This is a genomic window from Streptomyces sp. NPDC048420, from assembly GCF_040651535.1.
Taxonomy (GTDB): domain Bacteria; phylum Actinomycetota; class Actinomycetes; order Streptomycetales; family Streptomycetaceae; genus Streptomyces.
On sequence record NZ_JBEZKG010000007.1, the window covers coordinates 171,788 to 227,993 of the forward strand.

Annotated in this window: 56 protein-coding genes (1 of these 56 only partly in view); 38 read left to right on the forward strand and 18 right to left on the reverse strand. The window is 70.4% G+C overall.

The window, feature by feature from the left end:
- A protein-coding gene (locus AB0D34_RS14290; RefSeq protein ID WP_362661648.1) for a YoaK family protein crosses the window boundary here: on the forward strand, window positions 1-255 show its 3' portion. Its footprint begins 444 nt before the window's first position; only the last 255 of its 699 coding nucleotides appear in the window; the start codon falls outside the window, past its left edge; its stop codon occupies window positions 253-255.
- 16 nt (window positions 256-271) lie between these two features.
- Here AB0D34_RS14290 and AB0D34_RS14295 read toward each other — a convergent pair whose 3' ends face one another.
- Window positions 272-1,105 carry an alpha/beta hydrolase gene (locus tag AB0D34_RS14295; RefSeq protein WP_362661239.1) on the reverse strand — a complete coding sequence of 278 codons (834 nt, stop codon included), beginning with the start codon at window positions 1,103-1,105 and terminating at the stop codon, window positions 272-274.
- A gap of 105 nt (window positions 1,106-1,210) precedes the next feature.
- Between AB0D34_RS14295 and AB0D34_RS14300 the strand changes: the two genes are divergently transcribed.
- Complete coding sequence (locus tag AB0D34_RS14300; RefSeq protein ID WP_362661241.1) at window positions 1,211-3,523, forward strand: helix-turn-helix domain-containing protein; 2,313 nt, start codon at window positions 1,211-1,213, stop codon at window positions 3,521-3,523.
- On the opposite strand, the gene AB0D34_RS14305 is transcribed toward AB0D34_RS14300, so the two are convergent.
- From AB0D34_RS14305 to AB0D34_RS14315, 3 genes are read right to left on the reverse strand one after another with little or no spacing between them, the layout of a single operon-like run.
- Window positions 3,496-4,008 (reverse strand): pyridoxamine 5'-phosphate oxidase family protein, encoded by a 513-nt coding sequence (locus AB0D34_RS14305; RefSeq protein ID WP_362661243.1) that lies wholly within the window; start codon window positions 4,006-4,008, stop codon window positions 3,496-3,498. The genes AB0D34_RS14300 and AB0D34_RS14305 overlap by 28 nt on opposite strands.
- 44 nt (window positions 4,009-4,052) lie before the next feature.
- A complete protein-coding gene (locus tag AB0D34_RS14310; protein ID WP_362661245.1) occupies window positions 4,053-4,676 on the reverse strand; it encodes a DUF6461 domain-containing protein in 624 nt (207 codons plus the stop codon).
- Window positions 4,677-4,683: 7 nt separating this feature from the next.
- Window positions 4,684-4,995: an ATP-binding protein gene (locus tag AB0D34_RS14315; protein ID WP_362661247.1), complete on the reverse strand. Its 312-nt coding sequence runs from the start codon at window positions 4,993-4,995 to the stop codon at window positions 4,684-4,686.
- On the opposite strand from AB0D34_RS14315, the gene AB0D34_RS14320 reads away from it, so the two are divergent.
- On the forward strand, window positions 4,909-5,139 hold the full coding sequence (locus AB0D34_RS14320) for a DUF397 domain-containing protein (RefSeq protein WP_362661249.1): 231 nt from the start codon (window positions 4,909-4,911) through the stop codon (window positions 5,137-5,139). The two genes, AB0D34_RS14315 and AB0D34_RS14320, sit on opposite strands and share 87 nt — an antisense overlap.
- Here the strand turns inward: AB0D34_RS14320 and AB0D34_RS14325 are convergent.
- Entirely contained in the window at window positions 5,123-6,292 is a 1,170-nt protein-coding gene (locus tag AB0D34_RS14325; protein ID WP_362661251.1) for a steroid 3-ketoacyl-CoA thiolase, read from the reverse strand. The two genes, AB0D34_RS14320 and AB0D34_RS14325, sit on opposite strands and share 17 nt — an antisense overlap.
- 230 nt (window positions 6,293-6,522) lie before the next feature.
- On the opposite strand from AB0D34_RS14325, the gene AB0D34_RS14330 reads away from it, so the two are divergent.
- Both AB0D34_RS14330 and AB0D34_RS14335 read left to right on the forward strand, forming a co-directional pair.
- Window positions 6,523-7,758, forward strand: coding sequence for a cytochrome P450 (locus tag AB0D34_RS14330; protein WP_362661253.1), 1,236 nt, complete (start codon window positions 6,523-6,525; stop codon window positions 7,756-7,758).
- 254 nt (window positions 7,759-8,012) lie between these two features.
- Entirely contained in the window at window positions 8,013-8,642 is a 630-nt protein-coding gene (locus tag AB0D34_RS14335; RefSeq protein WP_362661255.1) for a TetR/AcrR family transcriptional regulator, read from the forward strand.
- 3 nt (window positions 8,643-8,645) lie between these two features.
- On the opposite strand, the gene AB0D34_RS14340 is transcribed toward AB0D34_RS14335, so the two are convergent.
- Together AB0D34_RS14340 and AB0D34_RS14345 are read right to left on the reverse strand one after the other, a co-directional pair.
- Window positions 8,646-9,239 (reverse strand): ScbR family autoregulator-binding transcription factor, encoded by a 594-nt coding sequence (locus tag AB0D34_RS14340; RefSeq protein WP_362661257.1) that lies wholly within the window; start codon window positions 9,237-9,239, stop codon window positions 8,646-8,648.
- A 117-nt stretch (window positions 9,240-9,356) separates the two neighbouring features.
- A complete protein-coding gene (locus AB0D34_RS14345; protein ID WP_362661259.1) occupies window positions 9,357-10,052 on the reverse strand; it encodes a response regulator transcription factor in 696 nt (231 codons plus the stop codon).
- 408 nt (window positions 10,053-10,460) lie between these two features.
- On the opposite strand from AB0D34_RS14345, the gene AB0D34_RS14350 reads away from it, so the two are divergent.
- From AB0D34_RS14350 to AB0D34_RS14440, 19 genes are all read left to right on the forward strand, one after another.
- On the forward strand, window positions 10,461-11,468 hold the full coding sequence (locus AB0D34_RS14350; protein WP_362661261.1) for a ScbA/BarX family gamma-butyrolactone biosynthesis protein: 1,008 nt from the start codon (window positions 10,461-10,463) through the stop codon (window positions 11,466-11,468).
- Window positions 11,469-11,496: 28 nt separating this feature from the next.
- Window positions 11,497-12,417, forward strand: a complete 921-nt coding sequence (locus AB0D34_RS14355; RefSeq protein WP_362661262.1) for an NAD-dependent epimerase/dehydratase family protein — start codon at window positions 11,497-11,499, stop codon at window positions 12,415-12,417.
- 223 nt (window positions 12,418-12,640) lie between these two features.
- Entirely contained in the window at window positions 12,641-13,861 is a 1,221-nt protein-coding gene (gene metK, locus AB0D34_RS14360; RefSeq protein WP_362661264.1) for a methionine adenosyltransferase, read from the forward strand.
- A 46-nt stretch (window positions 13,862-13,907) separates the two neighbouring features.
- The gene (locus AB0D34_RS14365; protein WP_362661266.1) at window positions 13,908-14,912 is read left to right on the forward strand and encodes a carbohydrate kinase family protein; all 1,005 of its coding nucleotides are present in this window, start codon (window positions 13,908-13,910) and stop codon (window positions 14,910-14,912) included.
- Window positions 14,909-15,763: a methylenetetrahydrofolate reductase [NAD(P)H] gene (gene metF, locus AB0D34_RS14370; protein ID WP_362661268.1), complete on the forward strand. Its 855-nt coding sequence runs from the start codon at window positions 14,909-14,911 to the stop codon at window positions 15,761-15,763. Before AB0D34_RS14365 ends, metF begins: the two co-directional genes overlap by 4 nt.
- Window positions 15,764-15,822: 59 nt before the next feature.
- Window positions 15,823-17,610 (forward strand): biotin carboxylase N-terminal domain-containing protein, encoded by a 1,788-nt coding sequence (locus tag AB0D34_RS14375; protein ID WP_362661270.1) that lies wholly within the window; start codon window positions 15,823-15,825, stop codon window positions 17,608-17,610.
- 111 nt (window positions 17,611-17,721) lie between these two features.
- Window positions 17,722-18,051, forward strand: a complete 330-nt coding sequence (locus tag AB0D34_RS14380; RefSeq protein WP_362661272.1) for a TcmI family type II polyketide cyclase — start codon at window positions 17,722-17,724, stop codon at window positions 18,049-18,051.
- Window positions 18,048-19,319: a beta-ketoacyl-[acyl-carrier-protein] synthase family protein gene (locus tag AB0D34_RS14385; protein ID WP_362661274.1), complete on the forward strand. Its 1,272-nt coding sequence runs from the start codon at window positions 18,048-18,050 to the stop codon at window positions 19,317-19,319. Before AB0D34_RS14380 ends, AB0D34_RS14385 begins: the two co-directional genes overlap by 4 nt.
- A complete protein-coding gene (locus tag AB0D34_RS14390) occupies window positions 19,316-20,530 on the forward strand; it encodes a ketosynthase chain-length factor (RefSeq protein WP_362661276.1) in 1,215 nt (404 codons plus the stop codon). The genes AB0D34_RS14385 and AB0D34_RS14390 overlap by 4 nt, the downstream gene beginning before the upstream one ends.
- Before the next feature lie 65 nt (window positions 20,531-20,595).
- Complete coding sequence (locus tag AB0D34_RS14395; protein WP_362661278.1) at window positions 20,596-20,868, forward strand: acyl carrier protein; 273 nt, start codon at window positions 20,596-20,598, stop codon at window positions 20,866-20,868.
- A gap of 91 nt (window positions 20,869-20,959) precedes the next feature.
- Window positions 20,960-21,745, forward strand: coding sequence for a 3-oxoacyl-ACP reductase FabG (gene fabG / locus AB0D34_RS14400; RefSeq protein WP_362661279.1), 786 nt, complete (start codon window positions 20,960-20,962; stop codon window positions 21,743-21,745).
- 41 nt (window positions 21,746-21,786) lie between these two features.
- Window positions 21,787-22,728, forward strand: coding sequence for an aromatase/cyclase (locus AB0D34_RS14405; RefSeq protein WP_362661281.1), 942 nt, complete (start codon window positions 21,787-21,789; stop codon window positions 22,726-22,728).
- Window positions 22,725-24,203 carry an FAD-dependent monooxygenase gene (locus AB0D34_RS14410; RefSeq protein WP_362661283.1) on the forward strand — a complete coding sequence of 493 codons (1,479 nt, stop codon included), beginning with the start codon at window positions 22,725-22,727 and terminating at the stop codon, window positions 24,201-24,203. Before AB0D34_RS14405 ends, AB0D34_RS14410 begins: the two co-directional genes overlap by 4 nt.
- A gap of 78 nt (window positions 24,204-24,281) precedes the next feature.
- Window positions 24,282-25,814 carry an FAD-dependent monooxygenase gene (locus AB0D34_RS14415; RefSeq protein ID WP_362661285.1) on the forward strand — a complete coding sequence of 511 codons (1,533 nt, stop codon included), beginning with the start codon at window positions 24,282-24,284 and terminating at the stop codon, window positions 25,812-25,814.
- Window positions 25,811-26,749, forward strand: a complete 939-nt coding sequence (locus tag AB0D34_RS14420; protein WP_362661287.1) for an alpha/beta fold hydrolase — start codon at window positions 25,811-25,813, stop codon at window positions 26,747-26,749. The genes AB0D34_RS14415 and AB0D34_RS14420 overlap by 4 nt, the downstream gene beginning before the upstream one ends.
- Window positions 26,750-26,752: 3 nt before the next feature.
- Window positions 26,753-28,045: an MFS transporter gene (locus tag AB0D34_RS14425; protein ID WP_362661289.1), complete on the forward strand. Its 1,293-nt coding sequence runs from the start codon at window positions 26,753-26,755 to the stop codon at window positions 28,043-28,045.
- Window positions 28,032-28,343, forward strand: coding sequence for an acyl carrier protein (locus AB0D34_RS14430; protein ID WP_362661290.1), 312 nt, complete (start codon window positions 28,032-28,034; stop codon window positions 28,341-28,343). Before AB0D34_RS14425 ends, AB0D34_RS14430 begins: the two co-directional genes overlap by 14 nt.
- A 60-nt stretch (window positions 28,344-28,403) precedes the next feature.
- Window positions 28,404-29,972 carry an acyl-CoA carboxylase subunit beta gene (locus AB0D34_RS14435; protein WP_362661292.1) on the forward strand — a complete coding sequence of 523 codons (1,569 nt, stop codon included), beginning with the start codon at window positions 28,404-28,406 and terminating at the stop codon, window positions 29,970-29,972.
- 14 nt (window positions 29,973-29,986) lie between these two features.
- Window positions 29,987-30,214: an acyl-CoA carboxylase subunit epsilon gene (locus AB0D34_RS14440; RefSeq protein WP_362661294.1), complete on the forward strand. Its 228-nt coding sequence runs from the start codon at window positions 29,987-29,989 to the stop codon at window positions 30,212-30,214.
- A gap of 72 nt (window positions 30,215-30,286) precedes the next feature.
- Here AB0D34_RS14440 and AB0D34_RS14445 read toward each other — a convergent pair whose 3' ends face one another.
- Window positions 30,287-31,153, reverse strand: coding sequence for a 4'-phosphopantetheinyl transferase superfamily protein (locus AB0D34_RS14445; RefSeq protein ID WP_362661296.1), 867 nt, complete (start codon window positions 31,151-31,153; stop codon window positions 30,287-30,289).
- Entirely contained in the window at window positions 31,150-31,845 is a 696-nt protein-coding gene (locus AB0D34_RS14450) for an antibiotic biosynthesis monooxygenase family protein (protein ID WP_362661298.1), read from the reverse strand. Before AB0D34_RS14450 ends, AB0D34_RS14445 begins: the two co-directional genes overlap by 4 nt.
- Window positions 31,846-32,046: 201 nt before the next feature.
- On the opposite strand from AB0D34_RS14450, the gene AB0D34_RS14455 reads away from it, so the two are divergent.
- The 3 genes from AB0D34_RS14455 to AB0D34_RS14465 are packed head-to-tail and all read left to right on the forward strand — an operon-like array spanning window position 32,047 to window position 34,362.
- Entirely contained in the window at window positions 32,047-32,493 is a 447-nt protein-coding gene (locus AB0D34_RS14455; RefSeq protein ID WP_362661300.1) for a nuclear transport factor 2 family protein, read from the forward strand.
- The gene (locus AB0D34_RS14460) at window positions 32,490-33,812 is read left to right on the forward strand and encodes a cation:proton antiporter (protein WP_362661302.1); all 1,323 of its coding nucleotides are present in this window, start codon (window positions 32,490-32,492) and stop codon (window positions 33,810-33,812) included. The genes AB0D34_RS14455 and AB0D34_RS14460 overlap by 4 nt, the downstream gene beginning before the upstream one ends.
- 13 nt (window positions 33,813-33,825) lie before the next feature.
- Window positions 33,826-34,362, forward strand: coding sequence for a flavin reductase family protein (locus tag AB0D34_RS14465; protein WP_362661304.1), 537 nt, complete (start codon window positions 33,826-33,828; stop codon window positions 34,360-34,362).
- An 18-nt stretch (window positions 34,363-34,380) separates the two neighbouring features.
- Here the strand turns inward: AB0D34_RS14465 and AB0D34_RS14470 are convergent, their stop codons facing one another.
- Window positions 34,381-34,782: a helix-turn-helix domain-containing protein gene (locus tag AB0D34_RS14470; RefSeq protein WP_362661306.1), complete on the reverse strand. Its 402-nt coding sequence runs from the start codon at window positions 34,780-34,782 to the stop codon at window positions 34,381-34,383.
- Between the two features lie 126 nt (window positions 34,783-34,908).
- Here AB0D34_RS14470 and AB0D34_RS14475 point away from each other — a divergent pair, with 126 nt between their 5' ends.
- The 5 genes from AB0D34_RS14475 (at window position 34,909) to AB0D34_RS14495 (ending at window position 41,376) form a co-directional block, all read left to right on the forward strand.
- A complete protein-coding gene (locus tag AB0D34_RS14475) occupies window positions 34,909-35,328 on the forward strand; it encodes a pyridoxamine 5'-phosphate oxidase family protein (RefSeq protein WP_362661308.1) in 420 nt (139 codons plus the stop codon).
- 111 nt (window positions 35,329-35,439) lie between these two features.
- Complete coding sequence (locus AB0D34_RS14480) at window positions 35,440-36,909, forward strand: FAD-dependent monooxygenase (RefSeq protein WP_362661310.1); 1,470 nt, start codon at window positions 35,440-35,442, stop codon at window positions 36,907-36,909.
- 49 nt (window positions 36,910-36,958) lie between these two features.
- Window positions 36,959-38,662 (forward strand): tryptophan 7-halogenase, encoded by a 1,704-nt coding sequence (locus tag AB0D34_RS14485; protein ID WP_362661312.1) that lies wholly within the window; start codon window positions 36,959-36,961, stop codon window positions 38,660-38,662.
- A gap of 49 nt (window positions 38,663-38,711) precedes the next feature.
- Window positions 38,712-40,253 carry an FAD-dependent oxidoreductase gene (locus tag AB0D34_RS14490; RefSeq protein ID WP_362661314.1) on the forward strand — a complete coding sequence of 514 codons (1,542 nt, stop codon included), beginning with the start codon at window positions 38,712-38,714 and terminating at the stop codon, window positions 40,251-40,253.
- A gap of 88 nt (window positions 40,254-40,341) precedes the next feature.
- Window positions 40,342-41,376 (forward strand): methyltransferase, encoded by a 1,035-nt coding sequence (locus AB0D34_RS14495; protein WP_362661316.1) that lies wholly within the window; start codon window positions 40,342-40,344, stop codon window positions 41,374-41,376.
- A gap of 62 nt (window positions 41,377-41,438) precedes the next feature.
- On the opposite strand, the gene AB0D34_RS14500 is transcribed toward AB0D34_RS14495, so the two are convergent.
- Entirely contained in the window at window positions 41,439-42,029 is a 591-nt protein-coding gene (locus AB0D34_RS14500) for a TIGR03086 family metal-binding protein (protein ID WP_362661318.1), read from the reverse strand.
- 60 nt (window positions 42,030-42,089) lie between these two features.
- Here AB0D34_RS14500 and AB0D34_RS14505 point away from each other — a divergent pair, with 60 nt between their 5' ends.
- The 3 genes from AB0D34_RS14505 (at window position 42,090) to AB0D34_RS14515 (ending at window position 44,437) form a co-directional block, all read left to right on the forward strand.
- Window positions 42,090-43,193, forward strand: a complete 1,104-nt coding sequence (locus AB0D34_RS14505) for a YafY family protein (protein WP_362661320.1) — start codon at window positions 42,090-42,092, stop codon at window positions 43,191-43,193.
- Window positions 43,190-44,035, forward strand: a complete 846-nt coding sequence (locus AB0D34_RS14510; RefSeq protein ID WP_362661322.1) for an NAD(P)H-binding protein — start codon at window positions 43,190-43,192, stop codon at window positions 44,033-44,035. Before AB0D34_RS14505 ends, AB0D34_RS14510 begins: the two co-directional genes overlap by 4 nt.
- Window positions 44,036-44,140: 105 nt before the next feature.
- The gene (locus AB0D34_RS14515; protein ID WP_362661662.1) at window positions 44,141-44,437 is read left to right on the forward strand and encodes a hypothetical protein; all 297 of its coding nucleotides are present in this window, start codon (window positions 44,141-44,143) and stop codon (window positions 44,435-44,437) included.
- A gap of 328 nt (window positions 44,438-44,765) precedes the next feature.
- Here the strand turns inward: AB0D34_RS14515 and AB0D34_RS14520 are convergent, their stop codons facing one another.
- Entirely contained in the window at window positions 44,766-46,772 is a 2,007-nt protein-coding gene (locus AB0D34_RS14520) for a bifunctional glycosyltransferase 87/phosphatase PAP2 family protein (protein ID WP_362661324.1), read from the reverse strand.
- A gap of 310 nt (window positions 46,773-47,082) precedes the next feature.
- On the opposite strand from AB0D34_RS14520, the gene proP reads away from it, so the two are divergent.
- Together proP and AB0D34_RS14530 are read left to right on the forward strand one after the other, a co-directional pair.
- A complete protein-coding gene (gene proP / locus AB0D34_RS14525) occupies window positions 47,083-48,465 on the forward strand; it encodes a glycine betaine/L-proline transporter ProP (protein ID WP_362661326.1) in 1,383 nt (460 codons plus the stop codon).
- An 87-nt stretch (window positions 48,466-48,552) separates the two neighbouring features.
- Window positions 48,553-49,224, forward strand: coding sequence for an O-methyltransferase (locus AB0D34_RS14530; RefSeq protein ID WP_362661328.1), 672 nt, complete (start codon window positions 48,553-48,555; stop codon window positions 49,222-49,224).
- Between the two features lie 26 nt (window positions 49,225-49,250).
- On the opposite strand, the gene AB0D34_RS14535 is transcribed toward AB0D34_RS14530, so the two are convergent.
- The 4 genes from AB0D34_RS14535 to AB0D34_RS14550 all read right to left on the reverse strand — a co-directional run bounded on the left by AB0D34_RS14535 (window position 49,251) and on the right by AB0D34_RS14550 (window position 53,352).
- Entirely contained in the window at window positions 49,251-49,643 is a 393-nt protein-coding gene (locus tag AB0D34_RS14535; protein WP_362661330.1) for a hypothetical protein, read from the reverse strand.
- Window positions 49,644-49,800: 157 nt separating this feature from the next.
- Window positions 49,801-50,484 (reverse strand): hypothetical protein, encoded by a 684-nt coding sequence (locus tag AB0D34_RS14540; protein ID WP_362661332.1) that lies wholly within the window; start codon window positions 50,482-50,484, stop codon window positions 49,801-49,803.
- 5 nt (window positions 50,485-50,489) lie between these two features.
- Window positions 50,490-51,185, reverse strand: a complete 696-nt coding sequence (locus AB0D34_RS14545; RefSeq protein WP_362661334.1) for a hypothetical protein — start codon at window positions 51,183-51,185, stop codon at window positions 50,490-50,492.
- 127 nt (window positions 51,186-51,312) lie between these two features.
- Window positions 51,313-53,352: an MDR family MFS transporter gene (locus AB0D34_RS14550; protein ID WP_362661336.1), complete on the reverse strand. Its 2,040-nt coding sequence runs from the start codon at window positions 53,350-53,352 to the stop codon at window positions 51,313-51,315.
- Between the two features lie 160 nt (window positions 53,353-53,512).
- On the opposite strand from AB0D34_RS14550, the gene AB0D34_RS14555 reads away from it, so the two are divergent.
- Complete coding sequence (locus tag AB0D34_RS14555) at window positions 53,513-54,442, forward strand: peptidoglycan-binding domain-containing protein (RefSeq protein ID WP_362661338.1); 930 nt, start codon at window positions 53,513-53,515, stop codon at window positions 54,440-54,442.
- A 64-nt stretch (window positions 54,443-54,506) separates the two neighbouring features.
- On the opposite strand, the gene AB0D34_RS14560 is transcribed toward AB0D34_RS14555, so the two are convergent.
- Together AB0D34_RS14560 and AB0D34_RS14565 are read right to left on the reverse strand one after the other, a co-directional pair.
- Window positions 54,507-55,175, reverse strand: a complete 669-nt coding sequence (locus AB0D34_RS14560; protein WP_362661340.1) for an HAD-IA family hydrolase — start codon at window positions 55,173-55,175, stop codon at window positions 54,507-54,509.
- Window positions 55,176-55,354: 179 nt separating this feature from the next.
- The gene (locus tag AB0D34_RS14565; RefSeq protein WP_362661342.1) at window positions 55,355-55,936 is read right to left on the reverse strand and encodes a TMEM165/GDT1 family protein; all 582 of its coding nucleotides are present in this window, start codon (window positions 55,934-55,936) and stop codon (window positions 55,355-55,357) included.
- Window positions 55,937-56,206 lie beyond the last annotated feature (270 nt).

Below are 56,206 nucleotides of genomic sequence, written 5' to 3' on the forward strand. Positions count from 1 at the left end.
ACGGTCCGCAGGCTCGGTGTCCCTGACCTGACGACGACCGTGCTGACCATGACGTTGACGGGCCTCGCCGCCGACTCCCGGGTGGGCGGCGGCTCGGGCAGCCGTTCCCCCCGACGTACGGCGTCCGTGATCGCGATGGCCGCCGGGGCCGCGCTGGGTGCGTGGCTGGTGCTCCACCACGGCCTCGGGGTCTCACTGGCGGTCGCGGCGGGGCTGGTGGCGGTGCTGGCGGTGACGGCCTCGGGGCGCGAGTAGCCCCTGCTTTCAGGGGCTACTTGGCGAGGAAGGCCAGCAGCGCCGCGTTGACCTCCTCCGCGTGCGTCCACAACAGCCCGTGCGGAGCGCCCTCGATCTCGACGTACTCGGCGGACGGCAGCAGCGCGTGGAACGGCCGGCCGGTCGCGTCGATCGGCAGGATGCGGTCACCGGTGCCGTGCACGATCAGCGACGGTACGTCGACCTTCGCCACGTCGGCCCGGAAGTCGGTGATCCAGGTCGGCACGCAGGCCACCGAGGCGTGCGCCGAGGAACCCGCGGCCACGTTCCAGCTGTTGCGCAGGGCCTCCTCGCTGATCCGGCTGCCCAGCGTCTCGTCCAGGTTGTAGAAGTCCTGGTAGAAGGCGGTGAAGTAGGCGTACCGGTCCTTGGTGACCGCCGCCAGGATCCCGTCGAAGACCTCCTGGGGCACGCCCGTCGGGTTGTCGTCGGTCTTCAGCAGGAAGGGCTCCAGGGAGGCCAGGAAGGCCGCCTTCGCGATCCGGCCCGAGCCGTGGGTGCCCAGGTAGCGGCCCACCTCGCCGGTGCCCATCGAGAAGCCGACCAGGACCGCGTCCGTGAGGTCCAGGCTGGTCAGGACCTTGTCGAGGTCGGCGGCGAAGGTGTCGTAGTCGTAGCCTGTGGTCGGCTGCGAGGACCGGCCGAAGCCGCGGCGGTCGTAGGTGATGACCCGGTGGCCGGCCTCAAGGAGCGCCGGGACCTGGCGCTCCCAGGAGTGGCCGTCGAGCGGGTAGCCGTGGATCAGCACGACGGGCTGTCCGGTGCCGTGGTCCTCGTAGTAGAGCTCGATCGGCGCGCTGTTCTCTTCACCAACGGTGATGTACGGCATGGGGTTGGTCCTCCTCGTAGGGAGATTCCAGCTCACCACCGGCGGTCCATGGTCACCAGGCAGAAGTACAGGCGGAAGTAGAGAGCGCTTGTTCTAATTGTCGTGATGACCAGTCATGTGCCTGAACCACCGCAGCCCGAGGTTCCCCCCGGCGGCACCGCCTTCGGCGGGATGCTGCGCTCCCTGCGCCGGACCGCCCGGCTGACCCTGGAGGAGCTGTCCGGGGCGTCCGGGGTGAGCGTGCGCGCGCTCGGGGACCTGGAGCGCGGCCGCAGCCGGGGACCGCAGCGCCGTACGGTCGACGCGCTCGCCGCCGCCCTCCGTCTCGACGACGAGCAGCGCGAGCGCCTGCAACGGCTGGCCGACGCCGGCCGGGAACGCGGCGGGGCGCCGGCATCGCCGTATCTCCTGCGCACCGTCCCGGACTTCACCGGCCGGGAGCAGGAACTGGCGGATCTGGAGGCCCTCGCCGGCGGCACCCGGACCCGTGCCGCGGTGCTCTTCGGCCCGGGCGGGCAGGGCAAGACGACGCTGGCCGCGGAAGCCCTGCGCCGGCTGTCGGGCTCCTTCCCGGACGGCTGTGTCTGTGTCCAGCTGCACGGCATGAGCGACTCCCCGCTGCCGGCCGCCGAGGCGCTGGTCCTGCTGCTCACGGCGCTCGGTCTGCCGCCCGACCGGATTCCCGTCGACCCGGTCGCCCGCGAGGCCGTCTACCGGGCCACGCTGGCCGGCCGGCGGGCACTGGTCGTCCTCGACGACGCGGCCGACGAGACGCAGACCAGGCCGCTGCTGCCGGACGCGGAGGGCAGTTTCGTGCTGGTCACCAGCAGACGGCCGCTGGCCGGACTCGAAGGCGTACGACGGATCAGGCTCGGCGGGCTCAGCGGCGGCGAGTCGGCGCGGCTGCTGGAACGGATCCTCGGCGCCCCGCGCACCGACGGACAGTCGGAGGCGATCACCCGGCTGACCGAACTGTGCGGACACCTCCCGCTGGCCCTGCGGATCGTCGGCAACCGCCTCTCCAGCCGCCCGGGCTGGACCCCGGCCCGCCTGGTGGGCCAACTCGCCGACGAGGAGCGCCGGTTGAGCGGCCTGGTCGCCGGAGACCTCGCCGTCCGCAGCGCGCTGGCCCTGTCCTACGGCCAACTCACCGGCGAGCACCGGCGGTTGCTGCGCCGAGTCGCCCTGCTGCCCGGCCACGACACTGGTCCGGAACTCGCCGCCGTACTGACCGGCGAGGACCCGCTCACCACCGAGGACTCCCTCGACCTGCTGGTCGACCGGGGCCTGCTGGAGGAGACCGCGCCCGGCCGCTACGCCCCGCACGATCTCGTACGGCTCTTCGCGCGCGAGCGGCTGAGGGACGAGGAGGAGGACGTGGAAGCGATCCAACTCCGTATGGCGGACTGGCTGTTGCGGTCGGCGTCGGCGGCGGGGCGGCTGTTCGAGGCGCCGGGGGCGCCGGAGCCGTGGGAGGGCGGACCCACGGCCTTCGCCCCCGGGTCCACCGAGGAGGCGGCGGAGTGGCTCACCACCGAGCGCTCCAACTGGTCCGGCGCCCTGCCGCTGATGTTCGCGGCGGACCGGCACACGGAGATCCTCCACACCTCGCGCACCCTGTACTGGTTCTCCGACCGCTGGAGCCAGTGGCCCGAGTGGCGGACCCTGTTCGCGTACGGCGCCCGGTGCGCGGCCGCTCTCGGAGACCGCGCGGCCGAGGCCCATCAGCTCAACTGCCTCGCCTGGGCCCACAGCGTCGGCGCCTGCCAGTACGAGCAGGCCGAGCAACTGGCCCGCCGAGCGCTGGAGTTGGCGACCGAGACCGCAGACCTCGGCCAACAGGCCTGGGCCTGGTCGTACATCAGCGGGGCCTGTCTGAGCCTGGAGCGGCCCGTGGCGGCGGCGGAGGCCGCGGCCAGGGCGGCCGGGCTCTTCGAGGCCGCCGGTGACGCCGCCGGAACGGCGGTCTCCCAGCGGGTCCTCGGCAAGGCGCTGCGCGAATCCGGCCGCCCGGAGGAGGCGCTGGTGCTGCACCGGGCTCTGCTCGACACCCAGGCCGGGGACGTCCCGGGCCTGGACGAGTACATTCAGACCCTCCTCCGCCACGAGATAGCGAGCGACCTGCTGGCCCTGCGGCGATGGCCGGAAGCGGTGGCGACCTACCGGACCGTCACCGCGCCCCTCGCCGACGGCAACCACGACCGCCTCCAGGCCCAGGCCCTCACCGGCCTCGCCACGGCCCTGGAGCACTGCGGCGAACTCACCGAGGCCCACGCGCACTTCACGCGGGCCCACCGCCTGTTCACCTCCGCCGGCGACGCGACCTCGGCCGCGGAGACGGCGACCGCGCTGGCGCGGCTCAAGGGCGGCGACGGCAGCCCGCCGCACCCTCACCCCGGATCGACCGCCACCCGGTGATCCGGCCGCCCGTCCTTCGCCAGCATCCAGTGCGCCTCGGCCACCGCCCGGTACAGCCGCATCCCGGAGTCGCCGCGCACGTCGTCGAGGGTCCAGACCCGCCCGCCGTGCCCGAGCGAGCGCCGGGAGAAGACCTCCAGCGCCTGCTCGGCCTCCGGCTCCTCGGCGACCTCCGCGGCGACGGCGGCTATGTACACCCCCTGCCCGGTGCCGATCTGCACCGACGAGTCGAAGACCGCGATGCCCACCTCGGGCCGCACCGCGATGTTCCGCGAATGGACGGCCTCCGGCGAGGACACCCAGAAGAACTCCCGGCACCCCACGTGCGCGAAGTAGACCGGCGTGCTCCACGGCCGCCCCTCCGCGTCGGCCGTGGCCAGCACCAGGTACCGGCTCGCCTCGACGATCCCGCGCGCGTTCCCGGCCGTGGGCCGCACCTCGGCGCCCACCTCAACGGCTGCTTCCCGCCCTGCCGTCACGTCCATCGCGAACACCTCCTCCGAGTGAGGACCGTGGCGCCGGGCCGAACTCATCGGCGGGTCGACAGGCCCGCCGCCGGAAGCCGCCGCTCCTCGGAGTCCTTCGGCAGCCACAGTCCGAACCGGCTCCCCAGGTACTCCAGAACCTGCGACGCGCTCATGCTCCCGCCGTCCGCCGGCCAAGCGAGGGCCGACGGGTCCACGCCGTCGTCGTACGCGGGTGTCCCGGGGTCGAAGGAGGACAGGGCCTGCCCGTCGACCGCGTACTCCACCCGCTGCGTGGCGTTGACGTCACAGCTGACGGCGAGGACGCGGGAGCCCGAGGAGAGCGCGGGGAGGTAGTCCACCGCGGAGACGTACGACGTGGAGGCCTGGACGGCGAAGGCCCAGCCCTCGATCTCCCCGGCCCGTACGACCGCGTCCACCGACCGGCTCAGGAACCCGAGTTCCTCCACGGCCTCGACGTCCAGATCCTCCAGGTGGTCCAGGCCGAACGGCTCGTCCATGGAGTTGCGGACCTCGATCTCCTGGGCCTGCGTCCGGGTGAGCGGGAACAGGGAGTCCCGCCGCGCACCGAGCCGGACGAGGACCTCCTCGGGCGCGAGCCGCTCACAGAACAGGAGGCTGTAGCCGAAGGGGTACGCCTCCGACACCCACCGCAGTCCGTCGGTCATCTCGCCATCATGAGGTCCCGCACTCGAACCAGACAGTCTTGCCACCGCCCGATCTCGACCCCACGCCCCACTTCCCCACCACGGCGTCCAGCAGCGCAAGACCGCGACCGTGCTCGGCCTCTCCGTCCAACTCCATTGCTGGAAACGGCAGTTCGGGTGCCGCATCGGCGACCTCCACCCGTACCCCGCCCTCCAGCCGCAGCACCAGCACCACACACCGCCGGTCCGGAACATGCCGTACGACATTGGCGACCAGCTCCGTCACACCGAGCTCGGCCGCGTCGGACAGCTCCGGCAGCTCCCACTCGTCAGCGACCAAGGCGGCGACTGCGTCGAAGTCGCCGAAGCCCCCTGCACCACCGTCGCCATCCGTGACTCCAAGACCCCGGCGGGACCGATCCTCACCCTCGCCCCCGCCGTCTTCACCACCTTCGTCAACTGGACCTCTACAACCGCTGAATGATCGTGCCGGTGGCCAAGCCACCCCCCGCGCACATCGTGATCAGCGCGAACTCCTTGTCCGAGCGCTCCAGTTCATGCAGGGCCGTCGTGATGAGCCGGGCCCCGGTGGACCCCACCGGGTGCCCGAGCGCGATCGCGCCGCCGTTGACGTTGACCTTCTCCAGGTCCTGTTCGAAGACCTGGGCCCAGCTGAGCACCACGGAGGCGAAGGCCTCGTTGATCTCGACTAGGTCGATGTCCTTCAACGACATCCCCGCTTTGCCGAGCACCGCGCGGGTCGCGTCGATGGGCCCGTCGAGGTGGAAGTGCGGGTCGGCGCCGACCAGTGCCTGCGCCACGATCCGCGCCCGGGGCTTCAGCTTCAGCGCCCGCGCCATCCGCTTCGACGCCCACATGATCGCCGCGGCGCCGTCGCTGATCTGTGACGAGTTGCCCGCCGTGTGGATCGCCGTCGGCATGACCGGCTTCAGGCCCGCCAGCGCCTCCATGGAGGTGTCCCGCAGCCCCTCGTCCCGGTCGACGAGCCGCCACATGCCCTGACCGGCCCGCTGTTCCTCCTCCGTCGTCGGCACCTGGACCGCGAACGTCTCCCGCTTGAAGCGTTCCTCGGACCAGGCGACGGCCGCCCGCTCCTGGGAGATGAGCCCGAGCGAGTCGACGTTCTCCCGGGTCAGCCCCCGGTGCCGGGCGATCCGTTCGGCCGCCTCGAACTGGTTGGGCAGGTCCACGTTCCACTCGTCGGGGAACGGCTTCCCCGGCCCGTGCTTCGAGCCCGACCCCAGCGGCACCCGGGACATCGCCTCGACACCGCAGCTGATGCCGACGTCGATGACTCCGGCCGCGACCATGTTGGCGACCATGTGGGAAGCCTGCTGCGAGGAGCCGCACTGGCAGTCGACGGTCGTCGCCGCTGTCTCGTAGGGCAGCCCGACGGTCAGCCAGGCCGTGCGCGCGGGGTTCATGGACTGTTCGCCGGCGTGGGTGACCGTGCCGCCGACGATCTGTTCGACCGCGTCGGCGGGGATGCCGGTCCGGCCGAGGAGTTCACGGTAGGTCTCACCCAGCAGATAGGCGGGATGCAGATTGGCGAGCGCGCCGCCGCGCCTGCCGATGGGGGTGCGGACGGCTTCGACGATCACGGGTTCGGCGGCCATGGGTGCGGGTCCTCTCCTCCGAACGGATCACTGGAACTCCGGAACTAGTACGTGTTCTAGTTGGCGCGATGCTTGCAGTCTGCGGACGATCCGGCCACCACCGCAAGGGTCGTGCAGGCAATTGGGGCCTGCGTACCCCTTGCCTCTTGTAGAACCCGTTACTACCTTCACGGCAGCTCTGTACCTGATGGACCGTCAGAAAGATTCCAGACAGCTGGAGTGAGTTGCCGATGACCTGTCCAGCGCTCCCCGAGGGATTCGACTTCACCGACCCCGACCTGCTGCAAAGCCGCGTACCGCTGCCGGAGTTCGCCGAACTGCGCCGGGCCGAGCCGGTGCGCTGGATCCCCCAGTCGGGCAATGTCGCCGGCTTCCAGGACGAGGGGTACTGGGCGGTCACCCGGCACGCGGACGTCAAGTACGTCTCCACCCACCCCGAGATCTTCTCCTCCTCCCTCAACACGGCGATCATCCGCTTCAACGAGCGCATCGAGCGGGACGCGATCGACGCGCAGCGCCTGATCCTGCTGAACATGGACCCGCCGGAGCACACCCGGGTCCGCGGCATCGTCCAGCGCGTGTTCACCCCGAGGGCCATCCGCGCCCTGGAGGAACGCCTGCGCGACCGCGCCCAGACGATCGTCGAGACCGCGCGCGCCCACCCCGGTTCCTTCGACTTCGTCACCCAGGTGGCCTGCGAACTCCCGCTCCAGGCGATCGCCGAGCTCATCGGCATCCCGCAGGACGACCGCGCGAAGATCTTCGACTGGTCCAACAAGATGATCTCGTACGACGATCCGGAGTACGCGATCACCGAGGAGGTCGGCCAGGAGTCGGCCATGGAGGTCATCGCCTACGCGATGAACATGGCGGCCGACCGCAAGCAGTGCCCGGCGAAGGACATCGTCACCACGCTGGTGTCGGCGGAGGACGAGGGCAACCTGGGCTCCGACGAGTTCGGCTTCTTCGTCCTGATGCTGGCGGTGGCGGGCAACGAGACCACCCGTAACGCCATCACCCACGGCATGCACGCGTTCCTGACCCACCCCGACCAGTGGGACCTCTACAAGCGCGAACGCCCGTCGACGGCCGCCGAGGAGATCGTCCGCTGGGCGACCCCGGTCAACGCCTTCCAGCGCACGGCCACCCAGGACACGGAGTTGGGCGGCAAACAGATCAAGAAGGGCGACCGGGTGGGCATCTTCTACGCCGCCGCCAACCACGACCCGGAGGTCTTCGACAACCCCGGCGCCTTCGACATCACCCGGGACCCCAATCCCCACCTGGGCTTCGGCGGCGGAGGCCCCCACTACTGCCTGGGCAAGTCCCTGGCGGTCCTGGAGATCGACCTGATCTTCAACGCGATAGCCGACGCCATGCCCGACCTACGAGCCACCGGTGACCCCCGCCGCCTGCGCTCGGCGTGGATCAACGGCGTCAAGGAGCTTCAAGTGACGCTCGGCTGAGCAGTTGCCGTCCTGTTGGCCAGAAAAACCAACATACCTGTCTGCTTCGTGCTGCTCCCTCGTCCCCCACGCTCCGGCGCTGACCTCAGAATGGCCTGATCGCAGCCCCGGACTCCCCTGCCCGATCGGCGATCGCGCGGAACCTTGGGGCCTCACCTGCTCCAATTAAGAGACAATGTTGTATGGTTCTGCTCGGCGGCACACCAATGGGGGGGCGTGTCCGGCGAAGACCACGAATGAGGGAGAGTCCCCCCGTGCAGACCAGGTCGCACCGCACCCGGCAATCTCTTGTCCGCGCCATGGCGGAACTGATCGCAGACGGTCAGCCCTCCGATGCGGGGCTGGTCAACATCTGCCGGAAGGCCGGTGTGAGCAGAGGGGCTTTGTACCATCACTTCCCCTCGACCGCGATGCTGGCCGCCGAGGTGCACCGGCAGGCGCATCACCAGATCGTCGCGCTGATGACCGAGGCGTTCCGGCAGGACGCGACAGACGCCTCGCGGCGTTTCCTCGTCTCCCTGGTCGAGTCGCTGCGCACGAACAAGGTCGTCCGGGCGGGGATGCAGCTGGCCGGTGACGGATCCTTCCAACAGCCGTGGCTGCGCGACGAGATGCTTCTCATGCTCCATGAGCGCATCACCGACACCGAACGGCATACGGCGTTCCGTGCGGAGGATCTCGCCGAACTCGTCGTGGTGGTGACGGCAGGCCTGGAGACACTGGGCCGCAGCGACCCCAAGTGGTGGGAACCGGGGAGCGTGAACCGCCTCTGGGCGATGCTGCGACTGCTGTTCGGCGCCCTCGGCACGCACACCGAACCGGCGCCCGCGACCCCGGTGGCGGTCAGCAGCGCGCAGCTTCCCGAGCAGCTGTCGAGCGGCTGACCGTCACGCAGCCGCCGCGACGGGCGGGGTGGTCCGCAGCCGGCTCATGAGGCCCGGGGTGGCGAGACCGGGCAGCACAAACCGCCACAGACTGCCGACCCGGTCGACCAGATCCGTTCGGTTGCTGTACGCCTGGGCCATGGTCTGCACACCGGTGTAGGCGCCGACGATGAACAGGGTCGCCTCCTCGATGTCCACGCCGGGCAACAACTCCCCCCGCTCCTCGGCCTGTTGCAGAACCGCCCGGATGACCTCGACGGACTGGTCGTAGCCGGTCCGGTACTTCGTGAACGACGACTGCTCCACGGACAGACGCACACTGGCCCGCAGCGCCGGATCGCTCTGCAGGCGTCGCGCGAAGGTGAGCGTCAGGTCGATCAGGCTCTGCAGCTTCACCGGCTGCTCCGTCACCTGAAGTGCCTCGACATGCACGCTCATCAGCGCGAGAGCGATCGCTTCCTTGGAGGCGAAGTGGTGGTACAACGCGCCGCGGGTGAGGCCGGCTCGCGCCAGGATGTCGGTGGTGCTCGCCGAGTCGTAACCGCGCTCGTCGAACAGTTCCGCGGCAGCCATGAGGATCGCGTGACGCGTGCGCATTGCCCGTTCCTGCTTGGCCATTTCATCCCTCGCCACGAAACTTTTAACGTACTTGTCTGTATCTTAGCCCAAGCTGGTCGGTGCGTGGCGGAACGGGCCGGGCCGGCCCCTGCGGGCCTAGGGGCACCCGAGCCGGAAGCCGATGCCCCTGACGGTGAGGATCCACTCGCTCGACCCGAGTTTGCCCCGCAGCGTCCCGACATGGGTGTCGATCGTGCGGCCGCGCGGAGACCAGCCGTCGCCCCAGACCTGAGCCATGATGTGGCGGCGCGGCAGCACCGTGCCCGGCTGCGAGGCCAGCAGGAACAGCAGGTCGAACTCCTTGCGGGTGAGGTCGAGCGGCTTGCCGTCGAGGGTCGCCGTCCGTGCGTCGGCGTCGATCCGCAGGCCCTGGTGCACCGCCACGCGCGAGGGCGGGCCCTGCCGGTTGACGCGCCGCATGATGGCCTCGATCCGGGCCAGCAGCTCCCGGAATCCGTACGGCTTGACCAGATAGTCGTCGGCCCCGGCCTGCAGGCCCAGCACGCGGTCGAGCTCGGAGTCGCGGGCCGTGACGGTGATGATCGGGGTCTCGCTGACACTGCGGATGCTTCGGCACACCTCCAGCCCGTCGAGATCGGGCAGGTCGAGGTCGAGCAGGACGAAGTCGACGTCGTCGTGGGACCGCAGCGCCTGGGCGCCGCTGGTCGCACTCAGCGTCACGTAGCCCTGGCGCGACAGGCCTTGCAGGAGAAGGTCGGCATCCCTGACGTCGGCTTCGACGACCAGGACGCGCAGCCCTTCCTTCCGGCTCGGTGCCTTCGGGACGCTCATCGTCGGCCTGGAGTGGCCGATGCGCGCGGATGATGGGCGGGGATGCGCAGCCGGTGCAGTCAGTAGGTCCACGGCCTGCCGAGTCATCTGATCCTCCTGAGGCGGGGTCGCGGCAGCCTTGAGAGCCGCGGTCGGCGACGAGAACATAACAAACAGACATGTCTGATTGTCAACGGGGCACATTTCGCGCCACGTCAATGCCTCTACCGGGTGATTGTGCCCGTGATCTGCTATCGGAACTTACGGAATGCCCCACTCCGCTATGGTTGCTGCGAAAAAGCTTGATCCCCAGTTAACTGAAAACACGCGAACCTGTCTGTATGTTGTTGCCACGGAAGGATGCCGATCCGGGGGGAGCTACGGCATGCCGTCGACGCCCCCTGCCCACACGCGACAGGAGCGCACCACATGCCGCACATCGCCGAGCAGTCGCCCGCGTCCCACACTCCGAGGCTGGACCCCGCCCGCGCGGCCGGTCCGGCTCTCGCCACCCTCCCCGCCCAGCGCCTGACCACCACGGTGCCCCGCGAGTACGTCCACCGCGCGGCCGTGTCGGAGGTCTTCCTGACCGGGTGGCAGTCCGTCGACCCCGCTCTCTCGGAAAGCTCGGACGAGTTCGTGGTGCGCGCCCAATGGCCGCGCAGCCACTCGCTGTTCGCCCGCGAGGACGAGTACCAGGATCCGCTGCTCCTGGTCGAGTCCGTGCGCCAGATCGGGTCCCTGCTCGCGCACGCCGAGTTCGACGTCCCCTTCGGGCACCAGTTCCTGATGCAGAACATATGCACCGCCATCGAACCCGAGCTCCTCAGATCGGGGAACGTTCCCACCGAGATCGAACTGCGCACGGAGTGCCGGAACATCGTCCGTCGCGCAGGCTCACTGACCGCGATGGAGTACGCCGTCCTCGTCCTGCGGGACGGCAAGGCGCTCGGCACGGCGCAGGCCTCCTTCAGATGCATGAGTCCCGGAGTGTTCCGCCGGCTGCGCGGTGCGTGTCCCACCAGCAGCGACCTTCCGATGCCGACGGCCCTCGACCCGGCCCGCGTGGGACACACCAGCCCCCGGCACGTCGTGCTCGGCGAGCCCGCGCCCGGCTCCCCGGCCAACCGCTGGGAACTGCGGGTCGACACGGCGCACCCGACCTACTTCGACCACCCGGTGGACCACGTTCCCGGCATGGTCCTGCTTGAGGCGGCACGGCAGGCCGCCCATGCCGCCGTCGGCCTGCCCGACGCTCTGGTGCTCGGTCTGAACAGCACGTTCAGCGCGTATGCCGAGTTCGACGCACCGTGCTGGATCGAGGCCCATGTCGAGCCCGGCGGGGAGCGGGGCCGTGCGCTGGTGCGGGTGGAGGGCACGCAGCGGGACAAGCCGGTCTTCTCCGCCGTACTCGACGTGTGTCCCCGAACCCACTGACCCGGTACGGCAGTTGGGAGTGCTGCTCATGTCCGTAGTCATGCTGACCGGCGCGTCGGGCTTCGTGGGTCGCCATGTGGCCCGCGAAGCCGAACGCCGCCCGGTCGAACTTCGCGTCATGTCCCACCGGAAGCCGGTCGCCGCCCGGGGCGCGGCTGTGGTGCCAGCGGATCTGGGCCGTCCGGACTCCCTGCGTGGGGTGTGTGAGGGTGTCGACGTCCTGGTCCACTGCGCCGCTCAGATCGGCGGCACCGAGGAAGCCAACGAAGCGGTCAACGCCCGTGGCACCACGGCCCTGGTCGCGGAGGCCCAGCGCGCGGGGGTCTCGCGCATCGTGCTGCTCAGCACGGCGTCCGTATACGGTCGGGGGGTCTTCCGCGGGGATCGCCCCGACGAACTCGTCCGCAACCCCGGGTCGGCCACGTCCCGCACCCGAGCCGTCGCCGAGGACGCGGTCCTCTCGGCCGGCGGTGTGGTGCTGCGCCCGCACCTGATCTACGGGGAGGGCGACACCTGGGTCGGGCCTGGGCTCGCGGACAGCCTGCGGGTCCTTGCGGGCTCGGTGGCGGGCTGGCCGTCACGGATGTCGGTGATCTCCGTACGGGAGCTGGCCACGCTGGTCGTGGACACCGCCCTCGCACCGGCCTGCGCGCTGACCGCACGTGTGTACCACGCCGCTCACCCGGTGCCGGTCACCGCGGAACGGCTGCTGCGGGCGGTCGCCGAATGCGCCGCGATTCCCTGGCCGCAGAAGGAGATCAGCCTGGTGGAGGCCCGCGAAGCCCTGACCCGGCACGGCCGCTCCACCACCGCTCTCGACATGCTCACCACTGATCACTTCTTCGACAGCATCCCTCTCTGGAACGACCTCCGCCGCGTCCCCGACGGAGACTTCGACGCCGGGTTCTCCCACGCGGTGCCGTGGTACCGGCAGATCACACAGGAGTGATCCAGGAGTTCCAGGTTCGGTGATCAAGCCGCCGAACCTGGAACTCTTGTCAAGGATCTGACCTCGATCTGACAGCCCCGGGAACTACGGCCCCCCGCTTGCCGATTCAGACAGAGTTCTGAAACGGAGCGTGTTGAAGGGCGGCGCTCTCCCCGAACAGGCTTGGCCGCGGACCCTGCCTTCGCCATCGCCCGCAGTCCCGCCCATCGAGTTCGGGAGAGTCATGTTCCGACGCCTGTTCACCTCGGAGTCCGTCACCGAGGGACATCCAGACAAGATCGCCGACCAGATCAGTGACACCATCCTCGACGCCCTGCTCAGCGTGGACCCCACCGCCCGTGTCGCCGTCGAGACGCTGGTCACCACCGGGCAGGTGCATGTCGCGGGCGAAGTGACGACCTCGGGTCACGCCGACATCTCCGCACTCGTGCGGGACAAGATCCTCGAGATCGGTTACGACTCCTCCGCCAAGGGCTTCGACGGTGCGTCCTGCGGGGTGTCGGTCTCGCTCGGCCGGCAGTCACCCGACATCGCGCAGGGCGTCGACAGCGCCTACGAGAAGCGGACGGACCCGGCACCCGACGCGTCCGACGGAGACCTGGGCCGGCAGGGGGCGGGCGACCAGGGGCTGATGTTCGGCTACGCGACCGCGGAGACCCCCTCGCTCATGCCGCTGCCGATCGACCTGGCGCACCGGCTGTCCCGCCGCCTGGCGGAGGTCCGCAAGGACGGGACCGTCCCGTATCTGCGACCGGACGGAAAGACCCAGGTCACCATCGAGTACGTCGACGACCGGCCGGTCCGTCTGGACACGATCGTCGTCTCCTCCCAGCACGCCCCCGGCATCGACCTGGACTCCCTCCTGGCACCCGACATCCGGGCCCATGTGGTGGAGCACGTATTGGCTCAACTCGCCGACGAGGGAATCAAGTTGGCGACCGACGACTACCGCCTGCTGGTGAACCCCACCGGTCGCTTCGAGATCGGCGGGCCCATGGGCGACGCCGGCCTGACCGGGCGGAAGATCATCGTCGACACCTACGGCGGCTACTCCCGCCACGGCGGCGGTGCCTTCTCCGGCAAGGACCCGTCCAAGGTCGACCGCTCGGCCGCGTACGCGATGCGCTGGGTCGCCAAGAACGTCGTCGCGGCAGGTCTCGCCGAACGCTGCGAGGTGCAGGTCGCGTACGCCATCGGCAAGGCCGAGCCGGTCGGCCTGTTCGTGGAGACGTTCGGCACCGCCACCGTCCCCCAGAACGACCTCGAACGAGCGATCGGCGAGGTCTTCGACCTGCGTCCGGCCGCGATCGTCCGTGACCTGGACCTGTTGCGCCCCATCTACGCCCGTACCGCCGCGTACGGCCACTTCGGCCGTGACCTTCCCCAGTTCACCTGGGAGCGAACCGACCGGGCCGCGCAGCTGAAGGCCGCCGTAGGACGGTGACAGCACCGCACCTGACGGCCACCAGCCCTACCCCAGGAGAGTCGACGTGCGCATCGCGGTGACAGGTTCCATCGCAACGGACCATCTCATGATCTTCCCCGGCCGGTTCGCGGATCAGCTGCTGCCCGACCAGCTCGCCCACCTCTCGCTCTCCTTCCTCGTCGACGAACTGGAAGTGCGCCGCGGTGGAGTGGCGGCCAACATCGCCTTCGGACTCGGCTGCCTCGGCCTTTCCCCCCAGCTCATCGGTTCGGTGGGCCACGACTTCGCCGAGTACGGGCTGTGGCTCAAGGAGCACGGAGTCGACACCGGCCCCGTCCACGTCTCCGCGACCCGGCAGACAGCCCGGTTCATGTGCCTCACCGATCAGGACGGCAACCAGATCGCCGCCTTCTACGCGGGAGCCATGGCCGAATCGGCCGACATCGGCCTGCCCGATGCGGTGGCGGGCTCCAGCCGGCCCGATCTGGTCCTGGTCTGCCCGAACGACCCCGGCGCCATGCTGCGCATCACCCGCGAATGCCGGGAACGGGACATCCCCTTCGCGGCCGACCCGTCCCAGCAACTGGCCCGGCTGGACGGCGCCGAGGTACGCGAACTGGTCGACGGGGCCCGGTGGTTGTTCACCAACGAGTACGAGAAGGCGCTGGTCCTGGAGCGCACCGGCTGGACCGAGGCCGACATCCTCGGCAAGGTCGGTGCCTGGGTGACCACCCTGGGAGCAGCCGGCGTCCGCGTCGATCGCCGGAGCAAGGCCCCGATCACCGTCCCGGCGGTCCCCGGCGCACGCTCGGTGGACCCGACCGGCGTGGGCGACGCCTTCCGTGCCGGATTCCTCACCGCCCTCAGTCATGACCTGTCCCTTCCGACAGCGGCCCGGCTGGGATGTGTGCTGGCCGCGTCGGCTCTGGAGACGGTGGGCTCCCAGGCCTACGAGGTCGATGCCGACCGTCTCACGCGGGTGTTCGAGGACGCGTACGGCGCCGGGGCCGCGCAGGAGATCGCGGGGCTGTGGGCGTACTGGTTCAGCGCCGGAGGAAGCAGGTCATGACCACCTTCTCCTTCGAGTTCTTCCCGGCCAAGACCGCCAAGGGCGAGCGGACGCTGTGGCGGGCGATCCGCCGGGTCGAGCCGTTCGCGCCGGACTTCGTCTCCGTCACCTACGGCGCAGGCGGCTCCTCACGGGACCGCACCATCGAGGTCACCCAGCGCCTGGTCGCCGAGACGACACTGCGCCCTGTCGCTCACCTCACCGCGGTCGGCCACTCGGTGGCGGAACTGCGCCGCATCATCGGCCGGTACGCCGACGCGGGAGTGCGCGACGTGCTCGTCGTGCGGGGGGATCCGCCCGGTGACCCTCAGGGACCATGGCCGGCGCATCCGGACGGCTTCACGTACGCGTACGAACTCGTCGAGCTGGTGCGGGAGTTGGGAGACTTCAGGATCGGCGTCGCGGCCTTCCCCGAACGTCATCCGCGTTCGCCCGACTGGGAGTCCGACATCCGGCATTTCGTGGCCAAGTGCCGGGCGGGCGCGGACTACGCGATCACGCAGATGTTCTTCGACGTGGAGGACTACCTGCGGCTGCGGGACCGGGTGGCGGCCGCCGGCTGTACGACGCCGATCATCCCGGAGATCATGCCGGCCACCGACGTCCGCCAGATCACCCGCTTCGCCGAACTCTCCCACGCCGCCTTCCCCGAAGACCTCGCCCACCACCTGGAAGCCGCCCGCGACAACCCGGCCGAGGGCCACCGCATCGGGGTCGAGTACGCCACCGCCATGGCGGAGCGGCTGCTGGCGGAGGGTGCGCCGGGCCTGCACTACATCACGCTCAACAAGTCCACGGCGGCCCTGGACATCCACCGCAACGTACTGAATTCCCATCAGGTCCTGTCTTGACGAGAAGCGGATATTCGCCGGCGAACAGGCTGGTGATATCCGAGCAAGGAGGAGCCATCGTGCGCAAGGTGCTCATCGCCAACCGTGGCGAAATCGCTGTCCGCGTGGCCCGGGCGTGCCGGGACGCCGGGATCGCGAGCGTTGCCGTATACGCCGAACCGGACCGGGGCGCTCTGCATGTCCGCGCGGCCGACGAGGCCTTCGCGCTGGGTGGTGACACCCCCGCGACCAGTTATCTGGACATCGCCAAGGTGTTGCAGGCTGCAAAGGACTCCGGCGCGGACGCCATTCACCCCGGCTACGGATTCCTGTCGGAGAACGCCGAGTTCGCGCAGGCCGTGCTCGACGCGGGCCTGATCTGGATCGGCCCGCCCCCGCAGGCCATCCGCGACCTCGGTGACAAGGTCGCCGCCCGGCACATCGCGCAGCGCGCCGGTGCCCCGCTGGTCGCCGGCACGCCCGACCCGGTCTCGGGCGCCGAGGAGGTCGTGGCCTTCGCCGAGGAGCACGGCCTGCCGATCGCCATCAAGGCCGCCTTCGGCGGTGGCGGGCGCGGTCTGAAGGTCGCCCGCACCCTCGAAGAGGTCCCCGAGCTCTACGACTCCGCCGTCCGTGAGGCGGTGGCCGCGTTCGGCCGCGGGGAATGCTTCGTCGAGCGCTACCTGGACCGCCCCCGACACGTGGAGACCCAGTGCCTGGCCGACAAGCACGGCAACGTGGTCGTCGTCTCCACCCGTGACTGCTCGCTCCAGCGCCGCCACCAGAAGCTGGTCGAGGAGGCCCCGGCGCCGTTCCTGTCGGACGCCCAGGTCGAGGAGCTGTACAGCGCCTCCAAGGCGATCCTCAAGGAGGCCCGCTACGTCGGCGCCGGCACGGTCGAGTTCCTGGTCGGCGCGGACGGCACGATCTCCTTCCTGGAGGTCAACACCCGCCTCCAGGTCGAGCACCCGGTGACCGAGGAGGTCGCCGGCATCGACCTGGTGCGCGAGATGTTCCGCATCGCCGACGGCGAGGAACTCGGCTACGACGACCCCGAACTGCGCGGCCACTCCTTCGAGTTCCGCATCAACGGCGAGGACCCGGGCCGCAACTTCCTGCCCGCCCCCGGCACCGTCACCAAGTTCGAGGCACCCTCCGGCCCGGGCGTCCGCCTGGACGCCGGTGTCGAGTCCGGCTCGGTCATCGGCCCCGCCTGGGACTCCCTGCTGGCCAAGCTGATCGTCACCGGCCGCACCCGCAAGGAGGCCCTGGAGCGGGCCGCCCGCGCGCTGGCCGAATTCCAGGTCGAGGGCATGGCCACCGCCATCCCGTTCCACCGCGAGGTCGTCACCGACCCGGCGTTCGCGCCCGAACTGAGTGGCGGCGAGGGCCCGTTCACGGTCCACACCCGTTGGATCGAGACCGGGTTCGGCAACGACATCCCGCCGTTCGCCCCGGTCGGCGCGGACGCCGAGGAGGAGGACGGCGAGCGCGAGACCATCGTCGTCGAGGTCGGCGGCAAGCGCCTTCAGGTCTCCCTCCCGTCGTCGCTCGGCATGTCCCTTGCGCGTACGGGCCTGGCGGCCGGCGCCAAGCCGAAGCGCCGCGCGGCCAGGAAGTCCGGTCCCGCCGCCTCCGGCGACACCCTCGCGTCCCCGATGCAGGGCACGATCGTCAAGGTCGCCGTCGAGGAGGGCCAGGAGGTCGAGGAGGGCGACCTCGTCGTCGTACTCGAAGCCATGAAGATGGAACAGCCGCTGAACGCCCACCGCTCCGGCACCATCAAGGGCCTGTCCCTGGAGGTCGGCGCGTCCATCACCTCGGGCTCGGCGATCTGCGAGATCAAGGAATTCCGGTCGCCCCGTTGACGAATCCGACACTGCCCTGACATTTCTGCTGTTGAATTCGATATGGCCGAGCCGGGATACTTATATCAATTCCTTTCGGGAGTTTCGCGGGTGCAAGAGGAAGAGGGGAAAATGCACAGCACGTTGATCGTTGCGCGCATGGATCCAGAGGCGAACGCGGATGTCGCCAAGCTTTTCGGAGAATTCGACAACACGGAAATGCCGCATCGCATGGGGACGCGTCGGCGGCAGCTGTTCCATTACCGGGGGTTGTACTTCCACCTTCAGGATTTCGACGGGGACAACGGCGGTGAGCTGATCGAGGAGGCCAAGACCGACGCGCGGTTCGTGGCGATCAGTGAGGACCTGAAGCCGTACATCGGCGCGTACGACCCGAAGACCTGGCGTTCGCCCGCCGACGCGATGGCCACGCGCTTCTACCACTGGGAGGGGTCCGCGTGACCGGTCGACGCGTGGTCATCACCGGCATCGAGGTGCTGGCACCCGGCGGCGTGGGGCGTAAGAGCTTCTGGGACCTGCTGAGCGAGGGACGGACCGCCACCCGTGGCATCACGTTCTTCGACCCGGCCCCGTTCCGGTCGCGGGTCGCCGCCGAGATGGACTTCGACCCCGAAGCCCACGGCCTGACCCCGCAAGAGGTCCGCCGCATGGACCGCGCCGCCCAGTTCGCGGTCGTCGCCGCCCGGGGTGCCGTGGACGACAGCGGGATCGAGCTGGACGACCACGACCCGTACCGGGTGGGAGTGACCATCGGGAGCGCCGTCGGTGCCACGACGGGCCTGGACGAGGAGTACAAGGTCGTCAGCGACGGCGGCCGGCTGCACCTCGTGGACCACGAGTACGCGGTGCCGCATCTGTACAACTACCTGGTGCCGAGCTCCTTCGCGGCCGAGGTCGCCTGGGCCGCCGGCGCGCAGGGCCCCAGCACGGTGGTCTCCACCGGGTGCACCTCGGGTATCGACTCCGTCGGCCATGCCGTGGAGCTCATCCGCGAGGGAACCGCCGACGTCATGATCGCCGGATCGTCCGACGCCCCGATCTCCCCGATCACGATGGCCTGCTTCGACGCGATCAAGGCGACGACGCCCCGGCACGACGACCCCGCGCACGCCTCTCGCCCCTTCGACGGAACGCGCAACGGTTTCGTCCTCGGTGAGGGCGCGGCGGTGTTCGTCCTGGAGGAGCTGGAGAGCGCCAGGAAGCGCGGAGCGCACATCTACGCGGAGGTGGCGGGCTACGCGACGCGCTCCAACGCGTACCACATGACCGGGCTGCGCCCGGACGGCGCCGAGATGGCGGAGGCCATCGACACGGCACTGGCCGAGGCGCGGATGGACCCGACCGCGATCGACTACGTCAACGCCCACGGGTCGGGCACCAAGCAGAACGACCGGCACGAGACCGCCGCCTTCAAGCGCAGCCTGGGCGACCACGCGTACCGGACCCCGGTCAGTTCGATCAAGTCGATGGTCGGGCATTCGCTTGGCGCCATCGGATCCATCGAGATCGCCGCGTCCGCGCTGGCCATGGAGCACAACGTCGTCCCGCCCACGGCGAATCTGCACACCCCGGACCCCGAGTGCGACCTCGACTACGTCCCGCTGGTCGCGCGGGAGCAGCTGACCGACGCCGTGCTGACCGTCGGGAGCGGTTTCGGCGGATTCCAGAGCGCCATGGTGCTGGCGCGGCCCGAGAGGAGCGTGGCATGACCACCTCGGTGGTAGTGACCGGTCTGGGGATCGCCGCTCCCAACGGTCTGGGCACGAAGGAGTTCTGGTCGGCGACGCGCAGCGGCAAGAACGGGATCGGCCGGGTCACCCGTTTCGACCCGTCGTCGTATCCGTCGACGCTCGCCGGTGAGGTGCCGGGCTTCGTCGCCGAGGAGCACCTGCCGAGCCGGTTGATCCCGCAGACCGACCGGATGACGCGGATGGCGCTGGTCGCCACGGACTGGGCGTTGCAGGACGCGGCGATCGATCCCGGCCGACTGCCCGACTACGACATGGGGGTGGTGACCGCCAGTTCCTCCGGCGGATTCGAGTTCGGCCAGAACGAACTGCGGAAACTGTGGGGTCAGGGCAGTGGGTACGTCTCCGCGTACCAGTCCTTCGCCTGGTTCTACGCCGTCAACAGCGGGCAGATCTCCATCCGCAACGGGATGAAGGGGCCCAGCGGGGTCATCGTCAGTGACGAGGCCGGCGGGCTCGACGCGGTGGCCCACGGCCGCCGGCTCATCCGCAAGGGCACGCCGATGATCGTCTCCGGCGGGATCGACGCGTCGATCTGCCCCTGGGGCTGGGTGGCGCAGCAGGCCGCGGGCCGGCTGACCCGCAGCAGCGAACCGACCCGGGCGTACCTGCCGTTCGATGCCGAGGCGTCCGGCTATGTGCCGGGCGAGGGCGGCGCCATTCTGATCATGGAGTCGGCCGAGTCCGCGCGTGAGCGCGGAGCACGCGCCTACGGGGAGATCGCCGGCTACGGGTCCACCTTCGACCCCAGGCCCGGCAGCGGCCGCGAGCCCGGTCTGCGCAAGGCCGTCGAACTCGCCCTGGCCGACGCGGACATGGCCCCCGGCGACATCGACGCGGTCTTCGCCGACGCGGCCGGGGTGCCGGAGCTGGACCGGAGCGAGGCGGAGGCGATCTCCGCGGTCTTCGGGGTCCGCGGCGTCCCGGTCACCGCACCCAAGACGATGACCGGCCGGCTCTACTCCGGCGCGGGCCCGCTCGACATCGCGTCCGCGCTGCTCGCCGTCGAGGACGGGCTGATCCCCCCGACGATCCATGTGACCGCGGACCAGACCTACGGGCTCGACCTGGTCGTCGACCAGCCCCGCTCCGCCTCGGTGCGTGCCGCGCTCGTCCTGGCACGCGGGTACGGCGGGTTCAACTCGGCCGTCGTCGTCCGCGCCGCCGCCTGATCCCCGGCACCGGCCAAGACCCGGTCGCCTTGTCGGCCGTTCTCTCCCATCAGGAAGGAATTCACGTGCCCACTGCGCACTTCACCCTGGACGACCTGCGCCGCATTCTCCTTGAGGCGGCTGGCGCCGACGAGGGCGTCGACCTCGAAGGCGACATCCTCGACGAGGAGTTCGAAAGCCTCGGCTACGAGTCGCTGGCGCTCCTGGAGACCGGCAGCCGCATCGAGCGCGAGTACGGCATCGCGCTCGACGAGGAGCTGCTGTCCGACGTCCAGACCCCCCGCACGCTCATCGCCGCCGTCAACGAGTCGCTGGGTGCCGTCCAGAGCGCTGCCTGAGCGACCACGCACCTCTGTCTACGGGCCGGGCGATCGGTTCGCCCGGCCCGTAGCGCCGTCCACCCTCCCGGAACTCCAGAAGAGGAAGCGAATGTCTACGCAGGACAAGCGGGTCGCTCTGATCACAGGTGCCACTAGCGGCATCGGTCTCGCCGCCGCGCGGGCCCTGGCCGCCGACGGCCACCGCGTCTTCATCGGCGCGCGCGACGCCGACAACGTGGCCGCCACGGTGAAGGAACTCCAGGCAGCCGGGTTCGAGGCCGACGGCGGTGTCCTCGACGTACGGGACTCCGCGTCCGCCGCCGCCTTCGTCCAGGCCGCCGTCGACCGCTTCGGCAGTGTGGATGTCCTGGTCAACAACGCCGGCCGGTCCGGTGGCGGAGTCACGGCCGACATCGACGACGAGCTGTGGGCCGACGTCATCGAGACCAACCTCAACAGCGTCTTCCGGCTGACCAAGGAAGTCCTCAACACCGGAGGCATGCGCCACAAGAGCCGTGGCCGCATCATCAACATCGCCTCCACCGCCGGGAAGCAGGGCGTCGTCCTGGGCGCTCCCTACTCCGCGTCCAAGCACGGCGTGGTCGGTTTCACGAAGGCCCTCGGCAACGAACTGGCCCCGACCGGCATCACGGTGAACGCCGTCTGCCCCGGTTACGTCGAGACGCCGATGGCCGAGCGGGTCCGTCAGGGCTATGCCGCCGCGTACGACACCACCGAGGACGCGATCCTCACCAAGTTCCAGTCCAAGATCCCTCTCGGCCGCTACTCCACCCCGGAGGAGGTGGCCGGCATGGTCGCCTACCTCGCCTCGGACACGGCCGCCTCCGTCACCGCGCAGGCCATCAACGTCTGCGGCGGCCTCGGCAACTTCTGACCCGGTCCGAACCACCCCGATTCCAGGAGAGCAGAACCGACATGACGACCCGTGAGGTAGAGCACGACATCACCATCGCCGCGCCCGCACCGGCGGTGTACCAGCTCCTTGCGGAGGTGGAGAACTGGCCCCGGATCTTCCCGCCCACCATCCATGTCGATCGAGTGGAGCACGACGGTGCGCGGGAGCGCATCCGCATCTGGGCCACGGCCAACGGGGAGCCCAAGAACTGGACCTCGCGCCGGGAGCTCTTCCCGGAGGAGCTGCGCATCACCTTCCGCCAGGAGGTGAGCACCCCGCCGGTGGCCGCCATGGGCGGCACCTGGATCATCGAATCGCTCGGTGAGCACGAGAGCCGGGTGCGGCTGCTGCACGACTACCGGGCCGTCGACGACGACCCGCACGACCTGATCTGGATCGACCAGGCGGTGGACCGCAACAGCAGGTCGGAGCTCGCCGCCCTCAAGGAGAACGTCGAACTCGCCCATGCGGCGCGTGAGTTGACGTTCTCGTTCGAGGACTCGGTGCGTATCGACGGCGCGGCCAAGGATGTCTACGCCTTCATCGACGAGGCCGACCAGTGGGCCGAGCGCCTCCCGCACGTGGCCACGGTCCGGCTCACCGAGGACACCCCCGGACTGCAGAGCCTGGAGATGGACACCCGGGCCAAGGACGGCTCGGTGCACACCACCAAGTCGTACCGGGTCACCTTCGCGCACCACACGATCGCGTACAAGCAGGTCACCCTGCCCGCCCTGCTGGCCCTGCACACCGGCCGCTGGACCTTTGCGGAGGACGGCGCCGCCGTCGTCGCCACCTCCCAGCACACCGTCACCCTCAACGCCGGGAACATCGCGGCGATCCTCGGCGCCGACGCCACCGTCGCCGACGCCCGCTCCTACGTCCACACCGCGCTGTCGACCAACAGCCAGGCCACCCTCCGGCACGCGAAGGCCTTCGCGGAGAGCAGGCGTCGGCCGTGACAGCGGACCGCCAGGACACCGATGTCGTGGTGGTCGGAGCAGGCCCCGCCGGACTGATGCTCGCCGCCGAGCTACGGCTCGGCGGCGCCCGGGTGCTGGTCCTCGACGAGCGGCCCGGGCCGACCACGGAGTCCCGCGCCTCCACCCTGCACGCCCGCACCATGGAGATCTTCGACGCACGGGGACTTCTGCCCGCCCTGGGGACACCACCCCATGACACCCGCGGTCACTTCGGCGGCGTGCCGCTCGACCTGACGCTGCCGGGCCCGTACGCCGGACAGTGGAAGGTCGACCAGACCCGCACCGAGGAGGTGCTGCAGGAGCGGGCCGCCGCGCTCGGCGCCACCCTGCGCCGCCGTCACCGCCTGCACACGGTGACGGCCCGCCAGGACCGGGTCGAGGCCGAGGCCGTCGGCCCGGCCGGGCCCCTGCGGGTGCGTGCCCGGTACCTGGTGGCGTGCGACGGCGAGGACAGCACGGTACGACGCCTCACCGCGGCCGAGTTCCCGGGCCGGGACGCGGGCCGCGAGCTGCTGCGCGCCGATGTCCGGGGTGTCGACGTTCCCGACCGGCGCTTCCAGCGGCTGGAGCGGGGTCTCGCCATCTCGGCCACGCGGGGCGGTGTCACCCGCGTCATGGTCCACGAGTTCGGCCGTCCGGCCGGTCCGCGCGACGGTGCGCCGAAGTTCGCGGAGGTCGTGGCGTCCTGGCGGCGCGTCACCGGCGAGGACATCGGCCACGGCACACCGATCTGGGTCAACGCCTTCGGCGACGCCAACCGCCAGCTCACGCGGTACCGGCAAGGACGGGTGCTGTTCGCCGGTGACGCCGCGCACCGGCAGCTGCCCAGCGGCGGCCAGGCGCTCAACCTCGGTGTCCAGGACGCCTTCAACCTCGGCTGGAAACTCGCCGCCGTGGTCCGCGGCCGCGCCACCGACGCGCTCCTCGACACCTATCACGCCGAACGGCACGCCGTGGGCCGGCAGGTCCTGGCCAACATCCGGGCCCAGGCCGACCTTCTCCTCGGCGGCCCCGAGGTCGAACCGGTCCGCGCGCTGCTCGCCGAACTCGTCGGTCTGAGCGACGTACAGGAGTATCTGGCCGGGATGATCAGCGGCCTCGGTGTCCGCTACGACCTGGGGGACGACAGCCAACCCCTGGTCGGCCGCCGACTGCCCGACGCCGAACTGACGACCTCCGCCCGCCAGTTGCGCACCACCGAACTGCTGCGGCCCGGCAGAGGACTTCTGCTCCCCCTGGCCGCCGGCTCTGCCCCCGCACTCGCCGAGGCCGCGCGGCCGTGGCGCGAGGACGTCGACATCCTCGACGCACAGCCGGCCGCCGGGTCCCCGCTCCCCCGAGGACACGCTCTGCTGGTGCGCCCGGACGGCTATGTCGCCTGGGCCGGCGACAGCGTCACCGGGCTGCGCGCGGCACTGCGCCGATGGTTCGGGGAACCTGCCGCGCACCACTGAACCGCCCGGGAACCGTACGACCACTCACCGATGCGTGCGCCGCACAGCGGTTGCGCCGCACGCGAGGAAAGGACACTCATGGACAGCCAACGGGACGCGGACGTCATCGTCATCGGCGGCGGGCCCACCGGTCTGATGCTGGCCGGGGAACTGCGCCTCGGCGGGGCGAGCGTCATCGTCGTCGAGGCACTGGAGCGGCCCACCGGGCAGTCGCGTGGCCTCGGCTTCACCGCCCGTGCCCTGGAGTCGTTCGACCAGCGCGGCCTCGTCCCCCGCTTCGGCGGCCTTCAGACCAGCCCCATGGGGCACTTCGGCGGCGTGCAGTTCGACTACACCACCCTTGAGGACGCGCACTTCGGCGCCCGCGGCATCCCCCAGTCCCAGACCGAGGCGGTCCTCGAGGAGTGGGCCCGGGACCTGGGCGCCGACATCCGGCGCGGTCTGCGCTTCCTCGCACTGGAGCAGGACGAGGAGGGCGTCTCGGTCACCGTGGCCACCGCCGACGGTGTCAGCGCACAGCTGCACAGCCGGTACCTGGTGGGCGCCGACGGCGGACACAGCGCGGTCCGCAAGGCCGCCGGGTTCTCCTTCCCGGGGACGTCCGCCACCCGCGGCATGTACCTGGCCGACGTGGTCGGCTGCGCCGTACGCCCGCGCCCGCTGGGCGAACGCCTGCCCGGCGGCATGGTGATGGCCGCCCCCCTGGCGGAGGGCGTCGACCGCATCATCGTGTGCGAGCACGGCACCCCGCCCGCCGACCGCAGCGAGACGCCCGAGTTCGCCGAGGTCGCGGCGGCCTGGCAGCGGCTGACCGGTGAGGACATATCCGGTGGCGGCGCCGACTGGGTCAGCTCCTTCACCGACGCGACCCGTCAGGCCACCGAGTACCGCAGAGGCCGCGTCCTGCTCGCCGGGGACGCCGCGCACATCCACCTCCCGGCCGGCGGACAGGGCCTGAGCACCGGGGTCCAGGACGCGGCCAACCTCGGCTGGAAGCTGGCCGCGACGGTGCGCGGGTGGGCCCCCGACGCCCTGCTGGACACCTACCACGCCGAACGCCATCCGGTGGGCGAGCGCCTTCTGTCGAACACCCGCGCGCAGGGTCAGGTCTTCCTAGGAGGCCCCGAATCCCAGCCGCTGCGCGACCTGTTCGCCGAGCTGATCCGTCTCGACGAGGTCAAGCGTCACCTGGCGGGCTCGGTCAGCCACCTGGACGTCCACTACGACCTCGGCGGCGGCCACCGACTCGCCGGGCGCCGACTGCCGCCCCGCGTCCTCGACACCGCGCAGGGGCCGACGCGCACCCCCGAACTGCTGCACCCCGGCCTCGGTGTGCTGCTCGACCTCGCCGACAGCGGCGCGCTGCGGGCCGTCGCGGCCGACTGGAAGGAACGCGTCGTCACCGTGACGGGAACACCGCGCGATCCGGACGCCTTCCACGGGGCCGCCGCTGTGCTGGTCCGCCCCGACGGGTACATCGCCTGGGCCGGCGCGGACTCAACCGGCCTCGAAACCGCGCTGCGCCGCTGGTTCGGTACGCCCGACACCGCGGCCGGGACCGGACTGGAAGCGGAGTTGCAGGACTGGCTCGGCACACCGGACCGCGCATGAGCCTGCCCTCGCCCACGCTCCCGACTCCGGACCGCGCGACGCACCCCCTGTCCGCGGGCGTGTGTCCCATCGTTCTCCAGGCGGGTGCCCTCACGCTGTCGGCGCTCGTCGCCCGGCCGGCCACTCCCCCACGGGCCACGGTCGTCGCCCTGCACGGCGGCGGGATGAGCGCCGGCTACTTCGACGGCCAGGCGCACCCCGACCTGTCCCTGCTCGTCCTGGGGGCCCGGCTCGGCTACACGGTCGTCGCCGTCGACCGGCCCGGGTACGGCCTGTCCGCCGCGGACCTGCCGCGCGGACAGGCACTGTCCGAGCAGGCGACGACCCTGCGGACCGCGCTGGTCCACCTCGGGCGGCGCTACGACACGGGAGCCGGGGTGTTCCTGCTCGGGCATTCCTTCGGCGGCATGCTGGCGCTGACCTACGCGGCTTCCGACGAGGCGTCCCCGTCCCGCCTCGAACTGCTCGGACTCGACGTGTCCGGCGTGGGCCGCGACTACATCACGCCACCGGACGCCGTCGCCGATCCGCTGGGGCAGCGCACCACGCAGCGGCACTGGGGCCCGTTGCGCTGCTATCCACCGGACACCTTCCGAGAGGCGAAGGTGATGGTGGCGCCCCTGCCCGAGCGGGAGCGGGCGGAAGCGGCCCGGTGGCCGCAGCGGTTCACCGCCACCACCGGACGGGTGCGGGTGCCGGCACGGATGACCTTCGCCGAGCACGAGCGATGGTGGCGTCACGGAGACGAGGACATCGCCGGACTCCCCGCGCAGTTCACGGCGGCGCCCTCCTTCGAGGTCGGGCGCCAGCCCGGCTCGGGGCACAACGTGAGCCTGGGGTGGACCGCCCGCACGTACCATCTGCGGGCGTTCGCGTTCTTCGACGAGTGTCTGGCCCGCCGGACCACGACCGCGTCCGCCGTCACGGCCCGCTGACCCATGGCCACGAAGCGTCCGGCTCCCTTCCGGTCTCTGGCGGTGCGCAACTTCCGGCTCTTCGTGCTGGGCCAGGTGGTCTCCGCCGCGGGCACCTGGATGATGGTCACGGCCCAGGACTGGCTGGTCCTCGCCCTGACCGGGGACTCCGGGACGGCCCTCGGCCTGGTGACGGCCCTGCAGTTCACCCCGCTGCTGCTGTTCACCCTGTACGGCGGCCGCCTCGCCGACCGCTACGACAAGCGGCTGCTGCTCATGGTCGCCAACACGGCCGCGGGCCTCCTCGCGCTGGTCTCGGCGCTTCTGGTGCTGACGGGCTCGGCCCGGCTCTGGCACATCTGTCTCCTCGCGGGGTGTCTCGGTTGCGTCAACGCGGTCGAGGTGCCCGCCCGCATGGCGTTCGTCGTCGAGCTGGTGGGTGCCGACCTGCTGCCCAACGCCTCAGCGCTGAGCGCCGCCTACTTCAACACGGCCCGCATGGCCGGGCCCGCGGTGGCGGGGGTGCTGATCGCCGGGTTCGGGGTCGGTCCGGTCATGCTGATCAACGCGTTCAGCTATCTGGCCACGGTGACGGCGCTACGTCTCATGCGCCCCGCGGAGTTCATCCGTACCCGGCGGCCCGCTCGCGCGGCCAGGGTGATCGACGGTCTGCGTCATGTGCGCGGCCGTCCGGATCTGCTGGTACCGCTCTTCCTGGTGGCGGCGATCGGCCTGTTCGGCTTCAACTTCCAGCTCACTCTGCCGCTGCTCGCCAAGGCGGTCTTCCACGCGGACGCCTCGGCGTTCGGTCTGCTCAGCTCCGCGTTCGCGGCGGGTTCCCTGCTCGGCGCGTTCGCCACCACCGCGCGCAGCGGACGTCCGGCGGCCAGGACGGTCATCGCCTCCGCGGCGGCCTTCGGGGTGCTGGAGACGGTGGCCGGCTGGTCCCCCGACTACGTGAGCGCCGCCGTGCTGGTCGGACTGACCGGGTTCGCCGGCATCTACTTCGTCCAAGCCGCCAACCACCGCGTCCAGTTGGGCAGCGACCCGGCGTACCGCGGCCGGGTGATGGCTCTCTACACCCTGATCCTGCAAGGCCTCACCCCGCTGGGCGCGCTGCTGGTCGGCTGGCTCAGCATGCGCGCCGGTGCCCGCTCGGGCCTGTACCTGGGAGGGCTCGCCTCCCTCGCGGCGGCACTCGCCGCGGCGGCCCCTTCCGTGCTCCGCCGACGCCGGGACGCGGCGCTGCCCGGTGGGTCCGCGGTGACCAGTCCTCAGCTCCATCACGACAGAAAGGACGTTCATGACCACGGCTGACCTTCCGGCTCCGGCCGGACTCGACCGGCTCCGGGATCTGGCGGCACTTCGCCTTCTCCCCGCCGAGGCACGTGTGCAGGCCATCGCTCACCACATGTGCCTGGAGCTCAAGCAGCTGCTCGCGGTGCCGCCGGCACACCGCCTCTCGCCCGGCCTGCCGCTGGGCGCCCAGGGTCTCGACGCGCTCGACGCACTGCGCCTGGAGGGCGCGATCCGCGGCGCTCTGGGTACGGAGGTGCCCGCCGAGGTCCTGCGGGCGAGCACCCTCGACGAGCTGGCCGCGCTCCTTGCCCGGTGACCCGGGTCCGTACCGCACACCAGGCATCCGTCCACCGCTGTCAGAGAAGGAGAACCGCAGATGGCGCTCGCGACATCCGACGAACTCGGCGGCCGACTCGATGAGTTGGCCGCACGCAAAGCACTCGCCCGGGACGGCGAGAACCCCGCGGCGACCGAACGGCAGCACGCCAAGGGCAAGTTGACGGCCCACGAGCGCATCGCGCTGCTGCTGGACAAGGGAAGCTTCAGCGAGGTCGAACAGCTGCGCCGACACCGGGCGACCGGGTTCGGCCTGGAGGCCAGGAAGCCGTACGGCGACGGCGTCGTCACCGGCTGGGGCACGGTGGAGGGCCGTACGGTCTTCGTCTACGCCCATGACTTCCGGATCTTCGGCGGCGCGCTGGGCGAGGCCCACGCCACGAAGATCCACAAGATCATGGACATGGCCATCGCGGCCGGCGCGCCCCTGGTGTCCCTGAACGACGGTGCGGGCGCCCGTATCCAGGAGGGTGTCTCGGCTCTCGCGGGCTACGGCGGCATCTTCCAGCGCAACACCAAGGCCTCCGGCGTCATCCCGCAGATCTCGGTGATGCTCGGCCCGTGCGCGGGCGGCGCGGCCTACAGCCCCGCCCTGACCGACTTCGTCTTCATGGTCCGCGAGACCTCGCAGATGTTCATCACCGGACCGGACGTCGTCAAGGCGGTCACCGGCGAGGAGATCACCCAGAACGGCCTCGGCGGCGCCGACGTGCACGCCGAGACCTCCGGTGTCTGCCACTTCGCCTACGACGACGAGGAGACGTGCCTCGCCGAGGTGCGCTACCTGCTGTCGATGCTCCCGCAGAACAACCGGGAACTGCCGCCCACCGCCGCCACCGGTGACCCCGCCGACCGCCGCTGCGACAGCCTGCTGGACCTGGTGCCGACCGACGGCAGCCGTTCGTACGACATGCGCTCCGTCGTCGAGGAGATCGTGGACGACAGTGAGTTCATGGAGGTGCATGCGGACTGGGCCCAGAACATCGTGTGTGGTCTCGCCCGCGTCGACGGTCACACCGTCGGGATCGTCGCCAACCAGCCGGCCGCCATGGCGGGCGTCCTCGACATCAGGGCCAGTGAGAAGGGGGCGCGGTTCGTCCAGTTCTGCGACGCCTTCAACATTCCGCTGGTCACGCTGATCGACGTACCCGGGTTCCTGCCGGGCGTGGACCAGGAACACGACGGCATCATCCGGCGGGGCGCGAAACTGCTGTACGCGTACTGCAACGCGACGGTGCCGCGGGTCTCGGTGGTGCTGCGCAAGGCGTACGGAGGCGCGTACATCGTGATGGACTCACGCTCCATCGGCGCGGACATCGCCCTGGCCTGGCCGACGAACGAGATCGCGGTGATGGGCGCGGAGGGTGCCGCCAACGTGGTGTTCCGGCGCGAGATCGCGGCCTCGGACGACCCGGAGGCCACCCGCCGGGAAAAGATCGAGCAGTACCGGCGTGAGCTGGTCCACCCCTACTACGCGGCGGAACGAGGTCTGGTCGACGACGTCATCGACCCGGGTGAGACCCGGGACGTCCTCGCCCGCTCGCTCGCCATGCTGCTCAGCAAGCACACGGATCTGCCGAGCCGCAAGCACGGCAACCCGCCCCAGTGAGCCGAGGAGGAACGATGTCAGCACCCCAATCCCCCACCGAGGCACCGCTGTTCCGGCTCGTGGAGGGCTCGGCGACGCCCGAGGAGCTCGCCGCCCTGACCGCGGTGCTGCTGTCCCGCTCCCTCGCGGCGGGTATCGCACCGGACGACCGGGCGCGCCGGGCGCAGACGGTGGCCCGGTGGCGGCGGCCCGAACGCACGACGGGCTTCGAGGGCCCGCGCAGCTGGCGCAGCGCCCTGTGACCACGGGGCCGGCACCCCGAAGGGCCGCGGAGTCCGGCACGACTCCGCGGCCCTTCGGCGCTTCCCGCCCGGCTATCTCCCGGCGGAGCCGGGAGCCGGGTCCCGCAGCACCGTACGGAAACCGGGTTCGATGCCGCCGATCGCGCGCACCGCGCTCACCGCGTCCACGGCATACAGGTGTGCGGCCGGCACCGACCGCATCGCGACCTGCCAGTCACCGGTGCCGAGCAGCGCCACCGCGCCGACGTGCCCCACACACAGCGGCACATTCCCCACCAGCCACCCGGCAGGCCGTCGGGCGGGCTCGGCCTCGCCCAGGTAGTCGAGGGCGGGCGCCCTGGTCAGCCCGGTGCCCAAGCCCTTCAGATACGCCTCCTTGCGCGTCCACAGCCGGCCGAAGGCCGCCGCTCGCGCGTGGTCGGGCAGCGACAGGAACTCCTCGCGTTCGGCGGGATGCAACGCCGGGAGGCAGGCCTCCACCGTGGCGGCCGTCGGGATGCGCTGCACGTCGGCGCCCACTCGGGCGCGGGCGACGGCCGCGAGCGCCAGGCCGTGACTGTGCGAGAGCGAGAACTGCGGTGCTCCGGGCACTCGCAGCACCCTGGGCCGTCCGTACCGACGCCCGTCACCGCGATGGTGTTCGCCTCCGAGCACGAGGCCGGCGGGCTCGATGCCGGTGTACAGCGCGAGAACACGGCGCAGCCCCACGTGTGCCGCCAGGTACATGCGGCGGTCCACCGGATGGCGGAAGGACGCGGCACGCTGTCGCTCGTACGCGTCGAGCTCGCGGTCCGGAACGTCGCGCGCGGACTCGGGAGGCGGCAGCAGCCATACGTCCAGTGCCGCCGGGTCGGCTCCGAACGGGCCCCACGAGGACGCGAAAGCCGCTGCCGGGGCGGGGGAACCCTGGCAGCGGCCGACCGGCGAAGGAACGATCACTCGCCCGTCGCGCGGGTGTGCACCACGCGGTAGGTGTTCTCGTCCTGCCAGGTCTGCAGGGACCGGACCCGGGAGTCGACCTTCTGACGGTCCGGCACGCGCTCCGACTGCGGCACGGCGCGGTGGGCGTCGTACGCCTCCTTGTTGTCCCACTGGGAGTACACCACCACGAACTTGCCCTCGACACCGCGGGCCCGCAGACCGCGCAGAACCGTGTGGGTGCGGTAGCCGGGGACGTCGAGCAGGTACCGCTGCGAAGCGCCCAGGGCGTCGACCAGCTCCTCCTGGTCGGCCTCCGCCACACCGAACAGCTCGATGGCCGTGTAGTCGTCGCGCGTCGGGGAAATCTCCGTCACGCCGTCGAGCGCCGGCTTCTGCTGGGTGAACGCGATCTCGTTCTGCAGGAGCCGGATCGAGGTGGTGATCTCGCCGAACAGCGGCAGCGTGCGGTGCTTGAACTCCTCGCCCGCGTAGCGGGTCTCCAGGTCCTCGGTGCTGCGCCACTGAATGAAGTTGGCCGTGCCGTACTTGTCCTGGCCCGCGTGGACCGTGCTGGAGATCCAACCTTCGTAGGCGGCGGCGTCGACGATCTCACGCATCGCGGCGAGCAGCTTCTCCTGCTTCTCCGCGGTGTCGGTCGTGAACAGGTTGAGGACCGTCAGATGCTGGCCATCGGCTGCGATCTTCGGCATTCTCTCGTCTCCTTCATCGGCGGAAAGTGCGCTACGGAAGAAGCATGACAAGCCGTAAGGACGAATTGAAGAGCTGAAATTTCAACTTTTGGGGCAGCTCTGCCAAGAACCGGAGAAGGCCGTCACGGGTTTTCTCGGTATCGGTCAGGAATCTGAAAAGAAGTCTTGGCGACCGGAGGAAAAGACGCGCATGCTCGGGTAATGGATTCAGGACAGGAAAAAACTGAGGCAGGAGCTCTCCTGAGCCGGTATCTCATTTCTCTCGACGATGAGGATATCGACGACGCGTGGGCCCGTGCGCTCTTCGCGGAGGACGCACGGATCGAGTTCCCGATGAGCCGGCACGAGGGCATCGACGGCCTCGCCGCGTTCCACCTGGGCTCGCGCCGGGCCTTCGCCGCGACACAGCATCTGGGATCTTCGGTGGTCGTCGAAGCCGGGGCCGACGACGACCACGCCGTCCTGCGTGCCAACGTCCTCGCCACCCACGTCCATCACCCCGGCGCGGCGGACGACCCGCTGTTCCAGGCAGGCACCCTCGCGACCGCGCAGGCCCGCCGGACCAGCGAGGGCTGGCGGCTCTCCTCGCTGTCCCTGCGCGTGCTGTGGACCCGTGGTTCGGCGCCCGCGCCCCAGGGGGCACGGTGAGCGAGCTGGCCGCGGCGAACCCGCAGGAGATGAAGGTGGCCGTGATGCTGGCCGACATCGCCCTGGTGCTGGTCGCCGGGGCCCTGCTGGGCCGGCTGGCGCGACGGCTGCGCCAGCCCGCGGTGGTGGGCGAGATCACCGCCGGGATCCTGCTCGGTCCCAGTCTCCTCGGCCTGCTCCCAGGGGATCTGACCGAGCGTCTGTTCCCCGTCGACGTCCGGCCGTTGCTGTCGGCGGTCTCCCAAGTCGGCCTCGTGCTCTTCATGTTCCTCGTGGGCTGGGAGTTCGAGCGGCGGCTGATCCGGCCGCACGCCGGGCTCGCGGCCGGGATCTCGGTGTCCTCGATCGCGGTGGCCTTCGGCCTGGGATTCGCCCTGGCCGTGGTGCTCCACCCCCACCACTCGACGGTGGCCGGACACGAGATCCCCTTCAGCGCGTTCGCCACGTTCCTCGGTACGGCCATGTCGATCACAGCGTTCCCGGTACTGGCCCGGATCCTCTCGGAGAACAACCTCCTGGGCACCCGCGTCGGTTCGCTGTCCCTGGCCAGCGCCGCCATCGACGACGTACTCGCCTGGTGTCTGCTGGCCTATGTCTCCGCGCTGGTGGCCTCGGACGGCGACTACGCCGACCTGGCCCGGATCGGCGCGCTGAGCCTGGCCTACGTGGCTCTGATGGTGCTGGTCGTCCGGCCGCTGGCGGCACGCCTGACCTGGCGTCTGGCCGCGGCCGAACGATGGACGCTGCTCCTGTCGCTCCTCTGCGCGGGCGCCCTGGCGTCGGCCTGGCTGACGACGTGGATCGGCATCCACGCCATCTTCGGAGCGTTCTTCTTCGGCCTCGTCATGCCCCGCGAGCCGGCCACCCTGCTGGTCCAGCACGTCCGTCGGCCCGTCGACAACGTGAGCACCGTGCTGCTCCCGGTCTTCTTCATCGTCACCGGGCTCGGAGTGGACCTCGGCGCCCTGACCGGCGGCGATGTCGTGGCCCTCATCGCGATCATCGCGGTGGCCTGCGCGGGCAAGCTCATCGGCGCGGTGGTGCCGGCTCGGCTCGCGGGGATGTCCTGGCGGGACACCAGAGACCTCGGGCTGCTGATGAACACCCGCGGCCTGACCGAACTGATCATTCTCAACGCAGCCGTCAGCCTGGGCGTCCTCGACGGACGCATGTTCACCATGCTGGTGGTCATGGCCCTGGTCACGACCGCCATGGCGGGCCCGCTGCTCAGCCGCCGTCCCGCTCCCGGCCAGGACCGGGACGACTCGGCGCCGACACCCGTCGAACCCGCTGCCGACCTCGACCGGCTGCGCACCTGATGAGAGGGACGCCATGACCACCGCTCCGCACACCGCCTCCCGCCCGGACGCGTCGATCGACGGACGCGCGCTACGCACTGTGTGCGGGAGTTTCGCCACCGGTGTCACCGTCATCACCTCCGGCACCGGTGACGACGCCGCGGGCACCACCGTGAACTCCTTCACCTCGGTGTCCCTGGACCCGGCGCTGGTACTGATATGCCTGCACGAGAACTCCCGGCTGCTGCCGGTGATCCGCAGCTCAGGCGGGTTCGTCGTGAACTTCCTGACCCGTCGTCAGGAGCCGGTGGCCTGGGCGTTCGCGGGCAGGAACACCGCCCGCCTGGCCGAGACCCCGCACCACAGGACCGGCAACGGCCTCCCGGTCCTGAGCGACGCCCTCGGGCATCTGGAGTGCCGGGTGGCCACCGAGTACGAAGGCGGTGACCACAGCATCCTCCTGGGGCAGGTCGTCGGGCTCGGCGCACCGGCCGATCAGGAGGACCCGCTGCTCTTCTTCCAGGGGGCCATGCGGGAACTCGGCGAGCCCGTGCCGGCGCACGGGCGCTGACCGCGCGCGGCGGGCAGGTCAGCGCGAGACGGTCTCGTTGTCCGCCTCGTCGAACGCCCGCCGCGCTTCCTCCACGGAGGACAGATGACCGGCCGACCACTCGGCGAGCGAGGCGAACAGCGGGGCCAGGCTCAGGCCGAGCTCGCTGATCCGGTACTCGACACGGGGCGGCACCTCCAGGTAGTGCGTACGCACGACCAGGCCGTCCCGCTCGAGCTGGCGCAGCCGTTGCGTCAGCACCTTGGGCGTGATGGAGCCGATGTTGCGGTGCAGTTCGACGAAGCGCTGAACACCGCGGGCGTGCAGTGTCCACAGGATTGGCGTGGTCCAGCGGCTGAACACGATGTCCACGACCGGGGCGATCGGGCACGCCTGCTCCGCCGCGGGTGCTCCCTGGGGGCTCCTCAGCACGATGGTCACCTCTTGGATAGTCGCTTTCCTCTAGGTACCCACTCTATCGGGGATGGTAGCTTCCCGGCATCCACATGCGCCGGGCCCGCGCCGCCCCTGTGACCGCCGAACTCACCTCACTCTCCTGGGAGTTGTATGTCCATGTCCGACGCGGCCCGCGGCACCGTCGTAGCCCTGACCGCCGCCACCGAGGCGTTCCTGACCGAGAATCAGCACCTGGGAACCCTGACGACCATCAGGGAGAACGGGACGCCGCACGTCGCACCCGTGCGGTTCACCTGGGACCAACAGGCGGGCCTGGTGCGGGTCATGACCACCGTCACGCGCCAGAAGGCGCGCAACCTGCTGGGCGCGGGCGGCGCCCGTGCCGCCGTGTGCCAGGTGGCCGGAGGGGACTGGATCACGCTGGAGGGGGCGGCCGTCGTCTCCACCGATCCGGAGCGGCTCAGGGAAGGGATCCGCCGGTACACCAGGCGTTACTGGGCGCCGCCCCCGCAACCCCCGGGCCTGGCCGTCATCGAGATCACCGTCGATCGCGTACTGGGCCTGCGCTGAACCCGTTCCGCGCAACCTCTTTGCGAACTTGTCAGTTTCCTGTATCTGCAGCCGTTCATCTTCCGCGATAGTCCCGGAATACTGGTGGAAACGCCACTGGGAGAGGGAATTATGGACGCGTACAACGCCGATGTGATTGTTGCCGGTACAGGTCCCTCAGGGCTCATGCTCGCCGGGGAGCTGCGCCTTCAGGGAATATCCGTCATCGCTCTCGACCGGCTCGTGGAACCGATGCAGCAGTCCCGCGCTCTCGGTTTCTCGGCCCGCACCCTCGAAGAATTCGGGCAGCGTGGACTGCTCGGTGAATTCGGGGAGATGGAATCCATGCCCGGCGGCCATTTCGGGGGGATTCCGCTCGACTACACCATCGTCGAGGGCGGCAATTTCGGCGTACGTGGCGTACCGCAGTCCCGCACCGAGGCGATCCTCAGCAAGTGGGCCGTGGGCCTGGGCGCCGACGTACGCCGGGGACACGAGGTCGTCGGACTGGCGCAGGACGAGGACGGCGTCAGCGTCGAGGTCACCGGCCCCGCGGGCGGCGAGACGCTCCGCGCCCGCTACCTGGTGGGCTGTGACGGAGCCCGCAGCACCGTGCGCCGCCTGACCGGCATCGACTTCCCCGGCGTCAGCGCCACCATCGAGATGAAGATGGCCGATGTCGCCGGTGTCCCGGTGCGTCTGCGTCCGACCGGCGAGGTCAGCGAGGCGGGCATGGTGGTCGTGCTCCCGCTCGGCCCGCACGCCACCCGGGTCGTGGTCTTCGAGCGCGGCGCCGGCGTCCGGCCGACCCAGGAACCGCCGACCTTCGACGAGGTGGCAGCCTCCTTCCAGCGGGTGACCGGCGAGGACATCAGCACGGCCACGCCGCTGTGGACCAGCTGCTTCACCGACGCCAGCCGGCAGGCGGCCGAGTACCGCAAGGGCCGGGTGTTCCTCGCCGGCGACGCGGCCCACATCCACATGCCGATCGGGGCGCAGGGCATCAGCGCCGGCGTCGGCGACGTCATCAACCTCGGCTGGAAGCTGGCAGCGCAGATCAAGGGGCACGCCCCCGAGGGTCTGCTCGACACCTACCACGCCGAGCGGCACCCGGTCGGTGCCCGCGTCATCACCAACACCCTGACGCAGCGCACCCTCTACCTCGGTGGCCCCGAAGCCCAGCCGCTGCGCGACCTGTTCGGTGAGCTGGTGCGGATCGAGGCGGTCCGGCACCACCTCGTCGGTCTCGTCACCGGCCTGGACATCACCTACGGCGCAGCCCCCGGCGGCCACCCCCTGCTCGGCCGCCGGCTTCCGGAGCAGGATCTGCTGTCCGGCGACACCAAGACCACCACGTTCGAACTCCTGCACTCCGGCCGGCCGGTCCTGCTCGACATGTTCGACGACGCGCGGCTGCGTGAGGTCGCGAACGCCTGGGCGGACCGGGTCGACATCGTGACCGCCCGCCGCCCGGAGGAGGGCGCCCCGGCGGCCAACCTCCTGGTGCGTCCCGACGGTTACGTCGCCTGGGCGAGCCCCGCGGGGTCCGTCGACGGCCTGACGGACGCCCTCGCGCAGTGGTTCGGAGAGCCCCGCGCCTGAGGCATCGGCCAAGGACACCGTGAGAACTAGGCAGAAGGAGAGTGCTGTCTTGCCCACCAAGGCCGAGACACAGAGCGAGGCCCGCGCGGCCGGTGACGCGACCCAGACCGACGTCCTCATCCTGGGATCGGGCCTGGCGGGCTCGATCATGGGCTCGATCCTGGCGCGACAGGGTGTCGACGTCACGCTGATCGACGCCGGCCAGCACCCGCGGTTCGCGGTCGGCGAGTCGCAGAACCCGCAGCTTGTCGAATGGCTGCACATCCTGGCCGTCCGCTACGACGTGCCCGAGATCAAGCACATGCTCGACATCAAGGCGATCACCGAGCACATGGGACCGCACCACGGTCGCAAGCAGAGCTTCGGGTTCGTGACGCACCGCGAGAACCGTGAGCCGGATCCTCGTGAGGCGACCATGTTCGTCATCCCGAAGATGCTGACCGAGGCCATCCATCTGTACCGGCAGGACACGGACTCGTACTACCTGAACGTCGCGGCCAAGTACGGCTGCACGATCCGGCAGAACTGGTTGGCGACGGACCTGGACTTCGACGACGACGGTGTCACCGTCACCGGGAAGAACGGTGAGGTCTTCCGCGCCAGGTACCTGATCGACGCGAGCGGTTTCCGCTCCCCGCTGGCGCAGAAGTTCGACCTGCGGGAGAGCCCGTCCCGGCTCAAGCACCACGCACGCTCGATGTTCACCCACTACGTGGGCATCAAGCCGTACGACGACGTGTGCAACTACCCCGAGGCGCTGCGTCCGCCGGCCGACTCCCCCTTCCACGGTGGCACGCTGCACCACAACATCGAGCGCGGCTGGTTCTGGATCATCCCGTTCGACAACTACAAGGACTCCAAGAACCCGGTCTGCAGCGTCGGGCTGACCCTCGACGAGCGGCTGTACCCGAAGTCGAAGGACATGACTCCGGAGCAGGAGTTCCAGTACTTCCTCGACAAGTACCCGGCGGTGAAGCGGCAGTTCGAGGGTGCCAGCCGGATCCGCGAGTGGGTCAGCACCCCCGACCGCATTCAGTACTCGTCCAAGCAGACCGTGGGCGACCGCTGGTGCCTGATGTCGCACGCCGCGGGCTTCGTCGACCCGCTGTACTCGCGTGGTCTGTCCAACACCTTCGAGGTCGTGGACGCCCTCGCCTGGCGTCTTCTGGACGCCCTGCGCGACGACGAGTTCTCCGCGGAGCGCTTCGAGTACGTCGAGCGCCTGGAGCAGGGGCTCCTCGACCACAACGACAAGATCGTCAACAGCTCGTACATCGCCTTCAGCCACTTCCGGCTGTGGAACGCCGTGTTCCGCGTCTGGGCCTGCTTCACCACGCCCGCCACGATGCGCCAGATCCGGGCACGCCGTCTCTTCGAGACGGACGGCGACGACCGCCACTTCAAGGAGTTGGAGAACTCCCCCTACACGGGTCTGTGGTGGCCGGACAGCCCCGCCTTCAAGCACCTCTTCGAGCTCACCGCCGAGACCTGTGAGCGTTACGAGGCGGGGGAGATCGACGGCGACAAGGCCGCGGACATCGTCTTCGAGGCGATACGCGCGTGCGAGTCGGTCAACACGCCCTTCGGCTGGAAGGGTCCCGAGGATCTCCGCTTCTTCCGGGCCACCACCCCCACCATGATGCGGTTCATGGGGTGGGCGATCACCTCCGGTCCCCAGGAGATGCGCGACCTGGGCCGCTCGTTCCTGGCCGGCGCCGTCAAGCAGGGCCTGCGCGGCCGCAAAGTCTCCTGACCCTCTTCATCACCTGGCTCTCCCACCTGAACGGATTCCTGGACTCCACATGATCAGTCGCAGAAAGATACTGGGCGCGACGGCCGGCGGCCTGGGCACCGCCGCCGTACTGTCGCAGGTCGCACCGGTGACCGGCCTCGCGAGCGCCGCCACGCCGACCGCCGAGACCTCCTGGAGCTCGCTCGCCGCGCAACTGAACGGCGAGTTGGTACTGCCGGCCGACTCCGGCTACGCGGTCGCCAAACAGCTCGAACTGGCCCAGTACGACGTGATCAACCCGCAGGCCATCGCCTACTGCGCCAACGCCGCGGACGTCGCGACAGCCATCAGCTACGCACGGGGCAAGGGTCTGGCCGTCGCCGTGCGCAGCGGCGGGCACAACTACGCCGGTGTCTCCACATCGAAGGGGCTCGTCATCGACGTGTCCCGGATCAACGCGATCAGCGTCGGCTCGGAGACGGTCACCATCGGCCCCGGCTCGCTCAACGTCGACGTCCTCAACGCCCTTGCCGACAAGGGGTACGCGCTGAGCAGCGGCGGCTGCGCCACCGTCGCGGCCGGCGGGTTCCTGCAGGGTGGCGGTCTGAGCTTCATGACCCGCTCACTGGGCGTCGGCTGCGACTCGGTGCGTTCGGCTCAGGTGGTCCTGGCCGACGGCCGCACGGTCACGGCGTCGGCGAGCCAGAACAGTGACCTGTTCTGGGCGATCCGCGGCGGTGGCGGCGGCAACTTCGGCATCGTCACGTCGTACACCCTCAAGCACCACGTCGTGGGTGACCTGCTGGTCTCCTACCTCTTCTTCCCCTACGAGCGTTCCGCCGAGGTGCTCGACGGCGCTGGCCGGTGGCTCGTGAACGCGCCTCGCACCATCACCGGTGGCACGTACATCACGCTGCCAAACGCCAAGCCGGGCGCCGTGCCCACCACCACGGTGACCCTGGTCTCGCGGGGAACGTCGGCCGAACTGGCCGCCGAGACCGCCCGGTTGCTGGCCCTGACCGGGCAGCCGGCCGGTCGTCAGGACATGACGGTGTCCTACCGGGACCTGATGATGAACATCTTCGGCTGCGGCAGCCTGAGCCAGGACGCCTGCCGCCGCTCCGAGAAGACCCCCGCCGGCAAGCTGACCCGCCCCGCCTTCGGCGTCGAGCGGATGCGCATGGTCACCGACCCGCTGCCGACCGGCGGCTGGGCCGAGGTCATGCAGGCCTTCGACGGACAGCGTTCGGCCGGGCAGATGCGCACCCTGGAAATGCACTGGTTCGGTGGCGTGGCCAACGACCTCACGGCCGGCGCCACGGCCTACCCCCACCGCGACACGCTGTTCTGCGTCAGCTACCGCTCGACGATCGCCGACCCGGCGGCCGCGACCGCGGCCAACAAGAGCGTGGCGCAGAGCTGGGCCGACGCGGGCTTCAACGCGATCGACCCGTATTCCAACGGCGGGACCTACGTGAACTACATGGACCCCGCGCTGTCGGACTGGAAGCAGTCCTACTACGGCGACAACTACGCGCGCCTCGTGACGATCAAGAAGAAGTACGACCCGGCTCGATTCTTCACCTTCCCGCAGTCCGTCGGCGCGGCCTGACGTACCCCGGTGGCGTGGCACCCGCGGGTGTCACGCCACCGGGCGGCGCCTCCCCGGACACCCCTCCCCGGACACTCAACGAAAGGCTGTGACCGCAGTGCAGTCCGCCACCAGCCAGATCCCTCCCTCCGCCCGGATCCTCCAACTCGCGATGTCCAGCTGGGTCGCGGCCGCCGTCAGCGCGGTCGCCGAACTCGCCGTGGCCGACGCCCTGGCCGAAGGGCCCCGTGACGTCGGCCGGTTGGCGAAGGAGCTCGACGTCGACCCCACCAACCTGTACCGGCTCCTGCGCACCACGGCCGATCTCGGACTGTTCGAGGAAGGCGAGGGCCGGGTCTTCGCCCTGACGGAGGTCGGCCGGGCCCTGCGCAGTGACGCCCCTGACTCCATGCGCAACTTCGCCCGCTGGGTGAACACCGCGGCGGAACGCTTCACCTGGACCGGACTCGCGGACTCCGTGCGCACCGGCCGCTCCGTCTTCGAGAGCGTGCACGGCAAGCCGGTCTGGGAGTACATGCTGGAACACCCCGAGGTCAACACGCTGTTCGACCACGCGATGACGGACACCTCGTCCCAGGTGACGGCGCCCGCGGTGGCGTCCTACGACTTCAGCGGGTTCCGCAAGGTGGTGGATGTCGGCGGCGGGCACGGCCAGTTCCTCGCGGCGATCCTGGAAGCCAACCCGGGTGTCGACGGGGTGCTGTTCGACCAGCCCGAGGTCGTCGCGGGCGCCGGGGCCGAGTTCGACAAGGCCGGTGTGCGGGACCGGGTCGAGGTCGTCGGCGGTGACTTCCTCGCGTCGGTGCCGGCCGGCGGTGACGCCTACGTCGTGGTGAACGTCCTGCACAACTGGGAGGACGACAAAGCCGAGTTGATCCTCGGCGCGATCCGAAAGGCGATGACGGACGACGCCCGGGTCCTGCTCGTCGAGGCGGTGATGCCACCGGAGGGCACCGAGGCGCTGACCGTCAAGCTCATGGACCTCAACATGATGGCGCACGCGGACGGGGTCCAGCGCAGCGAGGCCCAGTACACCGAGCTGTTCTCCCGCGTCGGTCTGAAGCTGTCCCGCGTCCTGCCGGGCGGCGGCCTGTGCAGCATCGTCGAAGCGGTGCGGGCCTGAGCCGGCACCGCCGGGGACCGGGCGGGTGTCCGACTCACCCGGTCCCCCCGACCGTCGTCCGGTCAGGGACGGCGTCCGTACCAGCCCACGAGCCGGTCGATGGCGGGCGCGTCGTCGGGAACCTCGACCACGGGCCCGAACGGGACCTGGCCGCCCCGCGGTTCGGCCGGCACGGCCTGCTTCATGGCGGCCAGCGGGCCGGCGAGCATCGCCGGATCCCACTCGGGGCTCTGGCCGGTGGCCTTGACCAAGTCCCAGGCGTGCAGGACGAATTCGTTGGTGTAGATCACCGCGGCGGCCGCACCCGGAACGGGCCCCCAGGGCAGACCGATCTCGCGCCCGAGTACGGCGTCGTCGGACCACACCGTGTCGAACTCCTTGCGGGACACCGCGAAGGCCTCGGCCCACCGGCCGTCGGCGACGTCCTGGGCGAAGTGCGGAACGCTCATGAACGAGCCGCCCGTGCCCATGACGGTGAGTCGGCGCACGACGGAGACCAGGTGGTTGGCCATGTCGCGGACCGAGAACTCCGGGCACGGAGTGACGGTGTCGTACTGCTCGGGGCGCAGGGCGGCGAGGGTGCCGCCGACGAGGTCAACGGCCTTGAACAGGCCCTGTCGTGGGTCCACACCGACGTGGGAAGAAGTAGTCATGTCCAGCAGCATCACTGTAAAACCGGCCATCTAGTGGACTGTTCTGCAAAAGGATGAAAAATGAAGGCAGATCGTCTGGTGGCGACGCTCTTACTGCTTCAGGCGCGCGGGCAGGTGACCGCACGCGAGGTGGCCCGGGAGCTGGAGGTTTCGGAGCGTACGGCACGGCGCGATCTGGAAGCGCTGGGAACGGCCGGCGTCCCCGTCTACTCGCAGCGTGGCCGTGGCGGCGGCTGGCAGCTGGTCGGCGGCGCCCGCACCGATCTGACCGGCCTGACCGCCGGCGAGACCGAAGCGCTCTTCCTCGCCACCGCACTGCCCTCGCCCTCCCCCGAACTCCGGTCGGCGTTGCGGAAACTGATGCGTGCGCTGCCCGCGCCGATGCGCTCTCGCGCGGAGGCGGCCACGCGGTCCGTCATGGCCGATCCGCAGGACTGGTCGCGGACGGAGGAAGGCGCGGGTGGTGAACACCGGCGCGCGCTGGAGCGGGCCGTTCTCGACGGGGAACAGGTCGTGCTCGGCTATGCCCCGCCCGGCCGGACGCCGACCGAACGGACCGTGCACCCCCTGGGTCTGGTCTCCAAGTCCGGCCGCTGGTACCTCGTGGCGACCCAGGACGCGGGGGGCCGCCCGCGCACCTTCCGGCTCGGCCGGATCCTCTCCGTCACCCCGGTCGGCGAACCGGCCCACCGCCCCGACGGCTTCGAACTCACCTCCACCTGGGGCGAGTTGACTCGCCGGATGGACGAGCGCATGTCGTCGGCGACGGTGTACGGACGGGCCGACAACGACGTCCTGCCCCTGCTTTCCCAACTGTTCGGCGGACGACTGCGCGTCACGGACACGCAGCCCGACGGACGCGTCGGCTTCACCGTCGACGGCCCCTCGACACAAGCCCTGACGGCCCGGCTGGCCGGACTGGGCGAGCGAGTCGAGGTCCTTGGACCTCCCGAGGCGCGCGAGTCGCTCGCACGGCTCGGGAAAACTCTCGTCGCTGCGTACGGCGGGTACCAGACGGGAAGTCACTTTCCCCTAGGTACCTACTATTCCGCGGATGCTAACGTCCAGAACGTGCCGGCCAGGAGCACTGTGCGGCCCGTACGGCGCGGCTCCTCCGCAGCGGCGACCTCACCCAACCCCCACTCTTCAGGGAGCTCTTCATGATCGTTGTCACCGGTGCCACCGGCAACATCGGCCGTCCGCTCGTCGCGGCGCTGGCCGAGGCGGGCGAGGATGTCGTGGCCGTGTCGCGCAACGCACAGCCCGACGGCCTTCCCGCCGGCGTCCGCTCCGCTCAGGCCGATCTGGGCGACTTCGCGAGCATCAAGCCCGTCCTCCAGGGGGCCGACGCCTTCTTCATCCTGCTGGCCGGCGAGCTCAACGGGCCCGGCGAGGCGGCCGTGAACCTGATCGACATCGCGAAGGAGGCCGGCGTCAAGCGTGTCGTCCTCGTCTCCTCCCAGCTCGCCGGTACGCGGACGGACACCGCCTCGCACAACCGGCTGCGCGAATTCGAGGCCGCGGTCCGCGAGTCGGGCCTGGAGTACACGATCCTCCAGCCGGCCGGCTTCGCCTCGAACGCCTACGCGTGGGTCGAGTCGGTGCGAGGCCGGCGCACGGTGTTCGCCCCCTTCGGCGATGTCGCGCTGCCCGTCATCGACCCGGCGGACATCGCCGACGTCGCGGTCGCCGCGCTGCGCGAGGACGGTCACTCCGGCCAGACGTACGTCCTGACCGGCCCCGAGGCCGTCGGTCCCCGGCGGCAGGCGGCCATGTTCTCCGAGGTCCTCGGCGAGGAGGTGACGTACGTGGAGCTGACCCGCGAGCAGGCCACCGAGGCGATGTCCCAGTTCATGCCCGAGGCGGTCGTCAAGGGCACCCTCGACGTCCTCGGTTCGCCGCTCCCGGTCGAGCAGAAGGTCTCGCCGGACGTGGAGAAGGTCCTCGGCCGTCCGGCCCGCCCCTTCAGCGAGTGGGTCGCGCGCAACCTGCCGGTCTTCAAGTAGCGGCACTCCGGCCCGGCCGGACATGAACCGCCGCCGGGTACCCGCTGTGATCGTTCCCCCGCGGCAGCGCGTACCCGGCGGTTTTCAAGGGAGAGGAACCCTGGCGTGACACAGGACCTGACCGCGCACACCGGAGCGCTCGTCCTGCGGACGGGGCAGCTGTTGCAGGCCGTCCGTCAGGCATCGGGCGAGGCGGGGGACCCGGCCCGACTGCCCCTCCCCCTGGCCAAGGACGTGAGAAGCGCTCTGCAGGACATGGCCGAGATGTGCAGGGCACTGGGAGCGGAAGCACCGCAGCCGCTCCACGGCGCGGATCTCGAACGGTGCGCGGAACACCTCGACCGGGCAGCGGGACGCTGGACCTCGATCCTCATGAACGACATGTGCCTCGGGGGCGACTGACGCGGGCCTGCGCTCCCCGCGCATGGCCTCGCAAAGCGGCGGCGCAGGTTGACGGCCGAGGAGGGACCGACGCGACGCGCGAGGGTCTCCACGGGCAGGCCGGTCTCCTCTCCAGCAGGGCCCGGGTGGCGGCGATCCACCGGTTCAGCCCCGCCGGTCGACCGTGCAACGGACCTACGACAGCGCCGCCTGGTCCCGCGACTGAAACCCACCCGCACCGCTCCGAAGCGCGGGGCCGTATCCACGTGCGGCTGCGCCGCGTGGGCGGCGCGAGAAACCACGCCGGCGCGCACCCGCCGACCATCCCATCGCGGCACCCCAGGAGGCGCTACCTCTTCACCAGCGCCCGTTCCTCATGGGCTTCCGCCGCCACCGCGACCATCCGACCCCGAGGCCCCTGGAAGACGTACGACAACCCGAACCCACCGGCGACAACCACCGCGCCCCCCACCGCATCCAGCACCCAGTGATTCCCGGTGGCCACGATCGCCGACACCGTGAAGAACGGATGCAGCAGCCCCAACGCCTTCATCCACCACCTCGGCGCGATGATCGCGATCACCACCCCGCACCACAGCGACCACCCGAAGTGCAGCGAGGGCATCGCCGCGTACTGGTTCGTCAAAGCCGTCAGCGTCCCGTAGTCCGGCTTCGAGAAGTCCTGCACCCCGTGCACCGTGTCGATGATCCCGAGCGCCGGCATCAACCGGGGCGGAGCCAGCGGATACAGCCAGAACCCCACCAGAGCCAACAGCGTGGCGAAGCCGAGCGACGCCCGCGCCCAGCGGTAGTCCACCGGCCGCCGCCAGTACAGAACGGCCAGCACGCTCAGCGGCACCACGAAGTGGAAGGACTCGTAGTAGAAGTCGAAGAAGTCGCGCAGCCAGCCCACCTTGACGACCGCGTGGTTGACCCAGTGCTCGATGTCGATGTGCAGCCACCGCTCCAGATCGTGGATCTGGTGACCGTGCTTCTCCGCCGTGGCCCGCCCCGCCGAGTTGCTGCCACCGGTCGCCGCGAGTCTGACCTGCTGGTAGGCGGCGTAGGTGACACGAATCAGCAGGAGTTCGAGCAGCAGGTTCGGCCGCGTCAGCACCCGCCGCAGGAACGGCAGCAGCGGCACCCGTCCGAACCGCGCGGGCACCGGCGCCGCGTACTCCGTCGGGATCGGCGACCGGTAGTAGGGCGAGGTCCGGGACAGGAACGGGATCACCGTGGCGGCGGCGAGGGCCGCCAGCAGCACCACGTTGTCCCGCAGCGTGTACAGCGCCGAGATGTTCGGCAGCATCATCTTCGCCGGCAGGGTCATCACCACGACGACGGCGACCGGCCACACATACCGGTCGGAGGCCCGCTTGCCGACCCGCCCGACGACCGCGAGCAGCACCCACAGCAGCTGGTGCTGCCAGGTGGTCGGCGACACGGCGATCGCCGCGCACCCGGTGATCGCGACGGCTAGCAGCAGCTGCCCGTCGCGCGCGTACCCGACCGCCCGCCGTACGCCGAGGGTGGCGACGGCCGCGCCCAGCACCAGGAAGAGCGCGATCTCCAGCGGCCCGTTCAGACCGAACCGCAGCAGCAGCCCGTGCAGCGACTGGTTGGCGAGGTCGTCGGCGGCGCCGCCGAGGCCGGTGCCCGCGATGTGGTGCACCCAGTAGGTGTACGAGTCGTGCGGCAGCACGGCCCAGGCGAGCGCGGTGCTCGCGGCGAAGGTCGCCCCCGCGGTCAGCGCGCCCCGGCGGCGGCCGGTGAACCAGAGCAGGGCCGCGAAGAGCAGAACCGTGGGCTGGAGGGCGGCGGCGAGTCCGATGAGCAGGCCGCTGACCCGCTCACCGCGGACGGTGAAACAGGCGACGAGGACCAGCAGGACCGGGATGATGCTGGTCTGCCCGAGGTAGAGCGTGTTGCGCACGGGCAGCGACAGCATCAGGAGGCTGATCGCGACGGGCGCGGCGAGCAGGGAGACCCGGCGGCCGACCGGCTGGGGCAGGGCGCGGGCGGCGACGAGGCCGAGGGCGACGACCAGGAGCAGGGTGCCGAAGGTCCAGCCCCAGCCGAGGGCCTGTTCGGCGGCACGGGTGAGCGGCTTCAGGACAAGTCCCCCGAACGGGGTACCGGTGAACTGCGTCGAGTCGTACAGCGAGCCCTTCACATGCAGGACACCGTCCGGGCCGACCCAGGTCTCCAGGTCCGTCAGCCGCTCGCCTCTGGGCGTACCGAGGACGACGGCCACCTGTCGTACCGCGAGTATGGCCGCCACCAGCCACAGGGCGAGCCTGGCCGCGCGCAGCCGCGCGTGGACCTCCGTGGTCCCACTGTGCTCCGCATTCGCCACGCCTCGTCGGCCTCTCGTCCCGTCGTGCCACGCGTCCATGAGGAGGGACGCAGGCAACCCCGGATTCACCTGACGTCCGCTCTCGTTTTGTCCGAATGACGATAGTCCGCCGTGCGTGCCGTCGCTCATCCACGGCGCGAGATGGATCACATGCAAACGGCAAAGCCGGGTATCGGATCAAGGACCAAGTACCTGCACACACCACGTTTATGCACACACGGTGACCACAGGGGACCGCACGTGATCCCGGCAAGTCCCCTTATGGTCGCTTTTTGCCCTTGTCCCCGTCGAAAGGCAGGCGAGCGAAGTTTTGCCGAGTGCCCCAGCCCTCCCCCCGACCGTTCACACCCGCCACGTTCCCGACACGCCCGACACATCCGACACGCCCGAACCCACCGTCGTCGACCCGGCCCTCGTGAAGCGCGCCGTGAAGGCCGCCGCGCTGGGCAACGCCATGGAGTGGTTCGACTTCGGTGTCTACAGCTACATCGCCGTCACCCTGGGCAAGGTCTTCTTCCCGTCCGGCAACCCGACCGCCCAACTCCTGTCGACGTTCGGCGCCTTCGCCGCGGCCTTCCTGGTCCGCCCGCTCGGCGGCCTGGTCTTCGGCCCGCTGGGCGACCGCGTGGGCCGCCAGAAGGTCCTCGCCGTGACCATGATCATGATGGCGGCCGGCACCTTCTCCATCGGCCTGATCCCGTCGTACGCCACGATCGGCGTCGGAGCGCCCCTGCTGCTCCTGCTGGCCCGCCTGGTCCAGGGCTTCTCCACCGGCGGCGAGTACGCGGGCGCGTCCACCTTCATCGCCGAGTACTCCCCCGACAGGAAGCGCGGATTCCTCGGCAGCTGGCTGGAGTTCGGCACACTGGCCGGATACATCGCCGGCGCGGGCCTGGTCACGCTGATGACCGCCCTACTGTCCACCGAGGACCTGGTGTCCTGGGGCTGGCGGATCCCGTTCCTGATCGCGGGCCCGATGGGTGTCATCGGCCTGTATCTGCGGCTGCGCCTGGAGGAGACACCGGCGTTCGCGGCCGAGACCGAGAAGGCCGGGTCGAGCCGCCCGAAGGTCCCGCTGCGCGAGATGCTGACCGGCCAGTGGCGAGCGCTGCTGCTCTGCGTGGGCCTGGTCCTGGTCTTCAACGTCACCGACTACATGCTGCTGTCGTACATGCCGAGCTATCTGACCAGCGAGCTCAAGTACGACGAGACGCACGGCCTGCTCGTCGTCCTCGCCGTGATGGCGCTGATGATGGTCGTCCAGCCCTTCGCGGGCGCCCTGAGCGACCGGATCGGCCGCCGCCCGGTGATCGCCGCGGGCTGCGCGGGCTTCCTGTTCCTGTCCGTCCCGGCCCTGCTGCTGATCCGCCAGGGCAGCCTGTTCGCGATCGCGCTCGGCATGGGCGCGCTGGGCCTGCTGCTGGTCTGCTTCACGGCGGCGATGCCGTCCGCCCTGCCGGCCCTCTTCCCGACCCGGGTCCGCTACGGCTCCCTCTCGGTCGGCTTCAACATCTCGGTGTCCCTCTTCGGCGGCACGACCCCGCTGGTGGTGACGGCCCTGATCGGCGCGACCGGGAACATGATGATGCCCGCGTACTACATGATGGCCGCGGCCGTGATCGGCGGTGTGGCGGTGTGGTTCATGACGGAGTCGGCGGGACGGCCGCTGCCGGGCTCGCCCCCGCAGCGGTAAATCCACTGACAGCGACCTGGTGCCGGACTATATTCATTAGCGCAGCTAGTTAGCCACTCTAACTAGACATATGAAAGGCACAGGTGCATGAGCGAGTCGCAGCTCTGGGACGACGTCGACGACTACTTCACCACCCACCTAGCGCCCGAGGACGAAGCACTCCGGGCGGCCGTGCGCGACAGCGAGGCCGCCGACCTCCCGCACGCCGCCGTCACGGCACCACAGGGCAAGCTCCTCCAGCTCCTGGCCCGGATCCAGGGCGCCCGCACCATCCTGGAGCTGGGCACGCTCGGTGGCTACAGCACCATCTGGCTGGCCCGCGCCCTGCCCGCCGACGGCCGCCTGGTCTCACTGGAGTACAGCCCGAAGCACGCCGAGGTCGCGTGCCGCAACATCGCCCGCGCGGGCCTCGACAAGATCGTCGAGGTCCGCGTCGGCGCGGCCCTGGACTCCCTCCCCCAGCTGGCCGACGAGAACCCGCCCCCCTTCGACCTGGTCTTCATCGACGCCGACAAGGGCAACAACCCGCACTACGTGGAGTGGGCGCTCAAGCTCACCAGCGCGGGCAGCCTGATCGTCGTCGACAACGTCGTACGCAACGGCAGGGTCGCCGACCCGGACAACCCCGCCCCCGACGTCCAGGGCACCCGCACCGCCATCGAACTCATCGGCGGGCACCCGAGGTTGAGCGCGACGGCGATCCAGACCGTCGGAAGCAAGGGCTACGACGGCTTCGCGCTGGCCCGGGTGCTGGAGTGACCCGGTTCCTGGAGTGACCCCGGGTTTCACACCTCGTGGTAGAAACCGACGTTGACGCTGCGCGGGGCGGTGCGGTCGCGGATGATGATCTCGCCGTTGCCGCCCCTGGGCAGGGTCACGCTGCCGCCGTAGACCAGCGGTTGGGCGTACGCCCCGGCCACCAGCTGTACCTCGGACGAGGGATCGGGCTGCGAGCCCTGCAACCAGGTCACCTGCCAGACGCCCTCGGGCCCGCACAGGAACTCCAGGTGCACCCGGGAGACGAACAGCCAGTCGTCGGGCGTCGAGAGCCGGCACACCGACTTGTCCCGGCCCACGCGCAGCACGGTGCCCGGGTCACTGGGCGCCTCGGCCATCTGCATCCCGGCCGTGGCACCCTCCTCCGCCGCGGTGACGACGGCCATGGTGAGTTCGAGCACGTGCGCTCCTCCTGAAAGGTCCTTGCGCGGCAACCCCGTTGACCTGCCGCCGCCGCATGATAAATCGCCCGGCACGGCGGTGTCCGGTGCAAGGTACCCAAGACCGGCCCGCCGCCCGACTCCGGGCGACAGGCCGGTCGTACATCTGGACCGCGGGTCAGCTGTGCAGCAGCCGCTCCGTCAGCTCGCGGTAGTCCCGCAGCACCAGCCGGAGTTGCTCGGTGTCACCGGCAGTCGTGGCCTTGCCCTCACCGGCGTCACCGGTCTGCCAGGAGCTGCGCAGCGTACGCCGACGCTGCTTCACCGCGTCGGCGAACCGGGCGGCGGCCTCCTCCAGTACGTGGTCGGCCTCCTCGACGGCGGACCTGGGCTCGTCCACGAACCCGGCGACGGCGTGCTGGAGCCGCATACCGAGCTTGTCGCACTCGTCGTGCGGCAGCAGCCGCGACTCGTGCGCAGAGGCGCTGTGTACGTCCGCCCCGGCGCTGGAACCGGTGTTCCGTCCCTGCGCGGTCTCACGGCCCGAAGGCTCGCTGTCACGACCGAAGCCTCCGGCCTCACGGCCGAAGCCGGAGGCCCTGTCGCCGCCGGGGGTCGAGGCACCGCCGAAGCCGCCCTCGCCGCCCGGCGAGCCCTCGGCCCCCCGCGCACCGTCCCGGCCGGTCGCCGTCGGGGCGCCCGGCACCGGCTCACGGCGCTCACCGCGAGTCGTGTCCGCGGAGCGGCCCGTCGCCGGGTCCACGTCCGGCGCCTGCGCGTCGGTGGGAGCCATTAGGGGGCTGCGCCCGCCCGTGCGGTCGTCCCTCATGTCCTTGCCGGTCCTGTCTGCGGCATCCGCCATGTCGCTCAACTCCCCTTCGCGTGGCGCCTGTTGAATGCCCACGGCAGGTGGCCCCGGCCGTCGCTGCGACCGTCGCGCGGCTGACCCGCGTGGGTGTGGGACTCACCGGTGGGTGTACGGGACTCCTCGCGGCTCCGGGCCGGTCCGACGAGGTCCTCGAAGAGGGCTCGCGCCTCGAGCATGGCGGCGCGCATCTCCTCCGTGTCCTCCCGGCCGTCGCCGTCCCGTCCTGCGTTGGCTCGGGCCCCCGCGACGGCGTGCACGCGCCGGTAGCCGTGCACATGGTCCGCGTGGTGCACGGACAGCGCGGCGAACTGCTCCTCGTACTGCTCGCCGTCCGGGAACCCCCGGGCCTTGGCGATATCGGCGAGCAGCCGGTCCGCCTCGGCGACGGCCTCCCGGGGGGAGTCCACGAAGCGTTCCTGGGCGGCCGTCCAGCGGTCCTCGTACCGCTGGCGTTCCGCCGGTTCAAGGGGCTGCTCGCGCAGGGATCCGTGCCGCTCGACGCGCTCCGCGAGTTCGCGCTCGGCGGCCTTCTCGTCCCCGTCGTGCCGTGCCACGGCGCGGCCGTACTCGGGCCCGAAGCGTCGCTTCAGGCTCCGGCCGTGCTGCGGGCCACGGCCACGCAGGGTAAGGACGGCCGCCACGACGAGGACGGCCGCCACGATCACGATCAGAGCGATGATCAGGCCTGTTGACATGTCTGCCGGGTTGCCTCGAACAACTGCTTCAAACCGCCTCCGCATATGTGTACGCGACGAGGAGCGACTGCGGGCCGGTGGGGGCCGGTCGCGCGGTTCCCACCGAACCCGCAGCCGAAAGACAACCTCACCTCACCCCCGACCCACCATGCGGCTGCTCCCGATCCGAACCGCACAGCTCGTCGTTCAGATCCTTCACCAGCTGGGTGAGATCCGTCGGCCGCTCCGGCCCCCACCAGTCCCCCAGCAGCTCCGCGAGCGACGCCTCCCGAGCCTCCGCGAGGTCCGCGGCGACCTCCCGCCCCCGTGGCGTGAGCAGCAGTTCCAGCCCGTCCCGCGAGGCCAGCCCCCGCTCCTCCACCTGCCGCGCCGCCTCGATGATCACGCGCAGCGGCACGGTGGTCCGCTCGGCGAGCAGCGCAGGCTCCACCCACCCGTATCTCCGCATCCGCAGCACCAGCCAGCTGGCGCTCGGCAACAGGTCGTACCCCGCACGAACCGTGATCTTCCGATAGACCTCCCGCCGCCCCTCCCGCGTCCCGAGCACCGACAGCGCCCGGCACACCTCGTCGTACGACGACCGCTCCACCGGATTGCTGGCGAGCGTCTCGGTGACGTCGGGTGCCGTGACGGACCCCCGCAGCCGGTCCTCCTTGAGGAACCAGGCGAGCACGAACCCGAGGAACGCGACGGGCGCGGCGTACAGGAAGACGTCGGTGATCGACGCGGCGTACGCGTGCAGTGCCTCGGGACGTGCCGAGGCCGGCAGCTCCGCGAGCCCCCGGGAGTCGGACTCCAGCCCCGGCACCGAGACCCCGGGCGGCAGTTGGACCCCGCGCAACGCGTCGGCCAGCTTTTCTCCGAGCCGGTTCGCGAAGACCGTCCCGAAGATCGCGACGCCGAACGAGGCCCCGATGGACCGGAAGAAGGTCGCCCCGGAGGTGGCGACGCCGAGATCCTCGTACGAGACGGCGTTCTGCACGATCAGCACGAGCACCTGCATGACCAGGCCGAGCCCCAGCCCGAACACACAGAAGTACGCGCTCATCACCCACGTGGCACTGGTCTCGTCGAGTCGGTGCAGAAGCAGCAGCCCCAGTGTGGTGACCGCGGTGCCGGCCACCGGGAACACCTTCCACCGCCCGGTGCGGCTGACGATCTGCCCGGAGACGGTGGAGGACAGCAGCAGCCCGAACACCATGGGCAGCATGTGCACACCGGACATGGTCGGCGAGACTCCCTGCACCACCTGGAGGAAGGTCGGCAGATAGGTCATCGCCCCGAACATCGCGAACCCGATGATGAAGCTGATCACCGCGGACAGGGTGAAGGTCCGGATCCGGAACAGCTTCAACGGCAACACGGGCTCCGCGGCCCGCCGTTCGACCGCCACGAAGACGACCGCGAGCAGCACGCCCGCCACCGCGAGCCCGACGATCTGCGGCGATCCCCATCCCCATGTCGTGCCGCCCAGCGAGGCCACCAGCACCAGACAGGTGGCGACGGCGGCGATGAGGAAGGTCCCCAGGTAGTCGATGACGTGCTTCGTCGACTTGCGCGGAATCCGCAGCACCACGGCGATCACGGCGAGCGCGACCGCGCCCACCGGCAGATTGACGTAGAACACCCACCGCCAGCTCAGATGCTCGGTGAACAGCCCGCCCAGCAGCGGCCCGAGGACACTCGTCGCCCCGAACACCGCCCCGAACAGCCCCTGGTAGCGCCCGCGTTCGCGCGGCGGGACGAGGTCGCCGACGATCGCCATCGACAGCACCATCAACCCGCCGCCGCCCAGCCCCTGCAGCGCCCGGAAGGCGATCAACTGGGCCATGTCCTGGGCCATTCCGCACAGCGCCGACCCGATCAGGAAGATCACGATCGCGGTCTGGAACAGCCGCTTGCGCCCGTACTGGTCGCCGAGTTTGCCCCACAGCGGGGTCGCGGCCGTGGAGGCCAGCAGATACGCGGTGACGACCCAGGACAGGTGGTCCATCCCGCCGAGGTCGCTGACGATGGTGGGCAGCGCGGTGGACACGATCGTCTGGTCCAGCGCGGCGAGCAGCATCCCGAGCAGCAGGGCCCCGATCGAGACGAGGACGTTGCCGGACACGTGCGGTTCCCGCGCGTCTCGCACATTCCCCGTCATATCGTGCGCATCCGCTGCCATGAAGTCCTCCCGGGGCTCTCGTTATTTTTCCATCGTGGTCGGTGTGACCGTTTATGGCCTGTTGAGTCCTGTTGGAAGCAGGCATTCCGGGGGCTTCCGTGCGCCGACTGTGGAGGGGTTCTGCATAATCTCTGGGGTTTGTGAGGGGAGGGACGAACACATGGCGGAGTCGAACAGCCACCAGTGCCCGGAGTGCGGGGCGCCGAGAGGGGCCGACAACACCCCGTCCTGCGGGTGCACCCAGCGCGCGTCGGACGCGCTGCGCGACGCGCGTACGGCGGAGGCGGCCGCGGCGGAGGACTTCGATCCGCTGCGCATACGGCCGTACGTGGAACTGGACGACGAGACGGCACCGGTGCCGAGGGTGCCCGCACCCGCGCCGGACGCCACGATGCCGCTGCGTGCCGTGCCGGCCCGGCCGAACCCCTTCGACCTGAGCCTGTTCGAGGCGGACGCCGTTCCCGGCCCGGCCGCCGAGGAGCGACCGCGCCGCACCCGACGCCGTACGGTCCTCCTCGCCACGGCCGGAGCGGTCGTGGCCGTGGTCGCCGCGGCCGGCTTAGCCAGCGGGCTGTTCGCGTACGAGTCGCCGTCACGGGACGAGGCGGCGCCGCGGGACGTACGCCCGGCGGTCCCGGACTCGACCACGACCCCGGCGCCGGTGTCGCCGTCCACGAGCACGGAGTCCGTACGGCGGCCGTCCTCGGTGCCGTCGTCTCCTACGGCGAGCGCGAGTCCGTCGGTGTCTCCGTCACCGTCGCGGTCCAGTGCCTCTCCGACACCGTCCCGGCCGGCCGAACCCACGGCGAGCCCTACGGCCTCCGCCGCGACGGACTCGGCGGCGGACTCGGATGCGGTGGTGGCTCCGCCGGTTCTGCGGCGGGGGTCGGAGGGGGCGGAGGTGGTTGAGCTCGAACTGCGGCTCACTCAGGTCGGGCTGTACTCGCGGAAGGCGAGTGGGCACTACAACGAGGGTGTCGAGGACGCGGTGAGCCGGTATCAGTGGGCTCGGGGGATCCAGGTGGCGGAGTACGGGGTGTATGACCTGGTCACTCGGGAGCGGTTGGAGTCGGAGACCGCGGAGCCATAGGTCGTTTTTCGGGTGCGGCCGCGGTGGGGGCTGGTCGCGCAGTTCCCCGCGCCCCTAAAAACATCTACCTCACGTAGAGCTGAAACGAGCCGTCTCCCACCGGCTCCACCCTCACCTGCGTCAAGTCCTGCACCACGACGTCCGGCCCGTGCGCGCCTGCGCGTGCACCAACCCCCACCACCCGCATCCCCGCCGCCTTACCCGCCGCGATCCCCGCCCCCGAGTCCTCGAAGACCACGCAGTCCGCCGGAGCCACGCCCAGTTCTGCCGCGCCCTTGAGGAACCCCTCGGGGTCCGGCTTGCTCGCGCCCACGGATTCGGCCGTGATCTGGATCTCCGGCAGCCCCAGTCCGGCCGCGGCCATCCGCGCCGCGGACAGGGGAACGTCGGCCGAGGTCACCAGCGCGTGCGGCAGTCCCGCCAAGGACGCCAGGAACTCCGGGGCGCCCGGTATCGCCACGACCCCGTCCACGTCCGCGGTCTCCTCCGCGAGCATGCGCGCGTTGTCCGCGAGGTTCTGCTCCACGGGACGGTCCGGCAGCAGGGCGGCCATCGTGGCGTGGCCCTGGCGACCGTGGGCGACCTTCATGACCTCGTCGGCGTCCAGCCCGTGGCGCTCGGCCCAGCGGCGCCAGATGCGCTCGACGACGGCGTCGGAGTTGACGAGCGTGCCGTCCATGTCGAGCAGAAGGGCGCGGGCGGTGAGCACGGCGGGGGCGGCGGTGGCCGTCATCGGCAACTCCAAGCGCAGACGGAAGAGACAAGGCGGCCCCGCCCGCCGGTCAGGGAAAACGGGCGGAGGCCACTTTGTTTCTCTACGGTACAAAACTGGAGGCGGTTCCCGCCACCGACCCCGGAAACCGCCCGCAAATCGCCCGGAAATCGCCCGGAACAGTTCACCGGCCGTTCAGCTCATCCGGCCACGGCCTCCCCCAGGCTCCACACCCCGAGCCCCAGCATCAGCAGCGCCGCGACCCTGGTGATCAGCTTCAGCGGTACCCGCTTCATCAGGGCCTTTCCGCCGACGATGCCGAGTCCGGCGACCGCCCACAGCGCGAGGACCGCACCCAGGCCGACGGAGAGCGGGTCGTCGTAGCGGGCCGCGAGGTTCGCCGTCATGATCTGGGTGAGGTCCCCGAACTCGGCGACCAGGATGAGCATGAACCCGGCCCCGGCGACCTTCCAGAAGGACTGGCCCTCGGGATTGCGGATCTCCTCGTCGTCCTCGTCCTTCTTCATCAGCAGGACGGCCGCGCCGCCCAGGAAGAGCACACCGGTGAGCGCCTGAACGATCTGCTGCGGCAGCAGGGTCAGGACGCTTCCGGCCGCGACGGCGAGCGCGACATGCAGCGCGAACGCGGCGGCGACGCCCGCGAAGACGTAGGAGGCGCGGTAGCGGGTGCCGAGGACGAGGCCTGCCAGCGCGGTCTTGTCCGGGAGTTCGGCCAGGAAGACGACGCCGAAGACGACGGCCGTCGCGGTAAAGCTGATCAAGGGTCCTCAATCGGTCGGGGCCACCCCACCGAGAGTGTTCCTGCGAAACGACGCCTCGGCACGGCAGCACACAGTCAGTGCACTACTGGCCGAAGGTCTCGCTGGCCGGTCCCTGAAGACCTGCCTCCGGGCGCCGGCTCAGACGAGCTGAGCAGTATGTCGACGGTCCGGCGAAGAGCTACTCCCCTTCAACGCCGTCAATCCTACGTGATCGTTTCGCCATAAACCTTGTCGTGTCATGTCCACGTCATTAACTTCTCACCGTACGCA

Coding starts and splice junctions, on each gene's coding strand:
- AB0D34_RS14540 (WP_362661332.1), bottom strand. CDS start 50,484: ATGGCGGATGCCGCAGACAGGACCGGCAAGGACATGAGGGACGACCGC.
- AB0D34_RS14530 (WP_362661328.1), top strand. CDS start 48,553: ATGAGCGAGTCGCAGCTCTGGGACGACGTCGACGACTACTTCACCACC.
- AB0D34_RS14300 (WP_362661241.1), top strand. CDS start 1,211: ATGACCAGTCATGTGCCTGAACCACCGCAGCCCGAGGTTCCCCCCGGC.
- AB0D34_RS14510 (WP_362661322.1), top strand. CDS start 43,190: ATGATCGTTGTCACCGGTGCCACCGGCAACATCGGCCGTCCGCTCGTC.
- AB0D34_RS14455 (WP_362661300.1), top strand. CDS start 32,047: ATGGATTCAGGACAGGAAAAAACTGAGGCAGGAGCTCTCCTGAGCCGG.
- AB0D34_RS14415 (WP_362661285.1), top strand. CDS start 24,282: ATGGACAGCCAACGGGACGCGGACGTCATCGTCATCGGCGGCGGGCCC.
- AB0D34_RS14390 (WP_362661276.1), top strand. CDS start 19,316: ATGACCACCTCGGTGGTAGTGACCGGTCTGGGGATCGCCGCTCCCAAC.
- AB0D34_RS14550 (WP_362661336.1), bottom strand. CDS start 53,352: ATGGCAGCGGATGCGCACGATATGACGGGGAATGTGCGAGACGCGCGG.
- AB0D34_RS14465 (WP_362661304.1), top strand. CDS start 33,826: ATGACCACCGCTCCGCACACCGCCTCCCGCCCGGACGCGTCGATCGAC.
- fabG (WP_362661279.1), top strand. CDS start 20,960: ATGTCTACGCAGGACAAGCGGGTCGCTCTGATCACAGGTGCCACTAGC.
- AB0D34_RS14305 (WP_362661243.1), bottom strand. CDS start 4,008: ATGGACGTGACGGCAGGGCGGGAAGCAGCCGTTGAGGTGGGCGCCGAG.
- AB0D34_RS14320 (WP_362661249.1), top strand. CDS start 4,909: ATGCCGTACGACATTGGCGACCAGCTCCGTCACACCGAGCTCGGCCGC.
- AB0D34_RS14435 (WP_362661292.1), top strand. CDS start 28,404: ATGGCGCTCGCGACATCCGACGAACTCGGCGGCCGACTCGATGAGTTG.
- AB0D34_RS14405 (WP_362661281.1), top strand. CDS start 21,787: ATGACGACCCGTGAGGTAGAGCACGACATCACCATCGCCGCGCCCGCA.
- AB0D34_RS14430 (WP_362661290.1), top strand. CDS start 28,032: ATGACCACGGCTGACCTTCCGGCTCCGGCCGGACTCGACCGGCTCCGG.
- AB0D34_RS14325 (WP_362661251.1), bottom strand. CDS start 6,292: ATGGCCGCCGAACCCGTGATCGTCGAAGCCGTCCGCACCCCCATCGGC.
- AB0D34_RS14500 (WP_362661318.1), bottom strand. CDS start 42,029: ATGACTACTTCTTCCCACGTCGGTGTGGACCCACGACAGGGCCTGTTC.
- AB0D34_RS14350 (WP_362661261.1), top strand. CDS start 10,461: ATGCCGCACATCGCCGAGCAGTCGCCCGCGTCCCACACTCCGAGGCTG.
- AB0D34_RS14560 (WP_362661340.1), bottom strand. CDS start 55,175: ATGACGGCCACCGCCGCCCCCGCCGTGCTCACCGCCCGCGCCCTTCTG.
- AB0D34_RS14380 (WP_362661272.1), top strand. CDS start 17,722: ATGCACAGCACGTTGATCGTTGCGCGCATGGATCCAGAGGCGAACGCG.
- metK (WP_362661264.1), top strand. CDS start 12,641: ATGTTCCGACGCCTGTTCACCTCGGAGTCCGTCACCGAGGGACATCCA.
- AB0D34_RS14295 (WP_362661239.1), bottom strand. CDS start 1,105: ATGCCGTACATCACCGTTGGTGAAGAGAACAGCGCGCCGATCGAGCTC.
- AB0D34_RS14310 (WP_362661245.1), bottom strand. CDS start 4,676: ATGACCGACGGACTGCGGTGGGTGTCGGAGGCGTACCCCTTCGGCTAC.
- AB0D34_RS14340 (WP_362661257.1), bottom strand. CDS start 9,239: ATGCGCACGCGTCACGCGATCCTCATGGCTGCCGCGGAACTGTTCGAC.
- AB0D34_RS14450 (WP_362661298.1), bottom strand. CDS start 31,845: ATGCCGAAGATCGCAGCCGATGGCCAGCATCTGACGGTCCTCAACCTG.
- AB0D34_RS14505 (WP_362661320.1), top strand. CDS start 42,090: ATGAAGGCAGATCGTCTGGTGGCGACGCTCTTACTGCTTCAGGCGCGC.
- metF (WP_362661268.1), top strand. CDS start 14,909: ATGACCACCTTCTCCTTCGAGTTCTTCCCGGCCAAGACCGCCAAGGGC.
- AB0D34_RS14480 (WP_362661310.1), top strand. CDS start 35,440: ATGGACGCGTACAACGCCGATGTGATTGTTGCCGGTACAGGTCCCTCA.
- AB0D34_RS14475 (WP_362661308.1), top strand. CDS start 34,909: ATGTCCATGTCCGACGCGGCCCGCGGCACCGTCGTAGCCCTGACCGCC.
- AB0D34_RS14355 (WP_362661262.1), top strand. CDS start 11,497: ATGTCCGTAGTCATGCTGACCGGCGCGTCGGGCTTCGTGGGTCGCCAT.
- AB0D34_RS14330 (WP_362661253.1), top strand. CDS start 6,523: ATGACCTGTCCAGCGCTCCCCGAGGGATTCGACTTCACCGACCCCGAC.
- AB0D34_RS14420 (WP_362661287.1), top strand. CDS start 25,811: ATGAGCCTGCCCTCGCCCACGCTCCCGACTCCGGACCGCGCGACGCAC.
- AB0D34_RS14555 (WP_362661338.1), top strand. CDS start 53,513: ATGGCGGAGTCGAACAGCCACCAGTGCCCGGAGTGCGGGGCGCCGAGA.
- AB0D34_RS14425 (WP_362661289.1), top strand. CDS start 26,753: ATGGCCACGAAGCGTCCGGCTCCCTTCCGGTCTCTGGCGGTGCGCAAC.
- AB0D34_RS14545 (WP_362661334.1), bottom strand. CDS start 51,185: ATGTCAACAGGCCTGATCATCGCTCTGATCGTGATCGTGGCGGCCGTC.
- AB0D34_RS14440 (WP_362661294.1), top strand. CDS start 29,987: ATGTCAGCACCCCAATCCCCCACCGAGGCACCGCTGTTCCGGCTCGTG.
- AB0D34_RS14345 (WP_362661259.1), bottom strand. CDS start 10,052: ATGAGCGTCCCGAAGGCACCGAGCCGGAAGGAAGGGCTGCGCGTCCTG.
- AB0D34_RS14490 (WP_362661314.1), top strand. CDS start 38,712: ATGATCAGTCGCAGAAAGATACTGGGCGCGACGGCCGGCGGCCTGGGC.